This window comes from Nocardia sp. CWNU-33 (assembly GCF_046764895.1).
Classification (GTDB): domain Bacteria; phylum Actinomycetota; class Actinomycetes; order Mycobacteriales; family Mycobacteriaceae; genus Nocardia.
This window is the reverse complement of the sequence record NZ_JBKOQN010000006.1, coordinates 280015-335115: the sequence shown is the minus strand read 5'-3', so window position 1 is coordinate 335115 and position 55101 is coordinate 280015. Positions and strand designations below refer to the sequence as shown.

Annotated in this window: 58 protein-coding genes, 2 pseudogenes and 1 riboswitch (2 of these 61 cut by a window edge); of the genes and pseudogenes, 23 read left to right on the top strand and 37 right to left on the bottom strand. The window is 66.0% G+C overall.

All coding sequences use genetic code 11. The features are described 5' to 3' along the window. Positions 1 to 827, top strand: partial view of a hypothetical protein gene (locus ACLMAL_RS11120; RefSeq protein WP_411998970.1) — the 3' portion only. Its footprint begins 253 nt before the window's first position; the window shows 827 of its 1080 coding nt (coding positions 254–1080); its start codon lies off the left edge, out of view; its stop codon occupies positions 825 to 827. A 33-nt stretch (positions 828 to 860) separates the two neighbouring features. Here ACLMAL_RS11120 and ACLMAL_RS11115 read toward each other — a convergent pair whose 3' ends face one another. Then, positions 861 to 1307, bottom strand: a complete 447-nt coding sequence (locus tag ACLMAL_RS11115; protein WP_411998969.1) for an IPT/TIG domain-containing protein — start codon at positions 1305 to 1307, stop codon at positions 861 to 863. A 216-nt stretch (positions 1308 to 1523) separates the two neighbouring features. Next, positions 1524 to 2165, bottom strand: coding sequence for a histidine phosphatase family protein (locus ACLMAL_RS11110; RefSeq protein WP_411998968.1), 642 nt, complete (start codon positions 2163 to 2165; stop codon positions 1524 to 1526). A gap of 578 nt (positions 2166 to 2743) precedes the next feature. Here ACLMAL_RS11110 and ACLMAL_RS11105 point away from each other — a divergent pair. Then, complete coding sequence (locus tag ACLMAL_RS11105) at positions 2744 to 3142, top strand: hypothetical protein (protein WP_411998967.1); 399 nt, start codon at positions 2744 to 2746, stop codon at positions 3140 to 3142. Between the two features lie 247 nt (positions 3143 to 3389). Next, positions 3390 to 3758: a hypothetical protein gene (locus ACLMAL_RS11100; protein WP_411998966.1), complete on the top strand. Its 369-nt coding sequence runs from the start codon at positions 3390 to 3392 to the stop codon at positions 3756 to 3758. A 382-nt stretch (positions 3759 to 4140) separates the two neighbouring features. On the opposite strand, the gene ACLMAL_RS11095 is transcribed toward ACLMAL_RS11100, so the two are convergent. From ACLMAL_RS11095 to ACLMAL_RS11070, 6 genes are all read right to left on the bottom strand, one after another. Next, a complete protein-coding gene (locus ACLMAL_RS11095; RefSeq protein WP_411998965.1) occupies positions 4141 to 5055 on the bottom strand; it encodes a D-alanyl-D-alanine carboxypeptidase family protein in 915 nt (304 codons plus the stop codon). Between the two features lie 174 nt (positions 5056 to 5229). Further along, positions 5230 to 5571: a hypothetical protein gene (locus tag ACLMAL_RS11090; RefSeq protein ID WP_411998964.1), complete on the bottom strand. Its 342-nt coding sequence runs from the start codon at positions 5569 to 5571 to the stop codon at positions 5230 to 5232. A 124-nt stretch (positions 5572 to 5695) separates the two neighbouring features. Further along, positions 5696 to 5995, bottom strand: coding sequence for a hypothetical protein (locus ACLMAL_RS11085; protein ID WP_411998963.1), 300 nt, complete (start codon positions 5993 to 5995; stop codon positions 5696 to 5698). A gap of 231 nt (positions 5996 to 6226) precedes the next feature. After that, complete coding sequence (locus ACLMAL_RS11080) at positions 6227 to 8317, bottom strand: glycosyltransferase family 39 protein (RefSeq protein ID WP_411998962.1); 2091 nt, start codon at positions 8315 to 8317, stop codon at positions 6227 to 6229. Then, positions 8317 to 9585, bottom strand: coding sequence for a glycosyltransferase (locus ACLMAL_RS11075; protein ID WP_411998961.1), 1269 nt, complete (start codon positions 9583 to 9585; stop codon positions 8317 to 8319). The genes ACLMAL_RS11080 and ACLMAL_RS11075 overlap by 1 nt, the downstream gene beginning before the upstream one ends. 71 nt (positions 9586 to 9656) lie before the next feature. Continuing rightward, positions 9657 to 10307 (bottom strand): SAM-dependent methyltransferase, encoded by a 651-nt coding sequence (locus ACLMAL_RS11070; protein ID WP_411998960.1) that lies wholly within the window; start codon positions 10305 to 10307, stop codon positions 9657 to 9659. A 231-nt stretch (positions 10308 to 10538) separates the two neighbouring features. Between ACLMAL_RS11070 and ACLMAL_RS11065 the strand changes: the two genes are divergently transcribed. Both ACLMAL_RS11065 and ACLMAL_RS11060 read left to right on the top strand, forming a co-directional pair. Next, on the top strand, positions 10539 to 11300 hold the full coding sequence (locus ACLMAL_RS11065; RefSeq protein ID WP_411998959.1) for an SDR family oxidoreductase: 762 nt from the start codon (positions 10539 to 10541) through the stop codon (positions 11298 to 11300). Between the two features lie 98 nt (positions 11301 to 11398). Next, positions 11399 to 11533, top strand: a complete 135-nt coding sequence (locus tag ACLMAL_RS11060; protein WP_328406876.1) for a hypothetical protein — start codon at positions 11399 to 11401, stop codon at positions 11531 to 11533. 22 nt (positions 11534 to 11555) lie between these two features. On the opposite strand, the pseudogene ACLMAL_RS11055 reads toward ACLMAL_RS11060, so the two are convergent. The 3 genes and pseudogenes from ACLMAL_RS11055 to ACLMAL_RS11045 all read right to left on the bottom strand — a co-directional run. Continuing rightward, positions 11556 to 11783: pseudogene (locus ACLMAL_RS11055) on the bottom strand (2Fe-2S iron-sulfur cluster-binding protein); the annotation flags it as partial. A 74-nt stretch (positions 11784 to 11857) separates the two neighbouring features. Beyond that, complete coding sequence (locus tag ACLMAL_RS11050) at positions 11858 to 12706, bottom strand: SDR family NAD(P)-dependent oxidoreductase (RefSeq protein ID WP_411998958.1); 849 nt, start codon at positions 12704 to 12706, stop codon at positions 11858 to 11860. Further along, positions 12690 to 14267: a flavin-containing monooxygenase gene (locus ACLMAL_RS11045; RefSeq protein ID WP_411998998.1), complete on the bottom strand. Its 1578-nt coding sequence runs from the start codon at positions 14265 to 14267 to the stop codon at positions 12690 to 12692. The genes ACLMAL_RS11050 and ACLMAL_RS11045 overlap by 17 nt, the downstream gene beginning before the upstream one ends. 399 nt (positions 14268 to 14666) lie before the next feature. Here ACLMAL_RS11045 and ACLMAL_RS11040 point away from each other — a divergent pair, with 399 nt between their 5' ends. The 3 genes from ACLMAL_RS11040 (at position 14667) to ACLMAL_RS11030 (ending at position 16748) form a co-directional block, all read left to right on the top strand. Further along, complete coding sequence (locus ACLMAL_RS11040) at positions 14667 to 15002, top strand: DUF4873 domain-containing protein (protein ID WP_411998957.1); 336 nt, start codon at positions 14667 to 14669, stop codon at positions 15000 to 15002. Between the two features lie 21 nt (positions 15003 to 15023). After that, the gene (locus ACLMAL_RS11035) at positions 15024 to 15749 is read left to right on the top strand and encodes a TetR family transcriptional regulator (RefSeq protein ID WP_411998956.1); all 726 of its coding nucleotides are present in this window, start codon (positions 15024 to 15026) and stop codon (positions 15747 to 15749) included. 336 nt (positions 15750 to 16085) lie between these two features. After that, entirely contained in the window at positions 16086 to 16748 is a 663-nt protein-coding gene (locus ACLMAL_RS11030) for a formylglycine-generating enzyme family protein (RefSeq protein WP_411998955.1), read from the top strand. Between the two features lie 27 nt (positions 16749 to 16775). Here ACLMAL_RS11030 and thiD read toward each other — a convergent pair whose 3' ends face one another. Further along, positions 16776 to 17621, bottom strand: coding sequence for a bifunctional hydroxymethylpyrimidine kinase/phosphomethylpyrimidine kinase (gene thiD, locus ACLMAL_RS11025; RefSeq protein ID WP_411998954.1), 846 nt, complete (start codon positions 17619 to 17621; stop codon positions 16776 to 16778). A 78-nt stretch (positions 17622 to 17699) separates the two neighbouring features. Here thiD and ACLMAL_RS11020 point away from each other — a divergent pair, with 78 nt between their 5' ends. Then, a complete protein-coding gene (locus ACLMAL_RS11020) occupies positions 17700 to 18848 on the top strand; it encodes a GTP-binding protein (protein WP_411998953.1) in 1149 nt (382 codons plus the stop codon). A gap of 188 nt (positions 18849 to 19036) precedes the next feature. Here the strand turns inward: ACLMAL_RS11020 and ACLMAL_RS11015 are convergent, their stop codons facing one another. The 3 genes from ACLMAL_RS11015 to ACLMAL_RS11005 all read right to left on the bottom strand — a co-directional run bounded on the left by ACLMAL_RS11015 (position 19037) and on the right by ACLMAL_RS11005 (position 22114). Then, positions 19037 to 20050, bottom strand: a complete 1014-nt coding sequence (locus tag ACLMAL_RS11015) for an alpha/beta fold hydrolase (RefSeq protein WP_411998952.1) — start codon at positions 20048 to 20050, stop codon at positions 19037 to 19039. A gap of 124 nt (positions 20051 to 20174) precedes the next feature. Beyond that, positions 20175 to 20798 (bottom strand): NAD(P)-dependent oxidoreductase, encoded by a 624-nt coding sequence (locus ACLMAL_RS11010; RefSeq protein WP_411998951.1) that lies wholly within the window; start codon positions 20796 to 20798, stop codon positions 20175 to 20177. Positions 20799 to 20977: 179 nt separating this feature from the next. Continuing rightward, the gene (locus ACLMAL_RS11005) at positions 20978 to 22114 is read right to left on the bottom strand and encodes an epoxide hydrolase family protein (protein WP_411998950.1); all 1137 of its coding nucleotides are present in this window, start codon (positions 22112 to 22114) and stop codon (positions 20978 to 20980) included. Between the two features lie 86 nt (positions 22115 to 22200). On the opposite strand from ACLMAL_RS11005, the gene ACLMAL_RS11000 reads away from it, so the two are divergent. Together ACLMAL_RS11000 and ACLMAL_RS10995 are read left to right on the top strand one after the other, a co-directional pair. Then, entirely contained in the window at positions 22201 to 22848 is a 648-nt protein-coding gene (locus tag ACLMAL_RS11000) for a TetR/AcrR family transcriptional regulator (protein WP_411998949.1), read from the top strand. A gap of 86 nt (positions 22849 to 22934) precedes the next feature. Continuing rightward, positions 22935 to 23342: a VOC family protein gene (locus ACLMAL_RS10995; RefSeq protein WP_411998948.1), complete on the top strand. Its 408-nt coding sequence runs from the start codon at positions 22935 to 22937 to the stop codon at positions 23340 to 23342. On the opposite strand, the gene ACLMAL_RS10990 is transcribed toward ACLMAL_RS10995, so the two are convergent. The 3 genes from ACLMAL_RS10990 to ACLMAL_RS10980 form a co-directional block, all read right to left on the bottom strand. Beyond that, positions 23339 to 24517 (bottom strand): serine hydrolase domain-containing protein, encoded by a 1179-nt coding sequence (locus ACLMAL_RS10990; protein ID WP_411998947.1) that lies wholly within the window; start codon positions 24515 to 24517, stop codon positions 23339 to 23341. The genes ACLMAL_RS10995 and ACLMAL_RS10990 overlap by 4 nt on opposite strands. A gap of 382 nt (positions 24518 to 24899) precedes the next feature. Continuing rightward, positions 24900 to 25694, bottom strand: a complete 795-nt coding sequence (locus tag ACLMAL_RS10985; RefSeq protein WP_411998946.1) for a thioesterase family protein — start codon at positions 25692 to 25694, stop codon at positions 24900 to 24902. Positions 25695 to 25886: 192 nt separating this feature from the next. Next, positions 25887 to 26495 (bottom strand): helix-turn-helix domain-containing protein, encoded by a 609-nt coding sequence (locus tag ACLMAL_RS10980; RefSeq protein WP_411998945.1) that lies wholly within the window; start codon positions 26493 to 26495, stop codon positions 25887 to 25889. A gap of 111 nt (positions 26496 to 26606) precedes the next feature. Between ACLMAL_RS10980 and ACLMAL_RS10975 the strand changes: the two genes are divergently transcribed. Beyond that, entirely contained in the window at positions 26607 to 27425 is an 819-nt protein-coding gene (locus ACLMAL_RS10975) for an MBL fold metallo-hydrolase (protein ID WP_411998944.1), read from the top strand. A 121-nt stretch (positions 27426 to 27546) separates the two neighbouring features. Here the strand turns inward: ACLMAL_RS10975 and ACLMAL_RS10970 are convergent, their stop codons facing one another. After that, positions 27547 to 28803 carry a KasA/KasB family beta-ketoacyl-ACP synthase gene (locus ACLMAL_RS10970; RefSeq protein WP_411998943.1) on the bottom strand — a complete coding sequence of 419 codons (1257 nt, stop codon included), beginning with the start codon at positions 28801 to 28803 and terminating at the stop codon, positions 27547 to 27549. 39 nt (positions 28804 to 28842) lie between these two features. On the opposite strand from ACLMAL_RS10970, the gene ACLMAL_RS10965 reads away from it, so the two are divergent. Further along, entirely contained in the window at positions 28843 to 29400 is a 558-nt protein-coding gene (locus tag ACLMAL_RS10965) for a TetR/AcrR family transcriptional regulator (RefSeq protein WP_411998942.1), read from the top strand. A 381-nt stretch (positions 29401 to 29781) separates the two neighbouring features. Here ACLMAL_RS10965 and ACLMAL_RS10960 read toward each other — a convergent pair whose 3' ends face one another. Together ACLMAL_RS10960 and ACLMAL_RS10955 are read right to left on the bottom strand one after the other, a co-directional pair. Continuing rightward, complete coding sequence (locus ACLMAL_RS10960; RefSeq protein ID WP_411998941.1) at positions 29782 to 30258, bottom strand: DUF1772 domain-containing protein; 477 nt, start codon at positions 30256 to 30258, stop codon at positions 29782 to 29784. 442 nt (positions 30259 to 30700) lie between these two features. Continuing rightward, a complete protein-coding gene (locus ACLMAL_RS10955) occupies positions 30701 to 31276 on the bottom strand; it encodes a helix-turn-helix domain-containing protein (RefSeq protein ID WP_328406855.1) in 576 nt (191 codons plus the stop codon). A 109-nt stretch (positions 31277 to 31385) separates the two neighbouring features. On the opposite strand from ACLMAL_RS10955, the gene ACLMAL_RS10950 reads away from it, so the two are divergent. Continuing rightward, the gene (locus tag ACLMAL_RS10950; RefSeq protein WP_411998940.1) at positions 31386 to 32873 is read left to right on the top strand and encodes an MDR family MFS transporter; all 1488 of its coding nucleotides are present in this window, start codon (positions 31386 to 31388) and stop codon (positions 32871 to 32873) included. Positions 32874 to 32986: 113 nt separating this feature from the next. Here the strand turns inward: ACLMAL_RS10950 and ACLMAL_RS10945 are convergent. Both ACLMAL_RS10945 and thiC read right to left on the bottom strand, forming a co-directional pair. Beyond that, positions 32987 to 33109, bottom strand: a pseudogene (locus tag ACLMAL_RS10945) (NAD-dependent epimerase/dehydratase family protein); the annotation flags it as partial. 143 nt (positions 33110 to 33252) lie between these two features. Then, complete coding sequence (gene thiC, locus ACLMAL_RS10940) at positions 33253 to 34881, bottom strand: phosphomethylpyrimidine synthase ThiC (protein WP_411998939.1); 1629 nt, start codon at positions 34879 to 34881, stop codon at positions 33253 to 33255. Then, a riboswitch (TPP riboswitch) is annotated at positions 34873 to 34997 on the bottom strand. (Overlaps the previous gene by 9 nt.) Positions 34998 to 35106: 109 nt before the next feature. Between thiC and ACLMAL_RS10935 the strand changes: the two genes are divergently transcribed. Beyond that, positions 35107 to 35301, top strand: a complete 195-nt coding sequence (locus ACLMAL_RS10935; RefSeq protein ID WP_411998938.1) for a hypothetical protein — start codon at positions 35107 to 35109, stop codon at positions 35299 to 35301. Here the strand turns inward: ACLMAL_RS10935 and ACLMAL_RS10930 are convergent. Beyond that, a complete protein-coding gene (locus tag ACLMAL_RS10930; RefSeq protein ID WP_411998937.1) occupies positions 35298 to 35774 on the bottom strand; it encodes a VOC family protein in 477 nt (158 codons plus the stop codon). The two genes, ACLMAL_RS10935 and ACLMAL_RS10930, sit on opposite strands and share 4 nt — an antisense overlap. Before the next feature lie 135 nt (positions 35775 to 35909). Beyond that, positions 35910 to 37319 (bottom strand): lipase family protein, encoded by a 1410-nt coding sequence (locus ACLMAL_RS10925; RefSeq protein WP_411998936.1) that lies wholly within the window; start codon positions 37317 to 37319, stop codon positions 35910 to 35912. 96 nt (positions 37320 to 37415) lie between these two features. Between ACLMAL_RS10925 and ACLMAL_RS10920 the strand changes: the two genes are divergently transcribed. Then, a complete protein-coding gene (locus tag ACLMAL_RS10920) occupies positions 37416 to 38099 on the top strand; it encodes a TetR/AcrR family transcriptional regulator (protein WP_411998935.1) in 684 nt (227 codons plus the stop codon). A 342-nt stretch (positions 38100 to 38441) separates the two neighbouring features. On the opposite strand, the gene fahA is transcribed toward ACLMAL_RS10920, so the two are convergent. The 3 genes from fahA to ACLMAL_RS10905 form a co-directional block, all read right to left on the bottom strand. Further along, the gene (gene fahA / locus ACLMAL_RS10915) at positions 38442 to 39620 is read right to left on the bottom strand and encodes a fumarylacetoacetase (protein ID WP_411998934.1); all 1179 of its coding nucleotides are present in this window, start codon (positions 39618 to 39620) and stop codon (positions 38442 to 38444) included. Continuing rightward, positions 39617 to 40816, bottom strand: coding sequence for a homogentisate 1,2-dioxygenase (locus ACLMAL_RS10910; RefSeq protein WP_411998933.1), 1200 nt, complete (start codon positions 40814 to 40816; stop codon positions 39617 to 39619). Before ACLMAL_RS10910 ends, fahA begins: the two co-directional genes overlap by 4 nt. 217 nt (positions 40817 to 41033) lie before the next feature. Then, positions 41034 to 41660, bottom strand: coding sequence for a TetR/AcrR family transcriptional regulator (locus tag ACLMAL_RS10905; protein ID WP_411998932.1), 627 nt, complete (start codon positions 41658 to 41660; stop codon positions 41034 to 41036). Between the two features lie 129 nt (positions 41661 to 41789). Here ACLMAL_RS10905 and ACLMAL_RS10900 point away from each other — a divergent pair, with 129 nt between their 5' ends. Next, on the top strand, positions 41790 to 43712 hold the full coding sequence (locus ACLMAL_RS10900) for an acyl-CoA dehydrogenase (RefSeq protein ID WP_411998931.1): 1923 nt from the start codon (positions 41790 to 41792) through the stop codon (positions 43710 to 43712). 159 nt (positions 43713 to 43871) lie between these two features. Then, on the top strand, positions 43872 to 44453 hold the full coding sequence (locus ACLMAL_RS10895) for a Uma2 family endonuclease (protein WP_411998930.1): 582 nt from the start codon (positions 43872 to 43874) through the stop codon (positions 44451 to 44453). Between the two features lie 12 nt (positions 44454 to 44465). On the opposite strand, the gene ACLMAL_RS10890 is transcribed toward ACLMAL_RS10895, so the two are convergent. From ACLMAL_RS10890 to ACLMAL_RS10880, 3 genes are read right to left on the bottom strand one after another with little or no spacing between them, the layout of a single operon-like run. Continuing rightward, positions 44466 to 45281 (bottom strand): exodeoxyribonuclease III, encoded by an 816-nt coding sequence (locus ACLMAL_RS10890; protein ID WP_411998929.1) that lies wholly within the window; start codon positions 45279 to 45281, stop codon positions 44466 to 44468. Between the two features lie 55 nt (positions 45282 to 45336). Continuing rightward, positions 45337 to 46317: an N-acetyltransferase family protein gene (locus ACLMAL_RS10885; RefSeq protein WP_411998928.1), complete on the bottom strand. Its 981-nt coding sequence runs from the start codon at positions 46315 to 46317 to the stop codon at positions 45337 to 45339. Next, on the bottom strand, positions 46310 to 46900 hold the full coding sequence (locus tag ACLMAL_RS10880; protein ID WP_328406835.1) for a peptide deformylase: 591 nt from the start codon (positions 46898 to 46900) through the stop codon (positions 46310 to 46312). Before ACLMAL_RS10880 ends, ACLMAL_RS10885 begins: the two co-directional genes overlap by 8 nt. 187 nt (positions 46901 to 47087) lie before the next feature. Between ACLMAL_RS10880 and ACLMAL_RS10875 the strand changes: the two genes are divergently transcribed. The 5 genes from ACLMAL_RS10875 to ACLMAL_RS10855 all read left to right on the top strand — a co-directional run bounded on the left by ACLMAL_RS10875 (position 47088) and on the right by ACLMAL_RS10855 (position 51469). Then, entirely contained in the window at positions 47088 to 47444 is a 357-nt protein-coding gene (locus ACLMAL_RS10875) for a DUF3263 domain-containing protein (protein ID WP_328406834.1), read from the top strand. A gap of 34 nt (positions 47445 to 47478) precedes the next feature. After that, complete coding sequence (locus ACLMAL_RS10870) at positions 47479 to 48060, top strand: LytR C-terminal domain-containing protein (protein WP_411998927.1); 582 nt, start codon at positions 47479 to 47481, stop codon at positions 48058 to 48060. Positions 48061 to 48189: 129 nt separating this feature from the next. Continuing rightward, positions 48190 to 48873, top strand: coding sequence for a superoxide dismutase[Cu-Zn] (sodC, locus tag ACLMAL_RS10865; RefSeq protein WP_411998926.1), 684 nt, complete (start codon positions 48190 to 48192; stop codon positions 48871 to 48873). Between the two features lie 11 nt (positions 48874 to 48884). Further along, the gene (locus ACLMAL_RS10860) at positions 48885 to 50030 is read left to right on the top strand and encodes a glutamate--cysteine ligase (RefSeq protein WP_411998925.1); all 1146 of its coding nucleotides are present in this window, start codon (positions 48885 to 48887) and stop codon (positions 50028 to 50030) included. A gap of 152 nt (positions 50031 to 50182) precedes the next feature. Then, the gene (locus tag ACLMAL_RS10855; RefSeq protein ID WP_411998997.1) at positions 50183 to 51469 is read left to right on the top strand and encodes a DUF5933 domain-containing protein; all 1287 of its coding nucleotides are present in this window, start codon (positions 50183 to 50185) and stop codon (positions 51467 to 51469) included. Between the two features lie 45 nt (positions 51470 to 51514). On the opposite strand, the gene mnhG is transcribed toward ACLMAL_RS10855, so the two are convergent. The 6 genes in view from mnhG to ACLMAL_RS10825 are tightly spaced (at most 19 nt apart) and all read right to left on the bottom strand, a layout consistent with a single transcriptional unit that may run on beyond the window. Further along, complete coding sequence (gene mnhG / locus ACLMAL_RS10850) at positions 51515 to 51853, bottom strand: monovalent cation/H(+) antiporter subunit G (protein WP_411998924.1); 339 nt, start codon at positions 51851 to 51853, stop codon at positions 51515 to 51517. 19 nt (positions 51854 to 51872) lie between these two features. Beyond that, positions 51873 to 52133 carry a monovalent cation/H+ antiporter complex subunit F gene (locus ACLMAL_RS10845; protein WP_328406829.1) on the bottom strand — a complete coding sequence of 87 codons (261 nt, stop codon included), beginning with the start codon at positions 52131 to 52133 and terminating at the stop codon, positions 51873 to 51875. Then, positions 52130 to 52669, bottom strand: coding sequence for a Na+/H+ antiporter subunit E (locus ACLMAL_RS10840; protein WP_328412470.1), 540 nt, complete (start codon positions 52667 to 52669; stop codon positions 52130 to 52132). Before ACLMAL_RS10840 ends, ACLMAL_RS10845 begins: the two co-directional genes overlap by 4 nt. Positions 52670 to 52686: 17 nt before the next feature. Beyond that, entirely contained in the window at positions 52687 to 54303 is a 1617-nt protein-coding gene (locus tag ACLMAL_RS10835; protein ID WP_411998923.1) for a Na+/H+ antiporter subunit D, read from the bottom strand. After that, positions 54300 to 54683, bottom strand: coding sequence for a Na(+)/H(+) antiporter subunit C (locus tag ACLMAL_RS10830; protein ID WP_411998922.1), 384 nt, complete (start codon positions 54681 to 54683; stop codon positions 54300 to 54302). The genes ACLMAL_RS10835 and ACLMAL_RS10830 overlap by 4 nt, the downstream gene beginning before the upstream one ends. Then, a protein-coding gene (locus tag ACLMAL_RS10825) for a Na+/H+ antiporter subunit A (protein WP_411998921.1) crosses the window boundary here: on the bottom strand, positions 54680 to 55101 show its 3' end. Its footprint extends 2464 nt past the window's final position; only the last 422 of its 2886 coding nucleotides appear in the window; the start codon falls outside the window, past its right edge; it ends in the stop codon at positions 54680 to 54682. Before ACLMAL_RS10825 ends, ACLMAL_RS10830 begins: the two co-directional genes overlap by 4 nt.

Genomic DNA, 55101 nt, shown 5'->3' with positions numbered 1-55101 from the left:
CCGGCACGGTGCGATACATCGGTGAAGTCCTGTTACGTGTCGCGCCGGCCCGATGGGGTTATCAGGATCGTGAAGATGACGACCTCAACCCCTACAACCGCACCACGGTCATCCGCTCCAACACCCCGGCCGAGTTCAGGGCAGGTGTGATCCCGGAATTCTTTCTGCGCCAGCTGGTCCGAGATCGAGAACGGGGCACCCTGCGGAAATCCGTCACCCCGCTGCTGGGCGCCTGCAAGGAAGCCGGACGTGCGGTGGTGCCCGACGACCCGTGTGGACCAGACGGTACGGTCCCCTCTTGGTGTGAATTCTTCACACCCGACGAGTACCGCAGGTTCGCTAGCGAGGTGAAGTCCGCGTTGGGTTGCTTCGGCGCCGACGATCAGGACATCTATAACGGCATTGTCACCTTGGCTGTCGGCACTCCGGATCCCGAACTACACGATTTCGACATCGATGGACTGGCCGAACAGTGCCGCGCAAGCGATATCGAAGACTGGTCGACTCTCTGCTTCTCCATGATCGACTACTTCTCCACGGAGGGGCCACAACGAGAATGGCTCACCCGAGCCTCTTTTACCCAAGTCGAAGACCTGCTCGAGCCGTGGCTCGCCGCTGAGCCCGAGTTGTCGTTCGACGCCGAGCCCGACCATCCCGATCACCCCTTCTCGACCCGGCTCGAAGATGGCAGCTATCTCCACTTTCTCGCCACGGTCCCGGACCTGGACGGAGTTCCGGAGATCACGACGTTGGTTCCCAACTCGGCGGTACGGGCATGGGACATGCCTGTGGAAAAGCTCGTGCAGTGGGGGATTCAACGCATGTGAGCCGAGCGGACGCACGCAGACATGCGGCGCTGTCTACTCCGTGGACGGCCCCGGACCACTACAACTGAACGGCTCCTGCTGCGCCCGAATGAAGTCGTCCCAGAGGATATCCGCCAGGAGGCGATCCCTCACATAAATCTCAGCGGCGCGGCTGGGAACCATCGTTCGGGTGACTCCGAATGGTCCCGTGCTGCGCATACCGTCACCGTCAGGGACCACGCTGTGAACCTTCGAAACCGTGGACTCTTTCCCACCGACGACGAAGATGTCGAACTTGCCGGTCGTGCCCTTTGTGTCAGGACTGACCAGCGTGATGCGGCTGTCACTGTCCACCGTGTACTTCTGCACGTCGTATTGCTTCGAGTTCTGATCTTCGAAGAACACCCGGCTGGCTCCTTGGAAACCCCACCCGGTCACGATGACCTCGGTACCGCCGCTTACCAGGGCCTCGTCAGTGCTCAGTTTGGTGATTTCAAGCATCGACATGTCCTCCTCGTATCACGAGCTGCTCGGTGCGGTAGCAACTAGCGTGACAGTCCGGCGGAGGCCAGCGCATACGAATGGCCCAAAACCTACGGCGAGCTGCGGATTCGAGTACGGCGTGCCCGACCTCGCGGCCCGCGTCGTCTCATTCGGACCCCAGGGTTTCGGGACTGATCGACTGGCCGGATCCGGTCGGGTGATCAGCCCGTTTCGTCACCGTTCAGGTCTGATCGGTGTCAGGTGGGAGGTGTCGGCGAGGCTGAGCAGGGCGCGGTTGCGCCAGTAGTCGTCGAGGCGCAGGTGGGTGATCGCGCCCGGTGTTGTCGCGAAGGATGCGAATCCGACTGCGTCGACGGGGATCTGCATCCAGGTGGTGATGACGAACGTCAGCGCGTATCCGTGAGTGACCACGACGTGGTCATGAACGATGTCGGTCATCAGTTCGCGTATGCATGCCCCGACCCGGGTTGCGACTTCGCGCCGGGTCTCGGCACCGAGGATGGGGCCGCGGTGGTCGAGCCGGTTGTCCTCGGGTGCAGGCACCTGCCGCTGTGCGAGCCAGTCGTTCGGTCGGCCTTCGGCCTCGCCGAAGCTGATCTCGCGAAGCCGGGGGTCTGTGGTGACGGGGGCGGCGAGTGTTGTGGCGAGAATCGTGGCGGTTTCGGCGCATCGGGCAAGGTCGGATGTTGTGATGCGGATCGGCCGCGGTGTGTCGCGGCGGCGGTTCAACTCTTCGGCAACCAGGTGCGCATCGCGTCGGCCACGCGCAGTCAGATGCGAGTCGTGCCACCCGCCAACAAGATCGAGTTGGGTGTGCTCCGCGTGCGGGTGGCTCACCACGTATACATCCTGCATGAACTCTCCTGATTCGGCTGGTCGGTGTTGTGCTATCGCTTCGCCGTCACTGGTCCGAAGAAAAGTAGTCCGGGCCGTGGAGCTTCATCCCGCCGACGTCGCCGACCACCACAACCCGAGGAGCTCTTCTGGCCGCGAGACCGAAAACCTCTCACGGGCGCAGCATCCTCGAATCGCGTTGTTGCACAGGATATAAGAGGAAGTCGCCGCAACAGCCATCAGCCACGTCGACGAACTCCACCCGGCGGACATCCCCACCAACGATCGCGGCGACAGCACCCACTGACCACAGACTCCACGAGCCGCAAGCCAAACGATGAACCTGCGTCATCCCCCAGCCGATCATGAAGATGCTGCTCGACTACTGGAGCGACACCCTCACCACACCGGACCAGGTACGTCCCGCCACCGCCGAATTCACGACCGAAGCCAGATGGCCGATCGTGGTGTCAGTGGAGGCGTCAGGCGTGTGTCAGGTCGGTGTCAGTCAGCCCGGCAACAGTGTGTCCATCGAACAAAACGACCGGCACCGACACGGTTCGGGTCGGTGCCACAACCGATTTCGAGGAGTACACGACATGTCCATCACCCTGACCGACCAGGACAAGAGCACCCTGCGCACCGCCGCCTACGGTGCGGTGTCGCTGCTGGCCGCCGCCGGTGCACCGCACAAGGGCATCACACACGGCTCCATCGCCCTGACCTCGGCGACCGGGCTGGTCGGGCACGTGCTCGCCGCCAACTCCAAAGACATCCACCTGCCGGGCAAGTCCGTCGCCGAACTCGCCGACCAGGTGCTGCCTGCCCTGACCGCAGCCATGAGCCTGCTCGGCACACAGCATCCGGGCGAGGCCGTCAACTTCCGCGACACCGTCCTGGTCGCCGTCGAAGCCGCCACCGCGCCCGGCAAGGGTGAGCCCACCCCTGCTGTGGCGGCGATGGCCCGCAAGATCACCGCGGCCCTCGACGCTGCCTGAGGGATGCGGGGTCGGCGCAGCTCAGCGGGTGGCCGTGTCGAGGGGTTCTCTCCGGACCCCGCGACACGGCTACCTACCGTCGAACCCGGGTGTTGCCGTGGCTTGGGAACCGCGCGGTATGCGACATAGAAAGACGTTCTGTGTGTCGGTCCGGGTGGCTTAGGATTCGGCGGTGGCGGACCTCGTATTCGAATCCGCGCCGTACTCGGTACGTTGCGGCGACTGCCGGACGGTGTTCGAGTCCTCGGTGACCGAGGCGCTCGTCGGCGACGATCACCGATGGGATCTCGAGGCCCAGTGTTCAACCTGCGGAAGCACCTGGTGGGAATGTGGCATCGATCCGGCACCGCCGCGTATGCGTGACGCACTCTTGGCTGCGAACGGAGTGACGGTGCTTCGAGTCGAGAAGAGCAGTGTCGCACCAGCATTGGTGATGAAAGCCCTCCGTGTCGCGCGATCGCTTTCCCTGGCGGAAGCACGTTCCATGGCCGACGAACTCTTGGGTGCCGGGATCGAGGGAACGCTGGTTGAAATGGAAGTCATCGCGCGGCTACTGCGTGCGTCTGGGGCTACGGCGAGCACCCGGAAACCGGGAACAAAAGTCAGCTCCGATTGAACGCACGCTCATCGGTGCGGGTTCGGGCGGTCATGCGGACATGCCTGGCCAATGCGACACGGGGAGTCGGCCCGGCCGTGCCCGATCCCGTACTTTTGTCCGAACTGCACGCCTGCGCGGAGGAACTGGCCCCTCTGCAGCCCGTAGAGCCGATCCTCGGACTCGGTCGGGGGTCAGCATCGGTGGCTACGAACCATCGCACGGTAATCCGCATGAGCGCTCACTCGTGCCGGCAATCGTCGGTGCCTGTGACGTCGGCTCGGCCATCAACTTGCGGCCACCCGAACCTGCCGAGATCTCGACTCGAGACAGGCATCCTCCGCGTCGGACTTCTTGGCATGGTGCGCACCGGGATCCGCAGGCAAGCCGGCCGCATTCGGCGCTAGCCGATCGGCAGCGCGCTCAGGATCGGGTTGTAGGCCCAGTTCAACATGCGCTCGGCGTCGTCCTTTGCGGCGACGTCACTGTCGGGTGAGCTGTGCAGGACAACACCGATCAGCGGTATTCCTGCCCTGACGGTCTGGAACAACAGGCAGGTTCCCGCAGCGTCGGTGTATCCGGTTTTGATGCCGACAGTGCCGGGATAGTCGCGCAGCATCCTGTTCGTGGTCTGCCAGAGGTGAGCGCGGTTGCCCGGGCCGGCGGGCAGGTGATAGCTCTGCGACCCGGCGACGTCGCGGAACACCGGCAGGCTCATCGCGCGCAGGCCGAGGGCCACCAGGTCCACCGGTGTGGAGTAGGTGGAGTGGTCGGTGGGAGCGGGCAGCCCGCTGGGATCGGTGAAATGTGTTCCCGTCAGGCCCATTTGATGCGCGGTGTCGTTCATTTTGGCGACGAAGCCGTCTTGGCCGGGCCCGTAGGCTTCGGCAAGGGTATAGGCGGCGTCGCAGCCGGACGGCAGCATCATCGCGTATAGGAGTTGTCGCGCGGTGAGCACCTCGCCGGGGACCAGGCCTGCGTTGCTTCCGTCGTACTTGGTGTCGTAGGCGATGATTTCTTGCGGCACGGTAATGGTCCGGTCGAGGTCGCCGGCATTGATCACGACCAGTGCCGTCATCACCTTCGCGATGCTGGCTATCGGGACCGGGGTGTGCGGCTGTCGTGACCACAGCATCGTGCCGGTGATTCCGTCTGCCAGCGCTGCTCCCGACGCCTGCACTGCGCCCGGCTCAGAAGTCAGCCAGGGCAGGTGAATATGGGTTTCGCTCGCGGCCGGGGCGGCCGTGGCGCCATGACCAGCGACCACGACCAGCGCCCCGACGACGGCAGTCTGCAACAATCGAGCAAATGTCCGCATGGCCGCATTCTGCCGTGGGTTCCCGTCAATCAGTGGGATTTCACCGACCGAATTACCGCGCCGCTCCGGCAACAGCATGCAATCGGCTAATCGAGGTGGTCGGTCACCTCGAGGTGCTGTTGCCGAACGCCCCCGACCGGGAACTCCGTACTGGCCAGGGGCCGCGTTCAGCAGTCAGAGCCGGAAGATCCGCGCACCCACAGCCCACCCGGCGCTGGACCAGTTCGGGCCGAAGCAACTCACCGTGCCCGCTTGTCCGACAGGCAAGTCTTGGCGCGTCGTGAACTGGCCAACGGCCGGCGGATTGGCTGCGAGGTTGTATCCGATGCAATCGATCTCGAGTCGGTAGGTGCCCTCCTCGCCCCGGCACACACCGTTGTAGGAAAATCCGGCGTTCATCGACCCCTCACAGCCCGGCGCGGCGGCGGCGGCTGTTCCGGCGGTTATCCCGGTCAGGGCGACTGCCGCAATGGGAGCGGCCAGGCATATGGCTACTGCTCGAGCAGAGGTTCGCAAGGGGAGCTCCGATCGTTGGTTGTCGTTGATTACATGGGATGTATCCGAAGTTATGTCGCGGCACGTTACAAGGTCGCGGCTGCGATAACGCGTCGATCGATATTTCCGATCAAGCCCTCGACCGTCAGAAGAAGTAGGCGGACCCCGATGAACTGCCGGTCCCGTAACCCATGCTCACAAGCCAATTCCGAAAGGCGATCAACGCTCCGCCGACCGGCCCCGGATCGGTGCACGAACCACCGACGGAAGAGAAGGTGCAACCGTCAGTCGCCACCGGCGACGGACCGACCTGGCTGATGACGACCTGTCCGCTATCGGCCGAAGCCGTGGCCGACCCGGACAGCACACCCGCAACTACCGCACCGGCCAACACCAGTCCACTGATTCCGCGTTTCCACTGCACATTGCTATTCGATGTCGACATGGGTGCGAAACTACCGCGCTTGCGGTGAAACCCGTATCTCGCAGTGCCGCCAAGTCTGGGGGCTCGGGGTATGTGAAGGCGGGCAGCGCTGCCGCGCGCCGAGCTTCGGTCGATCGGGTGCCCAGCAGCGGAGAGCGGAGTCGGGCGGCGGCGCGAATGGATCGCGCCGCCGCCCATGCCGTGACCGCAGAATCGGGCGAATCACCTTGTCTGCAACAGGATCTCGGTCTCTCAGTGCCCGACTGTCAGGTCATACATCGTGACGCCGTCTACCTCGACAGCAGTGAAGTTCTCCTGCACCCACTGCGCGATCTGGGCGCTGGTCGAGGTGCCGGAGGAACCCGGCCCGCGGCCGCCACCGATGAAGTAGTGGATCTTTCCTTCGGCCACATACTGCTGGAACTGGTCGAGAGTGGGTGAGGGGTCGCTGCCGTTGAAGCCGCCGATCGGCATTACCGGCAGTTCGGTGGCCAGCTGGAACCCGGCTGCGCTATTGGAGCCGACCGCGGCGGCGACCCAGGTGTAGTCGCTTCCGTTCTGTTCCAGCTTCGCGACCACCTGATCGCTCGGCTTGCTGGCCATGAGCATATTGCCGGGCCCACCGTCCTGGCCTCGGTCACCCTGCATGTCGGGTGCGCCGCCGCCACCCGGTGTAATGCCGCCCCCACGCATCCCCGGTGCGCCGTTCGGTCCGGCCGCAGATCCGCCGTCGGTCCGCCCGCCACCAATCGGAATCCGGCTGTTGGGCTGTGAGTTTCGCCCGTCCGCGCCCGGCATCGCACCGCCGGGTCCGCCGTCCGGACCATTCATCCCGAACGCGCCCTCACCCCACGGCGGACGATGCCCGCCCCCGACATTCGGCCCCGCGGAGGGAATCGCCCCCGCATGCCCCGTCGCAATAGTGTCGACGGTGTAGGCGACGGGCCCGGCCAGTCCGACGAACGCGACAGCCAATGCCGACCCGATCGCAAGCTTGCGGGGCGCAGGGAACGCAACGGCGACCGTCGCGATCACGCCGACAACGAGCACCGCCCACCGTAGCCATGGCACGAAGCTTGCACTGCGCGACAACAACATCCACGCAGTCGCCGTGGTGAGTCCAACGGCGAGCGCGAGCGCCGATCGGACCCACAATCGGTGCCGACCTCGCCACAGCAGCACCGCGCCCGCGCCGGCCAACGCGGCGACGGCCGGAGCGAGGGCCACCGTGTAGTACTGATGGAAAATCCCCGCCATGAAGCTGAAAACCAGCCCGGTCACCAGCAGCCAGCCACCCCAGAGGACGAGCGCCGCGCGCTGCTGATCGGTGCGAGCGGCCTTGCCACGCAGCAGAATTCCGACGACCAGAGCGACAAGTGCGGCCGGGATGAGCCAGGCGATCTGACCACCTTGGGCGGGCTCGAACATGCGGGTGATCCCGGCGCTGCCCCACATTCCGTTGCCGCCCGCGGGCAGTTCACCGCCGGGACCGACGCTGCCGCGCTCATTGCCGTTCAATCGGCCGAGGCCGTTGTAGCCGAGGGTCAGGTCGAGGATCGAATTAGTGTGCGAGCCACCGATCCATGGTCGTGACGAGGCAGGCCAGAGCTCCACGATCAGCAGCCACCAGCTCGCTCCGGCGATCATCGCCGCGCCCGCCGCGAGCAGCTGCCAGATCCGCTTGCCGAGCTTCGGTGGACCTGCGATCAGATAGGTCAGCGCCAGCGCGGGCACAACGAGCAGCACCTGCAACTGCTTGGTGAGGAACCCGAATCCGATCAGCACGCCGGTGAGCACCAGCCAACGGGTGCGCCCGTCCGCCACCGCACGCGTCATCGCCCATGCCGCCGCGACCATCAAGAACACCAGCAGCGCATCCGGATTGTTGAACCGGAACATCAGCGCCGCAACAGGAGTCACCGTGAGTGCCAGTCCGGCGAGCAGTCCGGCGGCCGGGCCGAAGGGCCTGCGGACCGTCGCCCACAGCAGCGCCACCGAAGCGACGCCGAGCAGTACTTCCGGAACGAGAATGCTCCAGCTGTTGAGGCCGAACGCACGCACCGACAGTTCCATCAACCACAGCGAGGCGGGCGGTTTGTCGACAGTGATCGAGTTCGCGGCATCCGAGGAGCCGAAGAAGAACGCCTTCCACGACACCGAACCGGCCTGTACCGCAGCGGAATAGAACGAGTTGGCCCAGCCGCTCGAGCTGAGATTGCACAGATAGGCGGCAGCGGTGACGATCAGCAGCACGGCCAAGGCGGGGTATTCCCACCGGATGTCGCGTTTGCTGGGCGGCTCGGCAACCGTCGCGGTCGGCCGCGAATCGATCAGTGTGGTCATTATCGGAGACCTCCTTCGTCACCGTGTGCCGCGGTATCCAACACGCGTCGATCGGCAGGGTTCCGGAAAACCCAACGTAGCCCGACGAATCGGGTCAGCGTGGCAATCAGATTGGCCATCACCAGCACGAACAGCTCGAGATGGACCGGCGCATCCGGGGCCCAATGATGCAGCGTAAACAGCGATCCGCTGGTCAACGCCAGGCCGATTCCGAAGATCACCAAACCCTGGAACTGGTGCGACACCGCCCCGCGCACCCCGCGCACCCCGAAGGTGAAGGCACGGTTGGCGGCCGTATTGCCGACCGCGGTGATCAACAGCGCGAGGAAGTTGGCGGGCTGCGCACCGATGAACGATTGCAGGACAACGTAAAGCAGCAGGTAAGCGAGGGTGCTCGAGACCCCGACAATGGCGAAGCGCACCAACTGACCGACCATGCCGAGCGGCACGCCCGCCACCAGCGGCTCGCGCCCGATCGCCCGGCGCAACTCCTCCAGCGGCAGTGCGCCGGTGGCCAGCGCCCGACCGAGCCTGGCGATGCCGAGCAGGTCTTTGCGCGCCGTGTCGACGATGTCGACGCGGCTGTCGAGGTCATCGATCCAGTCGACCGGCACTTCGTGAATGCGCAGCCCGGTCCGCTCCGCCAGGACGAGCAACTCGGTGTCAAAGAACCACTCACCGTCCCGTACCAGCGGCAGCAGCCGGCGCGCGACCTCGGTGCGCATCGCCTTGAATCCGCACTGCGCATCCGAGAAGTGCGCCTGCAGTGAGGCTTTCAGCAGCAGGTTGTAGCAGCGGGAAATGATCTCGCGTTTGGGACCGCGCACCACGCGCGACGACGCGCTCAATCGGGTGCCGATCGCGAGATCGGAATGCCCGGTGATCAGTGGCGCGACCAGAGGGAGCAGGGCATTGAGGTCGGTGGACAGGTCGACGTCCATGTAGGCGACCACCTGGGCGTCGGATTGCTCCCACACCGTCCGCAGCGCTCTGCCCCGCCCTTTGGCGTCCAGATGCACTACTTGCACGTCGTCGAGTTCGTCGGCGAGCAGCCGTGCGACCTGCATGGTGTCGTCGGTGCTCGCATTGTCGGCAATGGTGATGCGCGCCGGGAACGGAAATCCGGCGCGCAGGTACTCGTGTAGCCGACGCACGCATACCCCGAGGTCGGTCTCCTCGTTGTAGACGGGGATCACCACATCCAGCACGGGAGTGATCGCCGCTTCGGTCGGCTCCGCCCGGTGCACGGCGGTCGCGGTTTCGGTCATGTCGACCACCTTCGACACCCGCGCTGGTGTGGAGCTGGGCCCCAGCTGTGAGGTTGCTGGGTAACCGGGTCCTACCGGAGGCGTCGAATGCGCACGACAGTGTCGGCCCGGTGCCCGCTCTGACCGTCCGGCCCGGTCACCTCGCGCTGGACTTCGTCGGTCGTCTCGACCTGCCAGGCCGTCGTGTCGAGGCGGAGTCCGTCGATGACCTCCGGGATCGTCGGGAAGTGCACGTCGAAGGGCGCGTCGTGCTCGTGCACGAACGACGGCCACCCGGCGTGACCGGCGATCAGCAACACCCCACCGGGCGACACCGCTGCCGCGGCCCGCCGCAGCACGTCGGTCCGCTCATCGGCCTGCGCGACCGGCGAATGGAAGAACTGCGCGGTCACCAGATCGAACGAACCGTCCGGAAACGACTGCGCCAGATCGTGTTCGGCCCAGACGATCCGGTCCCCGACACCCGCATCCTGTGCATGCCCTGCGGCGCGCCGTAAAGCGGTCGCGGACACATCGACCGCGGTGACCCGCCATCCGTTTTCGGCCAGCCAGATGGCGTCGCCGCCTTCGCCGCAGCCGAGGTCGAGCGCACTTCCCGGTGTCAGGTCGGCAACTTCACGCACCAGCAGCGGGTTGGGATTCCCGGACCAGACCTGGTCGCGGTCTCGATAGAACTCCTCCCAGAACTCCTGGGTGGCGTTCGATTCAGAGATCTCGGTCATGGGTTGTGCTCCTGTCGGGGTCGCAGGCGTGTGGTTGTCCACCGTCATCGAATGATGGCCGCGCGGTGCTTTCCCGGGCCACTTTCTTTGCTGTTTCGGCAAATCAAGGCGATGGTGACGCGGCACACTATGGACCCGCTGTCACACTCCGGCCGCCTGCGCAGTCATCTAGGCAGAACCACCAACGAAGCGATTGGGACGACTCCCAGTCCGCCATGATCGGAGAGACCGATGACCTCGACCATCCTGCTCACCGGCGGCACCGGCACCCTCGGCGGCCACGTCACGCCGCTGCTGCGGGAGGCCGGCTACCGGATTCGGCTGCTGAGCCGCAGCACCCGCGAGGCCACCGAGGGCATCGAATACGTGACCGGTGACCTCCTGAAAGGCGAAGGCATCGATGCGGCGGTAGCCGGTGTCGACACCATCGTGCACCTTGCGGGCGGCCCCAAGGGCGATGAAATCGCCACCCAGAACCTGGTGCAGGCCGCCGCGGCCGCGGGCGTGCAGCACTTCGTGCACATCTCGGTCATCGGCGCGGACACCATCCCGCTCGGGTACTTCAAGGCCAAGCTCGGCGCCGAGCGCGCCATCATCGAGTCCGGCCTGCCGTACACGATCCTGCGGGCCGCCCAGTTCCACGACCTGGCGCTGAAGACGGTGCAGGCGATGGCGAAGATGCCGATCGTCCCGGCTCCCCACGCGATCCGGTGGCAGCCGGTCGATTCGCGTGAGGTGGCCGCGCGCCTGGTCGAGCTGGCGAACGGCGACCCGGCCGGTCTGGTGACGGATTTGGCCGGCCCCACGGTATACACGCTGCCAGAGCTGATCCGCAGCTACTTGACGGCCGTCGGCAAGCGCCGCCCGTTCCTGCCGATCCGGGTGCCGGGCAAGGCGGGCAAGGCTTACCGTGCGGGCGTCAATCTCAATCTCGACAACGCGCGAATCGGCAAGCGCACTTGGGAAGACTTCCTCACCGAACAGCTGGGCTGAAAATCCGCTCTCCAGCGGAAAGCCGGACTCCGAGCCCCTCCGCCGTAGCGTACGGTCGGGGGATCGGGACCGTTCAGGTCTCCAATCGAAGGACCACGATGTCCGATAAATCTCCGCGCAGTGGCATGACGAAGAAGTCCGGCAAGTCTCTCAAGGAAAAGCGAGCGGAGAAGAAGGCCAAGTCGGCCGGTGATGCGAGCACCGAGGCCACCTTCCTGCCCAAGAAGCGCTGACCGCGGGATCGTCCTCGGCCGGTTAGTCGAGTTCGATCTCGACGTGGTCGGTCAGCGGCACCGACTGGCAAGCGAGGGTGAGGCCGAGGGCGAGGTCGGCGTCGACGAGAGTTTCGTTGCGCAGCATGCTGACCTCGCCCGCGCGCACCGTGCAGGCGCAGGCGCTGCATTCGCCGGCACGGCAGGAATAGGGGGCGTCGTAGCCGTTGGCCAGCAGAGTGTCCAACAGTGTGGACGTTCGCGGCCATGGTAATTCGGCGTCGGTCTCCTTGATCACTTCGACGATTTCCAGGGTGCGCACGTGCGAATTCGCCATCGCCCCGCCTACAGTTGGATGCCGAAACGCCCTGCGGCACGGCGGCCCAGCCGGTAGAGCGGCACACCGAGGTCCTCATAGCTCGCGCCGAGAATCCGGGGAATCAGGTCGAAGCCGCGTGCGTCTGCGCCGATCAGCACCCTGGCCTTGTTTCGCTGTACGCCGCGCAGAATGATCTTGGCCGCCGAGCTCGGCCTGGTCATGGTGATGGATTCGAAGCCGCGCCGCACCACGTCGATGTCGATGCCATCGGGAATGCCGCGCGCGTTCACCGCGATATTCGTCTTGACCCCGCCGGGGTGCACGCAGGTCACGCCGACCGGGTGCCCGGCGATCCGCATCTCCTGCCGCAATGCCTCGGTGAAGCCGCGCACCGCGAATTTCGCGGCGTTATAGGCGCTTTGGGTCGGCACGCCGATGAGGCCGAACACCGACGACATATTGACGATGTGTCCGTCTCCCGAGGCGATGACATCCGGCAGGAAAGCCTTGGTGCCGTGCGCGACGCCCCAGAAATTGATGTTCATCAACCAATCGAAGTCCGGCCATTCCATATCCTCGACTTTGGCGCCCAGCGCAACACCGGCATTGTTGATCACCAGATTCACGCCGCCGAACTCGCCGCGCACATCGTCGGCATGGGCGTACACCGCCGCCCGATGCGCGACATCGAGTTCATAGGGAATGGCTGTCGCGCCCAGCTTTTCGCAACGACCCGCAGTATCGGCCACCGCGCCGGTATCGATATCCGACAGCGCGAGCCGCGCGCCCCGCCGCGCAAGCTCCAGCGCGAGTGCGCGACCGATCCCGGAGCCCGCACCGGTGATGACGGCAACTTTATTATCGAAGCTCTTCATGACCTGTCCTCGCGCTAGGCGTGATCGAAGTGGGGAACGACTGTGCGGGAAGGTCTTCCAGCACAATGGTCGGGCGAACGATGGGACCGGAGCTCGGACCGAAGAATTCGTATTCCGCGGGGTCGATTCGTCGGGTCTGCCGCCAGTACTCCCAGGTGAAGCCCGACCACAGCGTCCGGTTGTTGCCGTGCTCGTCCAGATACCAGCTCTTGCAGCCACCGGTGTTCCACACCGAGCGGGCCAACCGTTGCTGTAGCCGCGCGTTGAACCGGTCCTGTGCCGAGCGGCGCGGCGCCAGCGCCACCGCGCCCTGCTCGCGCAACTGCCGCATCGCCTGCAGCACATAGTGGATCTGTGACTCGATCATGAAGATGATCGAGTTGTGGCCGAGCCCGGTATTGGGGCCGAGCAGGAAGAAGGCATTGGGCATATCGGCCACCGTGATACCGCGATGGGCCTGCACGCCTTCCTCGGTCCACCGCTGCGCCAGGTCGACGCCACCGCGTCCGGTGATCGAGAGGCTCGAGAACGAATCGATGACGTGGAATCCGGTGCCGTAGATGATCACATCGGCCGGGCGCTCGACGCCATCGGCGGTGACGAGGCCCGCTGCGGTCAGGTGGTCGATGCGCTCGGTCACCAGCTCCGTCTTGGGATCGGCCAGCGCGGGATAGTAGGTGTCGGAGCCGAGCAGGCGCTTGCAACCGGCCCGGTAATCCGGCGTCACGCAGGCGCGCAGCACCGGATCGGCGATCTGACGGTTGATGAGCCGCTTGCAGACCCGCTCCACGGCCCGCAGTAGATCGGGCCGCCGGTTCATCGCATAAGCGCCGACCTCGGCGGTCCAGTAGATCCCGTTGCGCACCGCGAAACGCAGTCCGGGCACCCTGCGCAGTGCCCGCCGGAACCCTTCGGAGAAGACCACATCCGACCGCGGCAGCACCCACGGCGCGGTGCGCTGATACACCGTCAGTGCGGCCACCTGGCCGACGATCTCGGGCACGAATTGGATGGCGCTCGCACCGGTTCCGATCACCGCGACCCGCTTGCCCGCCAATGGGGCATCGTGGTTCCACTGCGCGGAATGGAAAGCCGCGCCGGCGAATTCGGCGCTGCCGGCGATCTTCGGAATGCTCGGCACATGCAGCGCACCGATCGCGGAGATGATGAACTGTGCGACGTACTCTTGGCCGTCGACGCTGAACGCGTGCCACCGCTGCTCGGTGTCGTCCCAATAGCTGCGATTCATGTGCTGGTGGAACCGAATGTGCTTGCGCAGACCGTACTTGTCGGCGACCTCCTTCAGATAGTCGAAGATCTCCTGCTGCTGAGAGAACAGCCGCTGCCAGTCCGTGCGCGGTTCGAACGAGTAGGAGTACAGGTGGGTCGGCACATCACAGGCGCATCCGGGATAGGTGTTGTCGCGCCAGGTTCCGCCGATCTCGCCGGCCTTCTCCACAATGAGGTAGTCGCCGATCCCGGCCTTGTCCAGCGCGATGGCCATGCCGAGGCCGGAAAAGCCGCTGCCGATGATCAGCACTCTGGTGTGCACGGGCGCCATGTTCACGCCGCTTTGCTGTCGAGCTCGTCGAGGATGTCCTGTGCGAGAGAACTTTCCGATGTTCGGTCTGTGGTTATACCGCTGGACGGGATCGGAACGCTGCCAGAGTGATTCTGGTTGTGGCAGAGCGCGGCCACATCAGTGTTGAGGACGTGAGACAAGCGGGTCACCTCCCTCGGGCGGGTGGTCGGTTGCGGTCTGAGCTGAGAATCTCCTGCCTTCACGCAGCGGAAGCGTTAATGTCCCCACCAGCTCTGATTGCTGACGGTATCTAATACCAGAGGTACCCAATACTGACGGTTCCGTGTACATTTACGAGTGTGTCGCACGTCTCATCCGATGTCAACGCGGGGGTGTGCGTTCGGTTTTCACCTTCGGCGGGATCCGGAAGGAGTCGAGATGAGCAGCGGTTTCGCCGGCAGCCCACATGCCGGATCGGACTACATCGGGCCCGCAACGATCGTCGTGCACGACACGGAAATCCCGGTCCTGGTCGAGCTGCGCGGCTACCGCGAGCCGATCGACGGAATCTTCCGCTGGTTCGACCGCATTCGGCCGAGCGACGAACTCTCCTGCGCCCTCGGCGACGAAGCGCGGACCAGGGTGACCATCCGCACCGAGCACAGCGCGCGCGAGGGTTTCATCGGCGATCCCGACCCGTGGCGCCACTTCCGGATCATGGGCAAGAGCACGCCGCCCTTCCATGTTCCTACCGAGTTATCCGAGGTGGAGTAGGTGGTTGGTACGGTCGATTTCGTGACGCAACGCGGCCGGGATACAGATGAAGCGCCGCCCAAGCGCGTCGATGCTCGCACCGAGCGGTGGCGTGAGCATCGCAAGAAGGTGCGTGACGAGTTCGTGGACGCGGCATTCCGTGCGCTGGACAAGTTCGGCCCCGAAGTCAGCATGGGTGACATCGCCAAGGAGGCGGGTGCGGCGAAACCCAAGCTGTACCGGCATTTCGAGGACAAAACCGATCTCTACAACGCCATCGTCGACCGGGTGCGCGACATGCTGTGGGAACGAATTATTTCCAGCATCGACCTGACCCACGATTCGGCCCGCGAATTGGTTCGCCGCGGCGCAGCCGAATACGTGCTCGTGGTGACCGAGCATCCGAACGTCTTCCGCTTCATGCTGCACAGCCACTTCACTCAACAGGCCGACGAATCCGAGCGCGCCTTGCAGTCCGCCCGTCAATCGGCCAAGCGCGTCGCCGAGCTGTTCGCCGGAATGCTGGCGGACAAGTCCGTCGAGGTGGCCAGCGTGGAGCTGGTCAACTACTCGATCTTCGGCGCCGTCGCCTCGGCCACCGACTGGTGGCTGGGCGCGAACCGCCTACAGGCGAACGCGATGCCGATCGAGAAGTTCGTCGCCTACCTGGCCGAGATCATCTCGGCCCTCGCCGAGGCGAACGCCCGTCTCAACGGGATCGTCATCGACGCCGATCGACCGTTGCACCAAGCATTTTCGAGTGTATGAGCCGTAGTGAACCACCGGTAGCGCCGGCCGCGAGCGCGCTATGACGGCCGGCTGCCGCATCCACGCGAACCACGTTGTTCCTGTTGTGCCGCGCCATTGAGGCCAACTGTGTTTGCGACGTTCACAGTATGTACTGGCCCACCGACAAGAAAAGGCCGTCGGAGCCGGCTGCCGCACAATGCCCACCGTCGCTGCCATCGCGCTGACACGAGCCCGGCCCTCCGGGTGGTCCGCGGAATCCGGCTGAGACCTGCCGTCATGGGATTGTGGCCGAGGGTGCTCGCCGACCCGCGACGATAGGATCAACTCCCCGTGGGTGTGAATACGGAAAATGGGATGGTTGCCATCCCCGCCGGGCGGGTGACGCTGTCGGATCGGCGGACGCAGCGCAGCTGGTCGGTCGCGGTGGAGCCGTATTCGATATCGCGGTTTCCGGTCACCCAATCGCAGTACGCGCACGTCACCGGTCAACGCCCGAGCGCCGCGCACGGCGACCGAATGCCGGTCGAGACCGTCTCGTGGTGGGACGCGGTCCGATTCTGCAACGCGCTGTCCCGAAGCGAGGGGTTGTCACCGGCATATCGCATCGGTGCCGATGCCGATGCCGATGGCGGCAGTATCGAGTGGATCGCTTCCGCTGACGGGTACCGGTTGCCGACGGAAGCCGAGTGGGAGCATGCGTGCCGCGCGGAGACGACCGGTCCGCGTTACGGCGAACTCGATGAGATCGCTTGGTACCGCGGCAATTCCGATGGTCGAATGCACGAGGTCGGCGGCAAGCGGCCCAATGCATTCGGTCTGTACGACATGCTCGGCAATGTGTGGGACTGGTGCTGGGACGTCTACGACGCCGAGGTGTACGGCGCCTACCGGGTGCTGCGTGGCGGCGGGTGGTTCGACGAGCACTGGAGCTGCCGCGCCTCGGTACGCCGTCGCAGTCATCCGAGCTTTCGGCCCGACGACGTCGGCTTCCGTGTTGTTCGTTCGGTGTCGCGCTGAGCGCGACTCAGTCGCCCTGAGCGCGGCCTACGGGTGGCTCAATCGCCACAGCGGCGACACCGGTCCATGCCCGGCGCCGAGGTCGTAGGACGCGGCAAGACAGCGGTAAGTCCACTCCTTGGCGAAGGCCACCGCGTCGGGGACCGAATAGCCGTTGGCCAGGGCGCAGGCAATCGCGGCGGCCAGGGTGTCGCCGCCGCCGTGGTCGTTGCCGGTGCTGATGCGCGGCGCGGTGAATTCCAGGAACTGCTCGCCGTCGAACAGCAGATCGGTGCTGAATTCGGACGAGCGCAGGTGCCCGCCCTTGACGATCGCCCACTGTGCGCCGAGTGTGTGCAGCGCCTCGGCGGCGCGGCGGGCGCTCGGGTCGTCGGTGACGTCGATGCCGGTGATCAGCCTGACCTCGTCGAGGTTCGGTGTCACCACGGTCGCGAGCGGAATCAGCGTGTGCCGCACCGCGTCCAGCGCCTCCTCGTGCAGCAGCGGATCGCCGTGCATAGACGCCGCGACGGGGTCGACCACCAGCGGAATCGTCCCGTCGCGTCCGATGCCGACCTCGTGACAGACCCCTGCGACGGCCTCGATGATGGCGGTCGAGGCCAGCATCCCGGTCTTGGCCGCGCCGATCCCGATATCGCCGACCACCGTGCGCACCTGATCGGCCACGATCTGCGGCGGAATCTCGTGAAAGCCGCTGACGCCCACCGAGTTCTGCACCGTCACTGCGGCCACCGCGACGCACGCGTGCACCCCGCACAGCGCCATGGTGCGTGAGTCGGCCTGGATTCCGGCACCCCCACCCGAGTCGGTGCCCGCGATGGTGAGTGCGCGGACCGGAGTCTGTCCCTCGGCGGGAAGAGGCAGCAATTTCACACCCAAGACCCTACGACCTGCCACGGCGGGAAGCCGCCCTGAATCTTCAATGCAAATGAAAACCATTATCATTAATGGGTGACCACTTCATCGACCACCGACCTGCTGCCCGTCACCGTGCTGTCCGGCTTCCTCGGCGCGGGCAAGACCACGCTGCTCAACCACATCTTGGCCAACCGGGACGGCCGCCGCGTCGCGGTCATCGTCAACGACATGAGCGAGGTGAATATCGACGCCGCGCTCGTCGCCGGCCAGGGCCACCTGGACCGGACCGAGGAGAAGCTGGTCGAGCTCACCAATGGCTGCATCTGCTGCACGCTGCGCGAGGACCTGATCGAAGCGGTCGGCCGCCTGGCACGGGACGGCCGGTTCGATCAACTGGTGATCGAATCCACCGGCATCTCCGAGCCCATGCCGGTGGCCGCCACCTTCGACTGGGAATTCGAGGACGGTTTCAAGCTCGGCGATATCGCGCGGCTGGACACCATGGTGACGGTGGTCGACGCATCGACCTTCCTCACCGAGGTGGCCCGCGGGCAGGCGCTTGTCGAACGCAATCTGCAAGCGGCGGAAGGGGATGCGCGCACTATCGCCGACTTGCTGGTGGATCAGGTGGAATTCGCCGACGTCCTGCTCGTCAACAAGACCGATCTGGTGAGCGACGCCGTCGCCGGGGCGGTGGAAGCCACTGTGCGCAGGCTGAATCCGCGCGCCGAAGTGCTGCGCACACGGCAGGGCATCGTGGACTTGGCCGAGGTGCTCGGCACCGGACGCTATAGTCCGGTCGTCGCCGCCGAGGCTGCGGGCTGGGAGGACGAACTCGCGGGCGGACACATCCCGGAGACCGAGGAATACGGCATCCGCAGCCTGACCTACACCGCCGACCGCCCTTTCCATCCGGCCCGCCTCTCCGATGCACTCGATCAGATGCGAGGACTGTTGCGCAGCAAGGGTTTCTGCTGGATCGCCAGCCGAGCAGGGTTGGCGGCGGTCTGGTCGCAGGCGGGCCCGAACCTGGTATTCGAACCGGCCGCCCGGTGGACCTCGCTGGAGGTGCCGCCCGGACAAGAGATCGTCTTCATCGGCGTAAAGCTCGACCGCGACCGGGTACGCGAAATGTTGGACGCCGCATTGCTCACCGACGCCGAACTTGCTGCGGGACCGCTGGAATGGGCCGAATACCCCGATCCGTTCCCCGCTTGGGGTGAACTGCACGAACATGTGTGAGCTGGCGCCAGATCGCGGCGATGTGCGAGCGTGCCGGTGGTTCGGCCGGGCCAAAGCGCCACGTCGGCCGGCAGCACGCGTTCCGCTGGGTCTGGCCGCGCTGGGTTCGGATGTCGTCGCGCAGTCGGCGTCACCAGGGCGACACGTCGGGTTCGAGTCGTGGCCGAATGTCGACCGTGTGACGGCGTTCAGCGCGCCAGTAGCTCCCGCAGTGCGTTATCGATGAACACCGCTCCCTCCGGATCGCTCCCGCCGCCGGTGAGATGTCCCCAGATGCCGGGCACCACAATCAGTTTCGCGTCCCGCATGTGACCGACGGCCCACGCCTCGTCCTCCGGGGGGAAGTAGAGGTCCTTCAGGGCGGGCAGGGCTACGGTCTTCGCCGTGATGGCGGCCAATGCCGCCGCGGTGTCGCCGTCGAAACCCGGTGTCAGGCCGATGTCGGCGTGCTTCCAGGTCCAGATCTGGGCGAGTAGATCGTTGGCGTCCGCCGTCGCGAAGATCGGCTCCCATAGGTTGGTGAGGAAGTCGTCGAGGGTAGCGAAGCCGACTTTCTCGTACACTCGCTCCCAATAGAACGCCTGCGACAGTGCCCAACCCGCGAGCACGCGGGCGAATGCGCGCAGGCCCAGGCGCGGTGGTTCCAGGTAGTCGCCGTCGGCGAAGGCTGCATCGGCGGTCAGGGCGTATCGCAGGCCGTCGAGGAAGACCTTGTTGTGCGGGCTGGTGTGTGACGAGCCGGTGATCGGCGCCAGGCGTTCCACCATGTCCGGGTACCTGACCGCCCACTGATACGCCTGCGCCGCGCCCATCGAGGCGCCGGTGACGAGGGCCAGTTGGGTGATGCCGAAATGCTCGGTGATCAAGCGGTGTTGAGCGGTGACATTGTCGAGAATGGTGACGTTCGGGAACCGCGCGCGGTCGTAGGGCGCCGGCGTGTTGCTCGGCGAGCTGGAAAGCCCGTTGCCGAACAGATTCGGCACGATCACGAAGTAGCGGGTGGTATCCAGCGCTTTGCCCGGGCCGATCAACCACTCGTTGTGGCTGTGGGTCCCCGCGAACCAGGTCGGGAAGAGAATGGCGTTCGACTTGTCGTCCGCGAGCTCGCCGTAGGTCCGGTACGCCAGCCGGGCGTCGGGCACGGCTCCACCGGCAAAGGCGAAGTCGCCGAGCTCGAAGATTTCGTGATCGGTCACACTCATTTCAAGCAATTGTGACGCCGAGGTATTCCACAACCGCGCCCCACACACCCCGGGTCGGAGTGTGGGGCGCGGTCGGGCGGGCCGGTGACATGCGCCGGTCCAACGGCGCGGCATGGCTCCTGCCTCAGTTCGAGATGCCGGGAGTCTGCTGGAGGTAGGACGTGTCGGTCAGCTGCTCGAGCATGAAGTCCGCGATATCGGCGCGGGCGATCTTCAGCGCGAGTCCGGTCTCGTCGGCGGGGAATCCGCGGCGGTAGCTGCCGGTGCGCGGGCCGTCGGTGAAGGCGCTCGGGCGCACGATGGTCCAGTCCAGATTGCTGGCGCGGACGTACGCCTCCTGCTGCACGTGGTCGGCGTACGCCTGACGCAGCAGCATGCCGAACATGACGTACTTCCACAGGAAGTTCAGGTTGCCGCGGCTGTCGCCGACGCCGAGGGTGGTCTGTGTGATCAGCCGCTTCACCCCGGTCCGGTTCATCGCCTCGATGACCGCGCGCGTGCCTTCGGCCCGGATGACGCCCTTGCGGCCGGCACCGAGCGAGATAAGCACGGCGTCCTGGCCCACGACGGCCCGCTCCACCGACGCGGTGTCGAGGACGTCGCCCTCGATGATGTGCAGGCGCTCGTGACGCTGCTCGACTCCGGCCGCGTTGCGGGTGAAGGCCGTCACCTCGTGACCCTGCGCGAGCGCCTGCTCGACGGCCTGACGACCGACGGTGCTTGTGGCTCCGAAGACTGCGATTTTCACGATGTTCTCCTTGTTCTCGAAAGCTGTTGAGCTGTTGGTGAATCCAGTACATCAGCGCCGAGTCCGGTGAACCATGGCCGCGCGTCTCGATGACATAAGAGAGTGTCTCGGGCCTGCGGAACGCACCACGGCCCGTGCTCCGGAAGGCCGGGCACGGGCCGTCGAGTGGCCAAGAATGCTCAGCTGAGCTGGGCGAAGAAGCTGCGGATATCGGCGACCAACACCTCGGGCGCCTCGTGTGCGGCATAGTGCCCTGCTGCGTCGTTGGCGCCGCCCTGCACGGATCCGACGTCATAGGAGTTCCAGCTGACGATATTGCGGTGATCGCGCTCGGCGAAGCGGCGGATCGACTGGAAATCACCCTTGAACATCGCGAGCCCGGTCGGCGTCTCGGTCGGCGCGGCCGGCTGCTGCGCGACGTGCGCATCCTCGTAGTAGAAGCGAATCGACGAGCCCGCGGTGCCGGTCAGCCAGTAGATGGCCACATTGCCGATCACGAAGTCGTCGTCGAGGCTTTCACCGAACAGCTGCGCATTCCAGCCGAGCAGGCCCACCGGCGAATCGCTCAGCGCGAAGGCCAGGGTCTGCGGCTGCTGGCTGTGCAGGGTGTTGAAGGACATCTTGTTGTCGTGGAACCACTGCAGGTGCGCCAGCGCGGCCATGTCGTCCTCGGACAGGCCCTCGAATTCCGCCGGGTCGCCGGACGGGAACGAAAAGAGCTGCGTGACATGGACACCGACGACGCGCTCCGGATCGATGCGGCCGATCTCGGGCGAGATCATCGAGCCGCCGTCGTTGCCGATCGCGCCGTAGCGCTGGTAGCCGAGCCTGCTCATCAGCTCCACCCATGCCTTGGCGGTGCGGTCGCGACCCCAGCCGGTGCTGCGGGTGGGACCGGAGAATCCGAATCCCGGCAGCGAGGGGATGACCAGGTGGAAGGCCGGGGCATCGGCGGACTCCGGCTCGGTGAGCGGGGCGATGACGTCGAGGTATTCCAGGATCGAGCCCGGCCAGCCGTGGCTGAGGATCACCGGGAGTGCGTCGGCCCGGGAGGACTTGATGTGCAGGAAGTGGATGTCCTCACCGTCGATCTCGGTGACGAACTGCGGGTAAGAGTTCAGCCTGGCCTCCAGCGCCCGCCAATCGAAACGGTCGAGCCAGTATTCGGCGAGGGCGCGCACCCGCTCGTTCGGAACGCCGTAGGAGTCGGCGACGCCGCTGAGCTCGTTCGGCCAGATGGTCCGCTGCAGCCGGTTGGCCAGGTCGTCGAGCTGGGACTGCGGGATGTCGATGGTGAAGGGGCGGATGGCGGTCATGGTGTTCTCCTTCTGAAACGGAATGCTTTGTTCTGTTTGAACCGTAGCAGAACGGATCATTCCGTTTCAAGTGCTACGCTGAAGTCATGCCGAAAACGTCCGAGACCCCAGCTCCGAAGGCCCTGCCCGGCCGCAAGGCACAGGCCGCCCGCAACGACGGGCTGATCATGGAGGCCGCGCGGGCGGTTTTCCTCGCCGACCCCAACGCCCCGATCGCCGCCGTCGCCGAACGTGCCGGAGTCGGGATCAGCGCGCTCTATCGCCGCTATCCGAGCAAGGAAGACCTCTTGCGCACCCTGTGTCACCAAGGCCTGCGCCGCTACAACGTGGAAGCCGATGCCGCGCTGGAGGAATCCGACGGCTGGCACGGCTTCGTCGGATTCCTGGAGCGGGTGGTCGATGCCGATGTGCACTCGCTGACGGTGCATCTGGCAGGCACCTTCACGCCGGACGAATCGATGTTGCCCGACGTTGTGCACGCGGGTGAGGTGGCCGAGGAGTTGGTGCGCCGCGCCCACGCCTCGGGGCGATTGCGTCCCGACGTCACCAGCCTGGATCTCGGTCTTGTCCTGGAAGCCTGTGCCGCCATTTCGATGCCCGACGAGAAACGCACCGCCGAGCTGCGGCGTCGCGTGCTCGCGCTGCTCATCGCTGGCCTGACGGTCGAGGGTGAACTGCCGGGTCCGCCGCCGGAGGCCGGTGAATTCGCCTGGCGTTGGCAGCGGCGCCCGTGACCGACGGCCCGACCGATGATTTCGCCGACGACCGAGCGTCTGCACTGCTAGGAATGTCCCTGTCCGCAGCAGCGAAAGGACTCGCTATGAACTGGACACTCGAGGTCGTGATCGTGCCGGTGTCGGACATCGACCGGGCCAAGGACTTCTACTCGAAGCAGCTGGGTTTCGCAGTCGACCACGACACCGAAATCGGCGAGGGCGTCCGGTTGGTGCAGCTGACCCCACCGGGCTCCGGCTGCTCCATCGTCATCGGCGAGGGCGCGGTCCCCAAGATGGAACCCGGCTCGCTGCAGGGTTTACAGCTGGTTGTCCCCGACATCCGAAAAGCCCACGCCGAGTTGCTCGAACGCGGCGTCGAGGTCAGTGATATCCAAGTCCTCGGCCAGAGCCCGACCCAAATGCCCGATCCCCTGGACAACGTCGGTTTCCTCTTCTTCACCGACCCCGACGGCAACGGCTGGGCCCTCCAGCAGATCTCCACCCGCCATTAGGCGCGGGCCTGATCCAGCGCCTCGACCAGGCTGCGGGCTCGCAGATCCACCGCACCTTCGATGATGTAGTTGGTGACGTACGCGAACGCGATGCCACGCGACGGGTCGGCATAGGCCAGCGAACCGCCGCGACCGGGATGGCCGAAGGAGGTGGCGCCGCCGAGCGGAAAACCCTCGGTGGGCAGCATGTAGCCAGTGCCGTAGCGATCGGGCAGCATGACCACGCGGTCGATGCCATCGGCCTGCACCCGGGTGGCGTCGGCGACCGTTTCCGGGGTGAGCAGTCGGATGCCGTCGACCTCTCCGATGAGCGAGGCGTAGAGCCGCGCCAGCCCGCGCGCGCTACCGATGCCATTGCTCGACGGGATCTCCGCGGCATGTACGGCAGGGGAGTTGAAGTCGATCTCGGCCGGGTCGGTGACCTGGAACGCACGGTTGGCCAGTGACCCCGGATCTCGAAGGGCCGCAACCATATCGTGCAGTTCGGCCGGAATCGCATCTATCGGGACGGTCGCCAGATCGACGGCGGGCGCGAACACCAAGCGGCTGACCCGGTGGCGTTCGGCCTCGGGCAACCCGATGTAGAAGTCGATCCCGAGCGGCCCGGCGATCTCCTCGGCCACGAACTGCCCGACGCTGCGGCCACTGACCCGCCGGATCACCTCGCCGACCAGCCAGCCGAAGGTGCGGCCGTGATACCCGTGCGCCGTGCCCGGAACCCAGTTCGGGGCCTGTGCGGCAAGCGCTTCCACCATCGGCTGCCAGGCCAGTGCGTCCGCCAGCAGTACCGGCTTGTCCACCGCGGCGAGCCCGGCCTGGTGGCTCAGCAACCAGCGCACCGGAATCTCGCCCTTGCCCGCGGCCGCGAACTCCGGCCAGTACTGCGCCACCGGCGCGTCGAGGTCGAGGTGGCCACGCTGCGCGAGCAGGTGCGCGGCGGTCGCGGTGACGCCTTTGGTCGCCGAATAGACCAGCTGGATGGTATCCCGATCCCAGGTGCGATCGGTCTCGGGATCGGCAGATCCGCCCCACAGATCGACCACCGGCCGCCCGTCCCGATAAACGCATACCGCGGCGCCCACATCACCCCGGTCGGCGAAGTTCGCGGCGAATGCCGCCCGCACCGTTTCGTATCCGTCCGCAACCAGCCCGTCGATCACCATGTGGGACAGCATGTCATGACCGAAAAGCGAAAGTCCTGCGGCGATGATGTAGCAGGGATGGTCAGCGGCTGTGACGTTCCCGATGGGCGGCGCCACCGGGGCGCCGACGACCCCGAAGAGCGGTCATGAAGTAGACCGAGCGCATCGGCCGCGCCGAGCAGGCCATCAGGGATGGCGGCGTCCCTTTGCCCCGCCCCTGGCCGCGGACCGGGATGCGCGGCCGGCCGTCATGCGGTACCTGATCTGCACCGACGGGTACGCGCCACCTCGGGTCCGAACCTGTACCACGTCGAATTGTCTACGGAGGCAGTCCGGCTCACCCGGCTGCTGCCCGACAAGTTGCGCATGGCTGCCGCGAACGTCCGGAGGCGCACCCGTCATGTGCTACTCGACGCTATCCACGAGAGGCGAGGAGGAGGGCTTGGGTGCTGCGGCCGAGGGGGCCTTTCTCGTCGAAGAGGGCGGACTCGGCCAGGCCGATGCCGTGTGGTTGGGGATGGGTGACGGCGTCGAGACAGATCCATTCGCCTGCGGGCATGCGGTGCAGGGTGACGGTGAGGTCGGTGTTGATGAAGAGATAGCGCGACCAGTCCAGGACCGAGCTGACGCCGTTGCCGGAGTCTGCGGCTGCCAGGGTGCGTTCCAGTGGGCTCGGGGTGGTGCCTGCGACGATCGGATATTTCAGCCGGATCCAGCAGATCGCGGGGCCGGGTTCAGCGAATGATCCTGTGATGAAACGGTATTCGATACCGGTGTGGAAACCGACCGGCTGGTTCGCCGGAAACGGCGACGAGACCGCCTGCTCGGGTCCTGGACGGACGCCGGAGGGGATGATCTGCGCGGGCAGGTCCAGTTCGGGGTCGGCCAGTGTGAAGCGCCAGGCGTTGGCCTTCATGACCGGCCCGCGATCGGTCGAGAGCGTTGCCTCGATGAGTTCGACGCTGCGGCCGGGCCGCGTGACGCGCGCCTCGACGGTCAGCGGCGCCAGCGGAACCGGACCGAGAATCTCGACTGCGACCCTGCCGACCTGGAAACCCTCCCGCGGTGCGCAGCGTTCGATCGCGTAGCCGAGCAGCGCGGACGGCGGCCCGGCGTGCTGGGCATCCGGCGACCAGGGGCCGCGGGTGAGTTCGGTCGAGACGAACCGATTCGGGTCCGCTGGATCCGGCAGGTAGAAGGCGTCGGCCACGTCGTTGTCCGTCCCATCGGGCCGGCAGCGTTGCCGGTCGGAAAGTTGTTTGTTCGGTTAACGATTTCCCTTGGAACGGTACTCGGGCGGCAGCGCCGGTCGGGCCAGTACTGCAACGGCACTCGCTGGTCAGTCGAGTGCTGGACGATCTCGCGTTCTCCGTCGTGCTCCTTGGGCGATGGCTGCGGCCGATCAGGTTCTGCGCGAGATGACCATGATGTATTCGCAGGGAGCGTTCGTTCGGTTGGCGAAGCCGTGGTCCGCGTCGGCCTGGAAGAACAGAGAGTCGCCTGTGTTCAGGGTCTCGCTGATTCCGCCGATCGCGACGGTGAGGGTGCCTTCGAGCACCACGACTTGTTTCTCCGTACCCGGCGGATACGCGGGCAGCAGCCCGGTAGAGACCTGTGCGGGGAGGTAGTGGACGACCATCTCGGCTCCGCCCGCGCCCGGGGCCGCTGACACCATGTGCCGTTCGAAGCCGGTTTCCGGGTCACGGAAAACGGGGCGATCGTTCTTGCGCATGACAACGGCCACACCAGACGCGGCAGCAGCTGCCCCACCGATCAGGTCCGAGAGCGACGCGTCGAGCGCGTGGGCGATCCTGGACGCGACGCCGATCGTCGGGCTCTTCTCACCGCGTTCGACCTTGGACAGCATCGCCCGGCTGACCGCCGACTGTGTGGACAGCTGCTCCAGCGTCAGGCCCGCCTCCTCGCGGCGTCGCCGCACGTTACCGCCGAACGCGCCGGCCAGGTCGTCACCGTGCTGTGGTTGGGCCGCGTTTCCGTCTTGCTCGACCACTGTGCTCCTCGATCGATGGGTACCTCGCTGCCCACAGTGTATGTTTCTCCTAAAGAAGATATAGTCTTCTATCAGAGACACGCGATATGCGCCCGACACGACGGAGGTTCCATGCGTTTGATCTCGAGTGGCCAGCACCATGCCACGTTCGAATTCGGCGATCTGCAGGTGATCTCGTTGCGAGACGGGTACATCGACATGCCGCCGACACGGCTCCGCGACGAGGATGGGTGCACGCTCGATGAGCTGCCGGCCGCCGTGCCGCTGGCCGGCGACAACTTGCGGCTGTCGGTCAACGCCTTCTTCGTCACCGACGGCACGCGGTCGGTTCTCATCGACACCGGCGCGTCCAACGCCTGGCACGACCCCACCATGGGATTGATCTACGATGCGCTCGACGAAGCGGGAATCGACCGCGCGCATGTCACCGATGTGGCCATCACCCACAGGCACGAAGACCACGTGAGCGGCCTGATCGCGCCGGACGGTTCAGAGGCGTTCACCAAACTCGAGCGCGTGTGGATCGGCGCGGGCGACACCTCGGTGTTCACGGGGCGGCTCGAGCCGATCCGCGACCGGGTCGTACCCGTGTCGGAGAAGGTCGCGATCAACGACTGGACCACCGCGATCCCGACACCGGGCCACACACCCGGTCACACCATCTACGAAGTCAGGAGCGGCACCGGCCACCTTCTCGTCTGGGGCGACACCGTTCACGTTCCCACGCTCCAATTCGATCGGCCGAACGTGTCCTGGGAGCTCGACGGCAACCAGTCCCAGGCCCGCGCCGCGCGAGCGGCCCTCCTCGAACAACTGACCCAACCACACCACTTCGTAGCCGGCGCCCACCTCGACTCACCCGGCATCGCCCGCGTAACCCCCACCGGCGATGGTTATGCGCTGGAATACCTCGCACCACCGATCGGCTGATCGAGCCTGTCGGCTCCGGGCCGCGCTCGCGATGGCGGCCAAGGGGGGCAAGCTCGTCCGGAATGTGGTCGAGCCGATCAGGCGCTTCCCGGGCGCGTAGAAGTTGATCAAGGCTGGAGTACTAGGGCCGGCCGAACGCGAGGGCGACGTTGTGCCCACCGAAACCGAACGAGTTGTTGAGCGCATAGTCGATCCGTTGGGTGCGCGGTGCGCCGGCGACGATATCGAGGTCGATATCCGGCCCGCGATTGTCGAGATTCAATGTGGGCGGGACGATCTGGTCGCGCAGGGTCAGCATGGTCAGGATCGATTCGAGGGCGCCGACCGCGCCGATCGAGTGTCCGAGCGCGGATTTCGGCGCGTAGACCGAGGCATCGGGCACGACGGCCGCGATCGCGTTGGCTTCGGACGCGTCACCGACGGACGTCGACGTGGCGTGCGCATTGACGTGCTGGATATCCGAAACCTGCAGTCCTGCAGTACTTATCGCCTTGCGCATGGCTCGTGCCGCGCCGATGCCGCCGGGGTCGGATGCGACGATGTGGTAGGCGTCCGAGGTGATTCCCGCGCCGAGCACCCTGCCGTGGATCTGCGCGCCCCGCGCGCGTGCGTGCCGCTCGGATTCGAGCACGAGCAGGGCCCCGGCCTCGCCGAAGACGAAGCCGTCGCGGTCCCGGTCGAACGGCCGCGACGCGCGCTGCGGTTCGTCGTTGCGCGTGCTCATCGCGCGCATCATGGCGAAGCTCGCGATCGGCACCGCGTGGATGTGGCCCTCGACGCCGCCCGCGACGACGATGTCGGCCTCGCCGGTGCGGATCAGCCGCCAGGCGTGCGCGATTGCCTCGGAACCCGACGAGCACGCCGAGACCGGTGCGAAAACGCCTGCCTGGGCACCGATTTCGAGTCCAACGGTGGCGGCGGGCCCATTGGGCATCACCATCGGTACCGACATCGGCGACACCTTCCGGTAGCCGCCCTCGCGCATGGCGTCCACCGCGTTGATGAGCGCGTCGCCGCCGCCGAGGCCGGTGCCGATCGCGACGGCCAGCCGTTCCCGGTCCACCGCAGGCGCGCCTGCATTGCTCCAGACTCGGCGGCCGAGTACCAGCGCCATCTGTTCGACATAGGACAGCCGCCGCTGCTCGATCCGAGTCAACTGCTCGCCGGGTTGTGACTTCAGCTTGCCGCCGATCCGCACCGGCAGGTCGTATTCGGTGACGAAATCGTCCTCGAGCATCCCGATGCCGCTGTGGCAGGCCAGCAGCTCCGACCAGGTGGTGTCGGCGTCGTCGGCGAGCGAGGTGGTCGCGGCGTAGGCGGTGACCACGACCGAGTCGCGAGCAGCGCCGAGAGTTTCTGAAGCGATTGTTACAGTCACGAGGTCATGGATACCTGTACCACTCGCTACAGTCAACTCATGGCCCGCCCACTCGACCAAGCAAAACGCGCCGAACTCCTCGCCGACGTGGTGCAATACATCGCCGATCACGGCCTCGCGGACCTGTCGCTGCGCCCACTCGCGGCCGAACTCGGCACCAGCTCCCGCATGCTGATCTACTACTTCGACACCAAAGAGGAGATGCTCGTCCAGGCGCTCACCACCCAGCGCCCCGATATCGCGGCACTGTTCGCGGACGTCGGCGACGCCGCCGAACTCCGGCAGCGACTGAGCGATTTCTATACCGCGAGCCTGTCGGGCGCGGGTGCGACCAGCGTGCGCGTCCTGTTGCAGGTGCTCGGCACGGCCTGCGCCCCGCATAGCCCCTACGCCGCCTACGCCCACGTCGCGATCGCCACCTTCGTCGCGGCCCTCACCGACGCCCTCCGTCGAATCGCGTCGATCGAAGATCCGGAAGCTGTTGCCACGCTCTTGATTTCCGGCCTGCGCGGCGTCATCCAAGACCGCCTGATCACCGGCGACATCGACCGCGCCGACCGCGCGGCCCACCGCCTGATCGAGCAGAATCTGCGCTGATGGCCTGATCGATCATTCCCTGTGCCAAGGGGGCGGAAGCCATTGCGGTGCTGAGTTTTCCTGCCTGTGCTGCCTCATTCGAGACTGGTCGCCGTCGGCATCGCCCGCGCCATCTGTTGCCTTGTCGAGCGGAGTCTGCGCTAGCGGGTCATCGGCCGAAGCGTTGTCGGTCCGGAAGCTGTTGCTGCTGTCGGTTTCCGGCTCGCATGGGCGCAATTCGAGATCGGTACCAGTGGCATTTGCTCTGCCGTCTGTCGCCTCGTCGAGCAGGGCAGCTGCGCTGAGGGGCTTGTGGGGCTGGTCGCCACCACGTCGAACGAGTGTGAGCCGTACATCCGATAGCGGATGCACGGCTCACACTCGGCTGTGGTCGAGGTGCTGTCACGCAAGGGCGATGGCGGCGCACAGGGCGGCGATGGCGGTGAACTGAAGGGCGACGCGACCGTTGACGACGCTGTCCCACTTCTCCTGCAGTGCACGGGCATTCGGCGGGATGATCCCGGTCTGCGCGGCGGTGGTTTGCACGGCATTGATCGGCTTGGCGACCCGCACATAGACGCCGAGCCACGACACGAGGGCCAGTACGGCAATACCGGCTGCGATGGCCGCCGCGAAGTGTCCGCCGATGGCCGCGATGAGCGTGGTCGCCACCGCGGTCACCACGCCGCTGATGCCGACCATCGGCATCCGCTTGTCGGCGTAGTAGTGACCCCATCCTGCGGTGATGGTCATGGTGCGGTCGTCCAGTTCGGCGTGGACCGACCGCATGACCAGCGCGGCGAGGGTGTCGGTGCCATAGACGACCGCGTTGGCGAGGACCGCGACGATGGCGAGGAGCTGGATGACCGTGGTGAGCATGGCGACTTCCGTTCTATTGTTCTAGCCTCGATAGAGAATCTAGCACAGCTAGATTTAGAAGCAAGTGGAAGTTCGGCAACGTCGGGCCCGCGCTGGTAGCGAGCTGCTTGCTCGTGGGCGGTAGATGCTGGCTGAGGTTCGTTCGTGCGAGCGAAGGAGCGTGATGTCTGCCGAGTTGCCCGCGGAGGGGCTGCCACGATCGGCTCCGGGCGGTGGCTGATGCTCGCCCGTGTTGTGCGCGAGCCTGTTGCTGGTGGCGATGGACGCCACGATTCTGAATGTCGCGCTGCCATCGCTGATCGACGATCTGCACGTGGGCCCGCTCGAACGGCTCTGGATCATCGACGTTTACAGTCTCGTGCTCAGTGTCGGCGGCCATCGTGGTCGCCGTCGCGGTACTGGCAGTGTGGTTGGTGCCGAGTGGTTTTCGGGTGACCGGCAGTCAGTGAGTGCGACCCCAGCCATGTTCGAGCAGGTCGAAGAGCTCGCGCAGGGCGCGCGGCGGGTCCTCGCGGTCACCAGCGATTTGGGTGCTCTCCAAGGCGAAATGGGCGAGCCCGGCGGCGGCGAGGTCGTCTTCGGGTGCGCCGGTCGCCTCGGCGATCGCGGCGGCAAGCACGGTCTCGTGCCGTAGCCACATTCGGTGCGCGTACTCGCGCAGGGCGGGTGTCGAGTTCACCAAATCGTGGAACGCCGCGATGTCTGGGTCGGTACCGGATCTGGTGCGGTTGAGCACCAAGTAGTCGCGGATGGCGTGCAGCACCGACTGGCCCGGTGCTCGGTCGCGGACCGCGGCAACCATGGCGGCCTCCAGTTCCTCGTCCAGATCGAAGACCAGCGCCTCTTTGCTGGGGAAGTGCTTGAACAGCGTGCTGAGTGAGACGTCCGCCGCTTCGGCGACGTCGCGGACGCCGACGTTGTCGTAGCCGCGTTCCAGGAACAGTCGCGTCGCGGCGTCCGCAAGCGTCTGCCGGGTCTGGGCCTTCTTGCGCTCGCGGCGCCCTGTCGTCGCGGTCATGTCGACGACTCTACTCCGATTAGCTATCGACTTCAAAGTCAGATCAGTTGTACTTTTGTAGTCGATATGCTTTTCTGGCGGTGTTCGAAAATCGAGGAGGTGAGCGGCCATGTCCGCAACAAAGATCGAGACGCAGACCGCACCGCAGCGGTCGATCCGGCTGGTCCTGGCCGGGGTGATGCTCGCGATGCTGTTGGCAATGCTCGACAACGCGATCGTCGGCACCGCGATGCCGACGATCGTCGGTGAGCTCGGCGGCCTGAGCCAGGTCGCCTGGGTGGTGACCGCCTATGCGCTGCTGTCGGCGATATCGACACCCGTGTGGGCGAAGCTCGGCGACCTGTTCAGCCGCAAGCCGGTGTTCCTGACGGCCATCGGGGTGTTCATCGTCGGGTCGGTGCTCGCGGGCGCGGCCTGGTCGATGCCCGCGCTGATCGGGTTCCGTGCGCTACAGGGCCTCGGTGCGGGCGGTATCGCCGTCAGCGCATTCGCGCTCATCGGCGCACTGGTGCCGCCGCGCGAACGCGGCAAATACCAGGGCATGACCGCGACGACGATGGCGATCGGGACCATCGGCGGACCACTGCTCGGTGGCGTGATCACCGACGGCCTCGATTGGCGATGGGCGTTCTACATCAACATTCCACTCGGCCTGCTGGCCTTCGCCTGGTCGTTCTGGATGCTGGACCTTCCTGTCGCTCGCAAGAAGGTCACCATCGACTATGCGGGCATTGTCGCCCTCACGACCGCTATCGCCGCCCTGGTGCTGGTCGCGACGTGGGGTGGCGTCGAGTACTCCTGGCTCTCGGTGCCGATCCTGGGACTGATCGCACTGGCCGTCGCGGCGGTGAGTGCTTTCCTCGCCATCGAACGGAAAGCCGTCGACCCGGTGATTCCATTGGAGATCTTCCGCAGCCGCAATCTTGTCGTCTCCGCGCTGACGGCACTGGTCGGCGGTGTGGTGATGTTCGGGGCGATCCTCTATCTGCCGCTGTTCCAGCAGACAGTCCAAGGCGCTTCTGCCGCGAATTCCGGACTGTTGTTGCTGCCGATGATGATTCCGCTGCTGATCGTTTCCCAGATCGTCGGCAAGCGGATGAGCGCCACCGGTAAATACAAGATCTACTTCATCCTCGGCGGCGGATTTCTCACCGCGGGGACCGCGCTGCTGACCATTGTGGACGCCGGAACGGGGCGTCTGGCAACAGGTTTCGCGATGGCATTGATCGGTGCCGGACTCGGCTTCGCGATGCAGCTGTCCACCGCGATCGCCCAGAACAGCGTGGATATGAAGCACATCGGCGCCGCTTCCGGCGCAACCACCCTGTTCCGTACACTCGGCGGCTCCCTCGGTGTGGCCGCCTTCGGCTCGCTGTTCACCAGGGCTTTGCATGGGCATGTGCCCGCCGACGGTTACGGCTACCTCGAGGCGTTCGCTGCAGGCACCGGTTACGTATTCCTGGCCGCAACCATTATCTGCGCCTTGGGATTCATCGTCTCGTGGTTCGTCGAGGAGGTCCCGTTGCGCGGCAAAGCGCCGGAACCGGCCGTGCGGGTGGGAACTACCGCTGAGGCGCAGCCCGAGACCGTATCCTGATTCGATTCGAGACGGCCGGAGTGGAATCTCACTCCGGCCGTCCGGCTTTCGTCGGTCGGCACGACCACGCCTCGCGGACGATGCTCCCGATCTCGGACGAGTAGGTCGGCGGACCGGACAGGCATGCCGTCCGGTACTCGTGAACGGTCCCTGTGGATAAGTCCGACAACGTCATACCCGCTGTCACGCAATGCTGCCGCGACGGCTGCGCCGAGGTAGCCGTTCGCTCCTGTCACGAGTATCCGCACAGCGCACCTCGGTTCGTGGGTCGGGCCCTCGGCTATCGAGTGGTTGGTCCGCAGCGGACGTTATGGCTGCGGGGACATTCCACGCGACCCGCCGGGGCCGAAGGCGAACCCGGCGGGTGCGGTGAATCAGGCTAGGAGACCACCGGCAAGTAGACCTTGCCGCCCGCATCGGCGAACTCTGCGGACTTCTCCGCCATGCCCGCCTCCAACGCCGCGGCGTCGTCGAGCCCCTGACGTGCCGCGTACTCCCTGACATCCGCCGAGATCCGCATCGAGCAGAACTTCGGGCCGCACATCGAGCAGAAGTGTGCAGTCTTGGCAGGTTCGGCGGGCAGGGTTTCGTCGTGGTACTCGCGGGCGGTATCCGGATCCAGCGAGAGGGCGAACTGGTCGCGCCAGCGGAATTCGAAACGGGCCTTGGACAATTCGTTGTCCCGGTCCTGGGCGTGCGGGTGGCCCTTGGCGAGGTCGGCGGCGTGGGCGGCGATCTTGTAGGTGATCACGCCGACCTTGACGTCGTCGCGGTTGGGCAGGCCGAGGTGCTCCTTGGGCGTCACGTAGCAGAGCATCGCGGTGCCCGCCTGCGCGATGATCGCGGCGCCGATGGCCGAGGTGATGTGGTCGTAGGCCGGTGCGATATCGGTGGCGAGCGGGCCGAGAGTGTAGAACGGCGCCTCCTCGCACAGCTCCTCTTCGAGCTTCACGTTCTCCACGATCTTGTGCATCGGCACGTGGCCGGGGCCCTCGATCATCACCTGCACGCCATAGGATTTGGCGATCTTCGTCAGCTCGCCGAGGGTGCGCAGCTCGGCGAACTGGGCCTCGTCATTCGCATCGGCGATAGAGCCGGGCCGCAGACCGTCGCCGAGGGAGAAGGTGACGTCGTACTTCGCCAGGATCTCGCAGAGCTCGGCAAAGTTGGTGTACAGGAACGATTCCTGGTGATGAGCCAGACACCAGGCGGCCATGATGGAACCGCCGCGCGAGACGATGCCGGTGACCCGCTTGGCGGTCAGCGGCACGTAACGCAGCAGCACACCTGCGTGCACGGTCATGTAGTCGACGCCCTGCTCGCACTGCTCGATCACGGTGTCGCGGTAGATCTCCCAGGTGAGCGCGGTCGGGTCGCCGTTCACCTTTTCCAGCGCCTGGTAGATCGGGACGGTGCCGACCGGGACGGGGGAATTACGCAGGATCCACTCGCGCGTTTCGTGGATGTTCTTGCCGGTGGACAGGTCCATGATGGTGTCGGCACCCCAGCGGGTGGCCCACACCATTTTCTCGACTTCCTCTGCAATGGAAGAGGACACGGCCGAGTTGCCGATATTCGCGTTGATCTTCACCAGGAACTTCTTGCCGATGATCGTCGGCTCCAGCTCCGGGTGCTTGTGATTGGCGGGGATCACTGCACGGCCTGCGGCCACCTCCTCGCGCACCAACTCCGGCGCCACGCCCTCGCGGGCCGCGATGAATCGCATTTCCGGGGTGATGATGCCCTGGCGCGCCCACGCGAGCTGGGTGGGCGGACCGGCGACCTCCGGCTTGGTCCAGGCGTCGCGCAACTTCGGTAGACCCGCCTCGACGTCGATGGTGGCCGCGTCATCGGTGTACGGGCCCGAGGTGTCGTAGACGTCAAAATGTTCGCCGTTGGTCAGGTTGATGCGGCGCACCGGAATGCGCAGGTCATCGACCTCGTGGTAGTGCTTGACGCTGCCCTCGACAGGACCCGTTGTCACGGTCTCGACAGGTGTCGTCGTCATGGAATTCCTCCCTACGCCGGCATTACCCGGTCAGGTTCATACGGTCGACAGCCCTGACGCCCGAATGGGCTAGCTGTCCTCTCAGCCCGCTGGTGCGAGCCCCCGTTGGCGATGTGAATTTTCCCGGCCGACCCTACCCGCACCCCCCGATGCCCCGCGCAATGATCGGGCGAACATCCAGTCACGCCTGCCGCCGATCAACGCGGCACCGGTAGATTCGCCAGCGTGAAATTCACCCTGGAAGTGGACCTGGATGCCCTGCCCGACGGCATGTCCGCACCTGCCGACCTCGCCGAGGAGCTAGGCCGCATCCTGCGCTACTGGGGCGGAAACATGAAGCATTACCAACTGGTCGACGGGGATGCCTCCGACATCTACAACTCCGCCTACCGTCAGGTCGGCGCCTGGCGCATCGACTAGGGGGTGTTGTAGGCGTCGCGCATGGCTTGGAGGTCGATCTTCTTCATGCCGAGCATGGCGGCTACCGCGCGGTTGACTGCGGCAGGGTCGGAGCCGGTCAGGAGTTGGTCGGCTTCCGAAGGCCAGATTTGCCAGGGGACGCCGTATCTGTCGTTGAGCCAACCGCATTCGATTTCGTGGCCGCCGTCGGCGAGTAGAGCAGTCCAGAGGCGGTCGACCTCTGCTTGGCTGTCGCAATTGACCAGTAGCGACATGGCGTGGGTGTAGTGGTAGTCGCCGCCGCCGTTGATGGCGGTGAACTTCTGGCCGTTGAGCTCGAAGTCGACGAGCATAGTCGTGCCCGCCTGGCGCGGACCCGCCTCGGTGTAGGGCACGACGTTGGTGACCTTCGAGTCTTCGAACAGTGAACAGTAGAACTCGGCTGCCTGCTCGGCCTCGGTGTCGTACCAGAGGTTGGTGACGATTTTCTGCATGACGATCCTCCCGAGTGAAGTTGCGTGCATCAATGCAGACGGTACGGGGGTCAGGAACTCATCGTGGACAGACGACAAAGCCCGCCCCCGACCGGTCCGATATCCGGTCGGAGACGAGCGGCCAGGAGGTGTCGATCAGCGCTCGCGCGGGCCGATGGGAAATCCGAGGGCGCCGAAGGTGGCGTTGAGATTGATCTCGATCTGCGACAGCAGCGCATTGGTGTCGGCCAACATGGACACGACGTTGTCGGTGCGGCAGCCGACCTGCTCAGGGGCGTTCGGCGCGAGCCGTGACTTCAGCCAGTTGAAGGTCTGTCCCATGCCAAGCGACGGCAGTGTCAGATGCTCGCTGAGATGATCGCGGGTGTAGACGACGGACGCGCCGCCCGCGCAGTACTGCTGGGCCAGCCGGTCGTTGGTCCACCACGGGACCGCCTCGTCGAAGACGCCCTGGTAGAGGAATATCGGCGCGGTGGGGATATTGCGGCCCAGCACGGTGGCATCGAAGACCTCCTTGATTTCCGGAACCGCGAGGAAATCCGCGATCGGAATTGTCAGCAGCCGCTGGTAGTCGATGAACATCATGGTCAGCGCGTTGCGTGGCAGACACTGACGCTCGGTCCGGTCCATCAGCGCCCGGCCTTCGGGGGTCAGGTACCGGTCGGCGGCTTCCTTGAAGCGCGGGTACGCCTTGCGCAGCGAGGAGATGCCGATGCCGATGAGGCTCGCGAACATCGACCCGTTGACATGCAGCAGCGAAACCACATCGGAGGTCGGCGCACCGAGCGCGACGCCTTTGACGTTCAGCTCCGGCGCGTAGGTCGGCTGCATTTCGGCCGCCCACCCGCTGCCCATGCCGCCGCCCGAGTAACCCCACATGGCCACCGGTGTGTTCGCGCCGTCCAGGCCGAGCGGCTCGAATCGTTCCGCCGCGCGAATGCCGTCGAGGGTCATATATCCGGGTTCTTCGGCGACCGCGAGATGGCCGTCGAGGCCCTCGTAGTCCGGGATCGAAATCGCCCAGCCCTGGTTGATCAGCGCTGCCAGTGCGATCAGCTCGCTCTGCGAATGGATGCCCTCGGCGCCCGCGAGTCCGCTGCCCTGTTGCAGCACGAACGACGGTGCACAGTCGGGGCTTGCGCTGTCGTAGTAGAACTGCAGCGAGACCAGCGGCCGGGTCCGGTTCGGATCGGCGCCCGCGGGCAGCACCACCGTCGTGACGGCCGCGGTGGGCTTCCCGAACAGGTCGGTGGTGCGGTACAGCAGCTGCCACGAACGCACATTCAGCGGCAGCAGGGTCAGCACGGCCGCCTTCACCTCCCGCGACCGCAGGATGGTGCCCGGTTCCTGCGATTCGAATCCCTCGGTCGGCCGATAGAACGAATCATGTTGCGGCAGTGGCGGTTCCGCAGCTGCCGGGGTGGCAGTAAGGCCACCGGCCAGTAGTGCGCTGGTCAGCGCGACGGCCATGGTCACTGCCGTCGCAACGGCGCGTGCCGCGGCCCGGCGTCTGCTGTCGGTCCGATCTCCATTGATCACTGACACGTCAGTCCTTCCCTCATCAACGTGCCAGTGATTACAACATGAACTCCGATTACCAACAAGGACTCTTGTTGAAATTGCTCCGGCTATGGTCGAGAGATGACCCGCAGCACATCTGCCGCGCGGCCCGAACCGGAATCGGTGCGGCGTCGGATCCGCGGCCTCGATGCCGAACAGCGCAGCGCGCAGCGACGCAATCAGTTGCTCGACGCCGCCACCGAACTGTTTGCCGAGCAGAGCTTTTCGGGGACATCGATCGAGCAGATCTGCCAGCACGCCTATGTCGGCACCAAGGGTTTCTACGATCATTTCGACAGCAAGGAAGCCTGCTATGTCGCACTGCTGGTGAAGCTCACCGAGCAGATCCAACAACGGGTCATCGAGGGCGCGGCCGCGGCCGCCGGATTGGACTGGCCGCAGCGCGCCGCCGCCGTTATCGCCGCATTCGTGCATGCGATCGCCGATGATCCGCGGCTGGCTCGGGTGACCTTCGGTGAGTCGGGCGGCATTTCGACGGCCGTGGAAAAGCAGCGTCGGATCAATCGGCGCTGGGCCGCGGCCTTCCTCGACGAACAGTGGTCAACGAAGCCCGCCGCGGACGCCGCCGACGAACATCGTCGACTCGCGCTGGCGCTGGCCACCATCGGCGGCATGTTCGAGCTGGTCACCGACTGGTTGCACCACCACGACGATGGCGGTGCACCCGATGCGGTCGACACCCTGATCGTCGACCTCACCCGCTTCCTCAATGCGGTGGATGCGGGCCGAGCGGCCGTCGGTTAGTCGGACGATGTCGGGCTGCACTGCGGCTGTGGATATTTCGCGAGCTATCAGCTCCGGACGATCAGCCTGCTCCCACCCCGTCCGTGAGCGGGGGTGGGCGCTGGTCGGCACGATGGCGAATTCGCCTACTTGGTCCCGGCGTTCGCCGAACCCGTGTTCAGCGCGCTGAGCAAACCTATGATCACGCCAACCACCGGCGAACTGCACGTCGGGGGCTGGCTAGAGGTGCATCCGCCGGATCCGGAATCCGCTACCGAGGTGGGCGCACTCGCGGCGGATGCCTCCTGCGGCCCGAACGCTACCGAGCGGAATTGCTGCGTCGTAGCCCTCGATTCCAGGGGGTCAACGCTGCGCGGCGGGCAGGATGCGGCCCCGGACCTCGCCGAGTCCGAGGCGCATGCCCACTGGGCCGGGGGCGGTCGCGGTGATGACCACCTCGTCGCCGTCTTCCAGGAAGGTGCGCAGTTGCCCGTTGACGGGCACCGGTTCATTACCGCCCCAGGACAATTCGATGAACGAGCCGCGCTGTTGCCGTGCTGGTCCGGAAATGGTGCCCGACGCGTAGAGGTCGCCGGTGCGGGTGGCGGCGCCGTTCGCCGTGAGATGGGCCAACATCTGCGCCGGGGACCAGTACATGCGGCTGTAGGGCGGGTAGGACACCGGCTGACCGTTCCAGGTGATGGTGAGATCGATATCGAGGCCCCACTTCTCGGTCTCCCGGAGGTAGGGCAGTGGCCCGGGGGTTTGTCCGGGCAGCGGGATGCGGGCAGACTCCAGCGCCGCCAGTGGGGTCACCCAGGGTGACAGTGAGGTAGCGAACGATTTGCCGAGGAAGGGGCCGAGCGGCTGATACTCCCAGGCCTGGATGTCCCGTGCGGACCAGTCGTTGACCAGTGCTACACCGAAGACGTGCTCGGCGAACTCCTCCGCGCCGATCGGCGTGCCGAGCTCGGAGCCGACCCCGACGAGGAAACCGAGCTCGGCTTCGATATCCAGCCGCCGGGTCGGGCCGAAATCGGGTGTGCCCGAATCGGTTCGACGCTGACCACAGGGGCGGGTGATGCCGGTGCCGGATACGACGACGGTGCCGGACCGGCCGTGGTACCCGACCGGTAGGTGCCGCCAATTGGGCAGTAGCGGTTCGGAATCCGGGCGGAACAGGCGGCCGAGGTTCGTGGCGTGATCGATGCTGGCGTAGAAGTCGACGTAGTCGCCGATCTGCACCGGCAGCGCCAAGGTCACCTCGGCCAGCAGATGCACTGCCTCGGCGGGGATTTCGCCATCGACCAGCGTGCGGAGCCGGTCGCGCGCCGCATGCCAGCGGCGCGGGCCCTGTGCCATGAATGCATTGAGACTCGGCTGCGCGAAGACCGGATCATCGAGTGCCACGGCGAGATCGATGACCGAGTCGGCCAGTCGAGCGCCGACGCGATAGTCGCCCTGGGCGGGCGCGAACACGCAGTAGGGCAGGTTGTCGGGTCCGTAGAGCGAGCCGGGACGAACCTCGATGCGCTTGTTCACTGCTGTGGACCCCGATTCGACCAGGTCCAGGCGTAGCCGGGATCCTCACACGCCAATGCGCCCTCGCCGAGTTCCAGCGGCCGGAAGGTATCGACCATGACGGCCAATTCGTCGAAGAAGTCGATGCCGATGCTGCGCTCATAGGCCCCGGGCTGCGGTCCGTGCGCATAACCGCCGGGGTGCACCGACACCGAGCCCTGGCTGATGCCGGAACCTTTGCGCGCCTCGTAGTTTCCGCCGCAGTAGAACATGATCTCGTCGGAGTCGACATTCGAGTGGTAGTACGGCACGGGGATCGACAGCGGGTGGTAGTCGACCTTGCGCGGCACGAAATTGCACACCACGAAGTTGATGCCCTCGAACGCCTGATGAGCAGGTGGCGGCTGGTGCACGCGTCCGGTGATCGGCTCGAAGTCGGCGATGTTGAAGGTGAGCGGGTAGAGGCAGCCGTCCCAGCCGACCACGTCGAACGGGTGCGTCGCGTAGATCATTCTGGTACCGACGACGCGGCCGCCCGGCCGGTGCTTCACCAGGACCTCGATATCGGTGCCCGTCTCTGTCAACGGCTCGGTCGGTCCGTGTAGATCGCGCTCGCAGTACGGCGAATGTTCCAGCAGCTGACCGAATTTCGACAAATAGCGCTTCGGCGGTGTGATGTGACCGGACGCCTCGATCACGTACGCGCGCAGCGGATCGGGCCCGCTGGGCAGCCAGCGGTGTGTTGTCGCCCTTGGAATGAGCACCTGATCGCCCTGTCGTGCGGCGACCGCGCCGAATACCGTCTCCAGCACCGCGGCACCGGATTCCACGTACACCAGTTCGTCGCCGATGGCATTGCGGTACAGCGGCGAGCCGCCCTTGGCGACCACGTAGGAGATCCGGACATCGGCGTTGCCGAGCAGCAGCCGCCGACCGGTGACGGGATCGGTCTCGGCGGGGGTGTCACCGGGGAACAGGTTGTGCAGACGAAGATGTCGATGGCGCAGTGGATGATTCGGTGTCGTGGACTGGTCGGGCAGTTCCCAGACCGTGGAGTCGACGATCGCGGGCGGCAGGCCGCGGTGATAGAGCAATGACGAGTCGCCGGAGAAGCCCTCCTCGCCCATCAGCTCCTCGTAATAGAGTCGCCCACTCTCGTCCCGGTGCTGGGTGTGCCGCTTCGGCGGCACCGATCCCACCTGCCGATAGAACGCCATGACCGCACCTCCGGCCGCTGGTCGGATATTTGCTACCCATGGTAGTGAGCGGTGTTGCCGAATGGTGGCAAAATCGGCCCGATCGGTGCGCATTCTGTCGGGACATCACCGCGTTGCCGAGCATTTCGCCTAGCGATGCGGCGTACCTGCTGCACAATTGTTGAGCTGCGCAGTGCGGGGTACGGGGTGTTCTGCCGGGATCCGGCGGCGAGAGAGGTCAGGCGTGGCGCAGCGCGCGATACACCGCGGCGCCGACGAAGGCGCCGAGGCTCTGCGGATCCCAGTCGCCCTCGCCCGCGAGCAAGGTGCGGACCGCACCCTCGCCGGCCGACACCCACAGCTCCACCAGGGCAGGCAGCTTCCGGTCGGCGTCCTCGGTGCCCCATGCGCGCAGGGTGGGGCGCAGCAGGGTGGAGCAGCGCTCGACCGCGAGCTTGCGGCCACGCCCGAACGAATCCGCAACCGCGGGATCGGGATTGCCGTACAGCAGCCGCCACGCATCGGGACGATCGGCCGCCTGCTCCAGCAGCGCGCGGAAGCCCTCGACGAACACGGTCTCGCCCGCGTCGACATCGCGCGCGGGCAGCACCTCGAGCAGCCCGCCGACGAGATAGCTCTCCTCACGCTGGATGAGGGCCTCGATCAGTTCGACACGATCGGCGAAGCACGCGTAGACCACGGGCCTTGTCACATTCATGCGCTCGGCGATGGCGGCCATGGTGACCGCTGCGATGCCGTTCTCCACGGCAATCGCCAGCGCGGTGTCCAGCACCTGGGGGCGGCGGCGCTCGGGGCCCAAATGCTGTGCCCGCTGCCGTGGCTGCACGGCCGACTCGCTACCCATGAAGACCAACGATATCAGTGCGATTGCCACGGTTCGCCCTGGTCTTACGCGTAAAATCAGCTTCCTACGTTGACGAACAATAATGCTACAGTCGCGAATGAAGTCGCCGACCACGCCGAGGAGTCATCGATGACCACAACTCTGTTCAACCCGAAGGCCAGCGAGTTCGCCGAGTTCGACGCGGAGACCCGCAGGCTGTTGCGCGCCACGGTCGATTGGTTCGAATCCCGCGGCAAGGCGATGCTCAAGAGCGATGATCGGGATCGAATCTGGTACTCCGACTTCCTCGATTTCGTGAAGCGCGAGCGAGTGTTCGCCACCTTCCTCACGCCCGCCGCCGAGGCGAACGGTGATCCGAACAAGCGCTGGGACACCGGACGGATTGCGATGCTGAGCAAGATCCTCGGCTTCTACGGCATGTCCTACTGGTACGTCTGGCAGGTCACCATCCTCGGGCTCGGCCCGATCTGGCAGAGCGACAACAAAGCCGTCAAGCAGAAGGCCGCCGCACTGCTGGATTCCGGTGAGATCTTCGCCTTCGGCCTCTCCGAGAAGGATCACGGCGCCGACGTCTACTCCACCGATATGGTGCTCGAGCCCGAGCGCGGCGGCGGGTACACCGCCACCGGCAGCAAGCACTACATCGGCAACGGCAACCTGGCGGCCATGGTGTCGGTGTTCGGCCGCCGCGCCGACAAGCCGATCATCGACAGCTCCAAGGCGCTGGAAAGCAAGCCGACGCAGGAAGATTACGAGGGGTATCTGTTCTTCCTCGCCGACAGCAAGCACCAGAACTACAAGCTGCGCCGCAATGTCGTCGACAGTCAGATGTATGTCGCCGCCTTCGATCTGGAGAAATATCCGGTCGCCGAGGCGGACATCCTGCACCGCGGCGAGGACGCCTTCCATGCCGCGATGAACACCGTGAACGTCGGCAAGTTCAACCTCGGCTTCGGCGCGGTCGGCGCGTGCGAACACGCCTACTACGAGGCGATTACGCATGCCGAGAACCGAATACTGTTCGGCCACCGGGTAACCGAGTTCCCGCAGGTGCAGTCGTTGCTGACCGACTCGTACGCGCGACTGATCGGCATGAAGCTCTACAGCGAGCGGGCCATCGATTACCTGCGCTGCGCTTCGCCGGACGACCGCCGCTACCTGCTGTTCAATGCGATCGAGAAGATGACCGTCACCCGCCAGGGCCAGCGGATCGTCGAGGACCTCGCGGATGTGATCGCCGCCCGCGGTTTCGAGAACGACATGTACTTCCCGATGGCGATGCTCGGCCTCTTCGGGCTGCCGCGCCTCGAGGGCACGGTGCACGTGAACATGGCGTTGGCGCTGAAGTTCATGGCCAACTACATGTTCCATCCCGCCGATGCCGGACTTGCCGCGCTGCGCTTCCTGCCCGGTGCGGGGGTGGCGCCCAAGGGCACGGTGCGCGCGGTCTCCACGGCGTTGAGCTGGTCGAGCAGGCGGCTCGCGCCGCACGCGGGGGCGGCGGTGCCGAAGCTGCGCGCGGAGCTCACCGGCGCGAGTTACCCGACGGTGCCGACGCGGCGCGACGCGGCCGACGACGAGTTCCTGTTCCGGCAGGGTCCGAGCAGCGGTCTCGGCCGCATCCGGTTCCGTGACTGGCGTCCGGTCTTCGAAAAGTTCACGCACATACCGAATGTCGCGGTATTCCTCGAGCAGGCCCGCGCCTTCCAGACCCTACTGGCCGCCGCCGCGCCGACCGCCGCACAGCAGCGCGACGTCGACTTCCTCTTCGCGCTCGGCGAACTGTTCACCGCGGTGCCCTACGCGCAGCTGATCCTGGAGCAGGCCGAGATCGAGGGCACCGGTGCAGACGTGCTGGACCAGATCTTCGACGGTTTCGTGCGCGAATTCTCCAAGAACGCACTGACTTTGCACACCAAGCCCGCCGCGACTACAGCCCAGCAGACGCGCGCGTTGGATCTGGTCCGTCGCCCGGTTGCCGATCGGGTCCGGTTCGACCGGGTGCTTGCGCAGGCTCGGGCACACGCGGGGGTCTATGAGATGAACCCGTAACGGCCGCGCTACCCGGTCCGGAGCCGAGCACGCTTCGGTCTGCTGAGGACGCGCGCGGGATGAGGTTCGGCGGCAGACTCGCCGGTTCGACGGCGATATCCTAGCGTTGTGCTGCGCTTTGATCGGGTCGATCAATTGTGGCCCCGTATTGTTGAGGACGTGACCGCCGTGCATGAGTCGCTCATGACGACCGAGGAGTTCGAAGAACTCGCGCGGGCGGCCGACCGTATTGCGGAGGGTGTACGACTCGAGTTCGTCAATGCACAACTGGCGGCCAAGGCAATGCCGGATGGGGATCACGGTCGGATCATGCAGTGGCTGATCCGAACGTTCATGATGTTCCGTCCCGAGTTGTTCCTGACCCCGCAGCAAGGCCTGCGAATCGACCGCTACCGAACGGGTCGTGCGCGGCCGGACGGCGCACTGGCCGCCGCCGACGCCTTCGTCGGTCAAGGGGAATGGGCCGACCCTGAGCCAGTTCTCCTTGTTGTCGAGGTCACGTCCGACGATCAAGGCACCGAGCGCCGTGATAGGCAGGAAAAGCCGCGGGCCTACGCCGAAACCGGTATACCCGTATATCTGCTGATCGACCGGGATTCGTGTGAGGTGACCATCTATAGCGAGCCTCGCGTAGACCGGTACGAGCGGAGCTTGACGGTGCCGTTCGGAGCCACCGTGGAGTTGCCCCACCCCGTGAATGTGGAGCTGGACACCGAACCGTTGAAAGACTGGGTGCGCTGAGCACACCCACCCTCAGTCGGTGAACTCCGCGATGACGGGGGCGTGGTCGCTGGCGCCCTTGCCTTTTCGTTCCTCGCGGTCGACCACGGCGTCCTTGGTGCGGGCGGCGAGGGTGGGGGAGGCGAGGATGAAATCGATGCGCATGCCCTCTTTGCGGGGGAAGCGCAGCTGGGTGTAGTCCCAGTAGGTGTAGACGCCGGGGCCGGGAGCGAAGGGGCGCATGACGTCGGCGAAGCCGGTGTCGACGATGGCGGTGAAGGCGTCGCGTTCGGGCTGGGAGATGTGGGTCTTGTCGGCGAAGTATTCGACCGACCAGACGTCGTCGTCGGTGGGGGCGATATTCCAGTCGCCGACCAGGGCGATCTGGGCCCGGGGGTCGTCGGCGAGCCACTTCGCGCCGTTGTCACGCAGGGCGGCAAGCCATTCCAGCTTGTAGGTGTAGTGCGGGTCGGTCAGGGTGCGGCCGTTGGGGACGTACAGACTCCAGACGCGCACGCCGCCGCAGGTGGCGCCGAGCGCACGTGATTCCACCACCGGGGTGCTGATCAGCGATTCGCCCGCGTCCTTGTCGAAGCCGGGCTGCTCGGGAAAGGCGAGTTCCACGTTCTCCAGGCCGACCCGGGAGGCGATCGCGACACCGTTCCACTGGTTCACGCCGAGGTGGGCCACCTCGTAGCCGAGTTCGTCGAAACGCTCGAACGGGAACTGGTCGTCGCGGCACTTGGTTTCCTGCATCGCGAGCACGTCGATGTCCTGGCGGTCGAGAAAGTCCGCGACCCGATCGAGACGGGAGCGGATCGAATTGACGTTCCAGGTCGCGAGACGCACGGATGCCTTCCTTACACAGTGGGTTGTAGGACCGTTCTACCGCAGGCCGCTCGGTTCAGCGAGTGGCCTCCGGCGCGGCGTATCGGTACGCGTGGTGCTCGACGAAGCCCATATCGTGGTACATCGCCATGGCCGGGGCATTGTCGGCTTCGACCTGAATGTAGGCATGGGTGGCGCCACGAGTGTGTCCCCAGCGGATCAGCTCGGCGCACACCAGCGAACCGAGCCCGTGCCTGCGATGCGCCGCGGCGACCGCGACACAGGTCAGCCCCACCCAGCATCTCCCGTCCGGCGCGGTGGTGAGCGCGCCGCGGCCGATCGCGATCGGTTGCGGCAGGCCGAGCGACGCGAACCCGACCTCGCCGTCCTGCACCGCGGTCAGTACGTCGAGCTCCGGTACCGGCCGCGAAACACTCCGTGCCGCAGGGTCTTCGCCCTTGAACCGGTGCAGGTCCACCCAGGCCGGGTCGGGTGCGGGCGCCACTCGGACCATCGAAGGTCCCTGCGGCAGTACGACAGTGTCGATATCGATGCCGAGCACCACGGTCTCGCTCCAGGTACGCCAACCCGGCGGCACGGGAGCGAGGCGATCGGGTAGTTGCAGGAGCAACGGCAGCCCGTGCGCGGTGAACCACTCGCCGATGCGGTGCAGTGTTTCCGTGCCCAGCTCCGCTGGTCCCGCGGAATTACCCAGCGGCACCGCCGAATTGGCACGACCGGTGTAACCGCGCCCGGCACGCACCAGCCAACCGTCGATCCAGGCATGCTCGATCCCCGGCCACCCGTTGGCCGCGGCGGCCTCCAGCGCCCGGATCTCTTTGGTGCGAATAGGTCTCGGTCCCAACGCTTTCAGTGCGACGACGCGGTCCGGCGCCACCGCGACCACCTGTCCGTCCACGGCGCGCACCGTCGGCGGATTCAGCGAGACGAGCTCGCCGATCACATCGGTCAGCGATTGTGGATAACCGGCAGGCAGTTGGTAGCGAAGCACCACGCGCCTGCCCAGCGGAATATCGGGCAGCGCAGGGTCAGTCATCGTGGCCGAACGGATCGGGCACGGTGCCGGGAATCCAGCTCAACCCGGGCGCGCCCCAGCCGTTTCGCTTGATCGCCTTCTTCGCCGCGCGGGCGTTGCGTCCGATCAGCACATCGACGTAGAGGAACCCGTCGAGATGACCGACCTCGTGCTGCAACATGCGCGCGAAGAAGCCCTTGCCCTCGATGTCGACGGGTTCACCGTGCTCATCGATGCCGGTGACCCGAGCCCACTCGGCCCGACCGGTGGGGAACTGCTCGCCGGGCACCGACAGGCAGCCCTCTTCGTCGTCATCGGGGTCGGGCATGACCTCGGGGATCTGTGAGGTCTCCAGCACCGGGTTGATCACCGCGCCCTTGCGCCGTGTCGCCTTGCCGTCGGCGCCGATGTCCGGGCAGTCGTAGATGAACAGCCGCAACGGCACGCCCACCTGGTTGGCGGCCAGGCCGACGCCGTTGGCGGCGTCCAGGGTCTCGTACATATCCGCGATCAGCTCCGCGAGCTCCTCCGGTGTCTGGGTGACCCGTTCGGTCGGGTGGTGCAGAACGGGGTCGCCGACGATGACGATGGGGAGGATTGACATAGGGCAATTATTGCGGGGGCGGCCGGGCGGTGCGCCCTGAGGGTGGGAACACCCCGGTAACACGCGTTACCCAGGGGTAGCGAACACGCCGCGACGAGGATGCGGCATTCCCATCGGCCCGTGGTTGAATGATCCGCGACGTACAAGCATCATTTTTCGTCTGGTGGTTACTCGGCGAGGGAGCGAGATGGACGGCGCAGCGGCACGGAATCTTTCCGCGATCCAGGGCAGCCCTTCTGCGAGCGACGATGTCACGGTTGAGGTCTCGACACAGACCGATGACAGTGACACCGACGGTTTGAGCCGTCGTGAGCGCGACATTCTGGACTTCGAACGTAAGTGGTGGAAGTACGCGGGCGCCAAGGAAGAGGCCATCCGCGAACTGTTCGGCATGTCGCCGACCAGGTACTACCAGGTCTTGAACGCGGTCGTGGACCGTCAGGAGGCGCTCGCCGCCGACCCGATGCTGGTGAAGCGCCTGCGCAGGCTGCGGGCGAGCAGGCAGAAGGCTAGGGCCGCACGGCGGCTCGGTTTCCAGGTATGACCTGTTGCTGTGAATTGAGACTAGGGTCGAGCAGGTGAGCTACCCGAATCCCACCTCCGGGGGACCGCCGTTGCGCGCGCTGGCGATGGTGTTGATCGCGCTGGCCATTGTTTTTGCAGGCCTCGGTGCGATGTCGCTGTCGAGTTCCGATACCGACAGCGCAGGCGAGTCGGAGGCCGTATCGCCCGCGTCGCAGGTTCAGGCGACTGTGCGCACCTCGGCCGCGACGTCGACATCGGAGGCGGCCACCACCACCGCGACGCCGACCACGACTAAGCCACCGACCACGACGACGCCACCGACCACGACGACGCCACCGACCACGACGCCCGCCCTGAGTCGCGCGGTGCCGGTGCGGGTTCTGAACAACGGCCTGATCGCCGGATTGGCCTCGCGCACCGCGAGCGAACTCAGCGCCAGTGGCTGGAACGTCGTCGAAGTCGGTAACTATCCCGGTGAGAATGTCGCGAAAACAACTGTGTTCTACGGAAATACGCCCGGCGAGCGGGAAGCGGCCGTGGCGATCGCCGCGGAACTCGGCGCCACCGCCGTACCGCGCAGTACCGGAGCCGGTGATTCGGGTTCGGGTGTGACCGTCGTCGTCACCGGTAACTGAGGTCCGTGGCCCGCCGCGACACGGCCCGGTCACTCCCGCGACACGACGGGCGTGGCATCATCTTGTCCGGTAACGAACGTGTCCACCCAGCTTTACTCGTAAACTCGGTACTCGTAAAGGAGTTCTCCGATGGCCCCGTACACAACTCGTCGCCCGTCCTGGCGGACTGTGACCCCGGTGCTTGCGGTCGCGGTCTTCGGCCTCGCTGGCTGTTCCAACAGTCAGGAGTCGAGTGATGTCAAGGGAACGACGCCCCCGGTGTGGACCGGCGCGTCCGCTCCGGCCGGCGAATCCGGTACCGAGCACGGCAGCGCCGACGCCAACGGTGGCGTGAAGGTCGAGCTGAAGGACCCCGCGGGCGCCTCCGTCGGCACCGCGAACTTCGTCAAGGACGGCAAACACCTGCAGGTCACGGTCGAGGGCCACGGCCTGAAGCCCGGATTCCACGGGCTGCACATCCACCAGGTCGGCAAGTGCGAGGCCAACTCGGTCGCGCCCACCGGCGGCCCGGCGGGCGCCTTCCTCTCGGCGGGCGGCCACCTGCAGGTCGGCAGCGCCAACGCGCACCCGGCCAGCGGCGACCTGACCTCGCTCGAGGTCCGCGAAGACGGCATGGCGAAGCTGGTCACGACCACCGATGCGGTGACCCTGGAAGAGATCAAGGGCAAGGCCCTGATGATCCACGCCGACGCCGACAACTTCGGCAACATCCCCAACCGTTATGTTCGGGCCGACGGCGTTGCCGGCCCGGACGACACCAGTCTGGCAACCGGCGACGCGGGTGGCCGCGTCGCCTGCGGTGTCATCCAGTAGCAAGGTTTGATATGGCCGGGGCAGGAATCGAGCGGGTTCTCTTCCAAGGTTCGCCCCGGCCGACGATCGGCATCGAGTGGGAGATCGCGCTGGTCGACAAGGTCACTCGAGACCTGTCGAATACGGCTGCGGCAGTGTTCGATTCGGTGGGTGACCTGCGTGCGCACGACGGCACCCCACAGGTCACCAAGGAGTTGCTACGCAACACCGTCGAGTTGGTCACCGGGGTGCACAACACCGTCGGTGAGGCCGTCGACGATCTGAGCGGCACCATGGAAACCTTGCGGCGTGCCGCCGACCGGTTGGGCGTCGACCTGTTCTGCGCGGGCACCCATCCGTTCGCCCAGTGGTCGGCGCAGCAGCTCACCCGTTCGGTGCACTACGACGAGCTGATCGAGCGCACCCAGTGGTGGGGCCGCCAGATGATGATCTGGGGCGTGCACGTGCACGTCGGGGTCTCCCACCGCGACAAGGTCTTTCCGATTCTGAACTCGATGCTGCTGTCGTATCCGCATCTGCTCGCGCTGTCCGCGTCCTCGCCGATGTGGGCCGGTTCGGACACTGGATATGCGAGCAATCGGACGCTGATGTTCCAGCAACTGCCCACCGCCGGGTTGCCGTTCCAGTTCGAAAACTGGACAGAGTTCGAGCATTTCGTGCACGACCAGATGAAGACCGGGGTGTTCGAGCAGCTCGGCGGCATGCACTGGGACATCAGGCCCGCACCCAAGTGGGGCACGATCGAGGTGCGCATCTGCGACGGCATCTCCACGCGTGCGGAGCTATCGGCGTTGGCGTCGTTTATTCACTGCTTGATCGTGGATCTCGATCAGCGGGTCGAGAACGGCGAACAGCTACCGACGCTGCCGCCGTGGCATGTGCAGGAGAACAAATGGCGGGCCGCCCGCTACGGCCTCGACGCGATCGTCATCGTGGATGCCGCCAGCAACGAGCGGTTGGTCACCGATGATCTGATGGATGTGCTCAACCGGTTGGAGCCGACGGCCAAACGGCTCGGGTGTGCCGACGAGCTGCGATTCGTCGCCGAGATTCCAGAGCGTGGCGCGTCGTATCAGCGGCAACGCAAAGTCGCCGCGGCTGCCCAGGGTGATCTGATCGCGGTGGTCGACTCGCTGGTCAAAGAGCTGGACCAGTAGGTCTGCCCATCGTTTCGGTCGACTGACGTTCAGTCGGCCAGTGGGGTGGCGTTCATCCCCCGTTTACTATGGTCGACGTGCTTGTCGAAGATCCGGGTTCCAGAGTGGGAAGTGCGGATGCGCGGGTGCGCGTGCCGCATACCCGGGTGTGGATGGCGGTTGCTGTCGCCGCCGTGCCGATCCTGCTGATCGCCCTGCAGATCGTGGCCGTGGAGCAGGGCTTCGAGGGTCCGCTGGAAAGCGTGTGGCACGACTATGTCGGCACGCCCAAGTCGATGTCGGTGCCGTGGGCCGGGCTGGTGCTCGCCCTCGTCGGTGTATCGATGCGGCGTCGGATCATCGCGCTCGGCGCGGCCGTCGCCATCGATCTGGTCGGTGCGGGCGGGCGCCTGCTCGCGGGCGATCCGGTGACCGTCGGCAACGGGCCGGTGATCGTGCTCACCGGGCTCGCCGTGCTCGCGTGGCTGCGTTGGCGCGGCGTCGAACGGCGCAATGCGCTGCATGCCGCGGCGTTGGGCGCGTTGCTCATGCTGGCGACCAAGGTCGGCGATGTCTGGCTGCACGTCACGGTGATCACCCGGCCGACGGTGCTCGACGAGTACGTCATGCTCGCCGACCATGCCCTTGGCGACCCGTCGTGGGTGATGGGTCGGGTGCTCGACACGCTCGGTCCCGGGGTCTACGCGGTGCTGCACTGGGTGTACATCGAATTGCCGGTCGCGGCGATCGTCGTCGCGGTGTGGCAGCTGCGCGGGGTGGTCCCCACCGGTCAGTGGCCGAGCCACTATCTGGTGCGGACGTTCTTGGTGCTCGGCCTGCTCGGGCCGGTCATCTATGTGATCTTCCCGGTGGTCGGCCCGATGTTCGCGTTCGGGCCGGACGGTCACGGGCTGCAGGTCGGCAATTTCTGGCCGGGGGTGCTGCCGCCGATCGACCACAGTCCAGCGCCATTGCCGTTCGATGCCGCGACCCCGCGCAACTGCATGCCGTCCATGCACACGGCGTGGGCGCTGTCGGTGTTCCTGCACACCCGCCGCGACACCAACGGCGACCGTGCCCCGCTCTGGCTGCGCTGGGGCGGCACGTTCTGGCTGCTCGCCACCCTGACCGCGACACTCGGCTTCGGCTACCACTACGGCGTCGACCTGGTCGCGGGTGCGGTGCTCTGTCTGACGGTGGAGTCGGTGCTGCGTGAACCCGAACGCGGCTGGGGTCTGTTCCGCGTCCGGGTGGTCGCCTTCGGCGCGGCAATCCTGACGACGCTGCTGATCTCCTACCGTTACCTCGCGGTCTCGATGGCCGAATACCCGGTATTGGCAGGCACAGTCGTGCTTGCGCTGCTCGCGGCAATGGCCGCTGCCTTCCACGCCACCTGGTTCGCCCGGCGCCCCGGAGTCGCGGCGAAGGATCAGGCGCTCACCGCGCCGTCCATCGCGTGATCTCTCGGCGAGGCCGGGGCGCAGCACTGTAAGCGCTTGCCGGAGTCAGGGCGCGTCGATGTCGTCGCCGAGCTCGTTGACTCGGAACAAGCCATCGCGGTGGCGCTGTTCGCGATAGGCGGTGCGGCCGATCAAGTGTGCGATGACCGGTGCGGTGAGCAGGGTGAATAAGCCGACGAGGACGAGCAGCCAGACATTGCCGCTGCCGCGCAGTGGGATCGCCGCGCCCTCCAGCACCAGGATCAGCCCGATCACCTGCGGTTTGGTGGCGGCGTGCATGCGCGTCATGGTGTCGGGGAAGCGCACGATCGCGATTGCCGCGGTCAGTGCGAGCACGGACCCGGACAGGATCAGGACGGCGGAAATCCAGTGCCACAGTGTCATCGGTCGTCCTCGTCGCGCGTCATTGGTCGTCCCTGACCCGGAATCGGGCGACGGCTGCCGAGCCGAGGAACCCGACGAGCGCCAGCGCGACGATCGCGGGGAGCACGGTGGTGTCGTTGCTGTAGGCCGCCCAGACCGCGAGCCCCGAGGCGGCGATCGCCATCAGCGAGTCGATGCCGACGACTCGGTCCAAGGTGCTCGGTCCGGCGAGGACACGGTAGCTGGTGATCACGGCCGCTGCCGTCAAAAGCACGGCGGCGACAATGGCGACGACGGTCATCTGCTGACCTCCGGTGGTTCGGTGAGATGCCATTCGGCGGGGCGCTCGAACGAGGCGATCAGCAGTCGTTCCAGCCGCCGGGTGGTCCGATAGAACTTGTCGACGGCCGCGTCGCTGCCCACGTCGAGCACGTGTACAAAGACGACGCGGCGTTCCTTCTCGATCTCGAGCACCATGGTTCCCGGAATCAGATTGAGCAGGTCCGCGCACAATGCGAGCACCAGATCGGATTTGATCTCCATACGCAGTCGCAGCACACCGGAGACCGGTGGCGGTGCGGGCCGGATCGCGAACCAGGCGACCTGGAGGCTGGATTCGAGGGCGTAGTACACGCTCACCACGATGAGTTCGGCCAGCGACAGCGGGTGCAGTCGTCCGGCGACCGGCACCCGGGGCAGCGGCAGTGTCACCATGATCAGCGCGGCGACGGCAAGCCCGGCCAGCAGATTGGCGACGCTCAGATCACCCCACAGGGCCATGTAGACGGCGGTCAGCCAGACCAGAATGCCGACGCGGACCGCCCGCTCCCGGTTGATCGCCGCGCTACCGAGGCTCATCGGACTGCTCCCGGCGGCGCCATCTGCGAATTGCCGAGCACCGCACGGGTATACACGGCGGGATCGCGCAGATCCGTTGCGGCGCGCTCGGCGATGCCGAGGATGGGCCCAGCCAGCACGGTGAGGCTGAGGCCCACCGCGACAAGCGCGGTCGTCGACAGCACCATCAGCGCCGGCATGCGGCCGGGGTCGGTGCGTTTGTCGTAGAGCACGTCGCTCGAATCCTCGATCAGCGTAGGTGGTTTGGCGGCCGTGAGATGGCCCTCCGGAGCCTCCGACCGCGGCCGCCAGAAGGCCTTGCTCCACACCCGCGCGACGACATACAGCGTCAGCAGGCTGGTGATCACCGACCCCGCCACCAGCACCCAGGCCAGCACACTGCCGTCTGCCGCACCCGCCTGCAGCAGCGTGACCTTGCCGATGAACCCCGAGAACGGGGGAATCCCGGCGAGATTGAGCGCCGGGACCAGGAACAGCACGGCAAGCAGTGGACTTGCCTCGGCCAGGCCGCCGAGCCTGCGCAGCGTCACCGAACCGGCCTGACGCTCGATCAGACCGACCACCAGGAACAGTGTGGTCTGCACCAAGATGTGGTGCGCCACGTAGAAAACCGCGCCCGTCAGCCCGGCCGTGGTGGCGAGCCCGACGCCGAACACCATGTAGCCGATATGGCTGACCAGCGTGAACGACAGCAGGCGGCGAATATCGTTCTGTGCGATCGCGCCGAAAATGCCGACCAGCATGGTGAGCAGACCACAGACCAGCAGCACCGAATCGAAACCACCGTCGGGAAACAGCAGCGTGTGCGTCCGAATGATCGCGTACACACCGACCTTCGTCAGCAGCCCGGCGAACACCGCGGTCACCGGTGCGGGTGCGGTGGGGTAGGAATCGGGCAGCCAGTTCGACAGCGGGAAGACCGCCGCCTTGATACCGAACGCCACCAGCAGCACCGCATAGATGGCGGTGCGCGTGCCATGGGGCACCTCGCTCATCCGGACGGCCAGCTGTGCCAGGTTCAGCGTTCCGGTGGCCGCATAGGCCAGCCCGATGCCGGTCAGGAAGATCAGCGACGACAGCATCGAGACCATCACATACGCGACGCCCGCGCGGATCCGGTCCGCGGTCGCGCCGACGGTCAGCAGCACGAACGAGGCGGCCAGCAGGATCTCGAAGCCGACGAACAGATTGAACAGGTCACCGGCGAGGAATGCCGCCGAAACACCCGCGGTCAGCACAAGATAGGTGGGCCGGTAGATCGAGGTCGGCTGCCGTTCGTCGCCGTCGCGGATGTTCTGGCCCGCACCGTAGAGGGAGACGACGAGCAGCACGATGGACGAGACCAGCAGCATCGCCGCGGAGAGCCGGTCCACCACCAGCGTGATGCCGATCGGTGTTTCCCAGCCGCCGACCTGGACCGCGGTGGTGCCGTCCCGGTCGGCCAGATACAGCAGCAGTCCGCAGATCACGACGACCGACGCCAGCGCCAGCACCATGATCGACCGCTGGATGCGTGGCTTACGGCCGAACACCAGGGTCGCCGCGGCACCGAGCAACGGGACCAGCACTGGCAGCGGCGCCAGCACGGGCAATAGATCCGGCGACGGGCTCAATCCTCTGGGTCCTCTCGCTCGCGCCGTGCGGCGATGTCGACGTCTTCCCGGTCGTTCTGGACATCCTCTGTGGTGGTGAGGCTGTAGGACCGGTAGGCGAGCGCGAGGACGAATGCCGCGAGGCCCATGGTGATCACGATCGCGGTGAGCACCATCGCCTGGGACAAGGGGTCGGCCGTCTGTTCGTGCGCGTTATCGGCGTCGCCGCGAATCGGTGGCCTGCCGCCGGGTCCGCCGACAGTGAGGATCAGCAGATTCACCGCGTTGCCGAACAGGATCATTCCGAGCAGCATCTTCGACACGGCACGTTCGAGGATCAGGTACACCCCGCACGCGACGAGCACCCCGATGAGGACCAGCAGCGTCAGGTTTGCCGTCATGACCACACACCGCCCTTCGCCGAGCCGGTTTTGTCGGATGCCAACTCGTTGTCCAGGCGCGCGCCGAGGCTGCGCAGCACATCGAGGACAAGGCCGACCACGATCAGATAGACGCCGAGATCGAAGAACAAGGCGGTGACCAGCTTGATATGCCCGAGCACCGGCAGCGTGACTTCCAGGATCGCCGAGGACAGCGGCGGCGCGCCGAGCAGCAGCGAGCCTGCCGCCGTCCCGGCGGCCAGTGCCAGCCCGGCGCCGAGCACGTGGCCCGCGTCGACAGGGAGTGCCTCACCGAGTTCGTACCGGCCGCCCGCGAGATAGCGCAGGGTCAGCGCAAGTCCGGCGGTGAGCCCGCCTGCGAAACCGCCGCCGGGCGCATTGTGGCCGGAGAAGAAGAAGTACACCGACAGCACCATGA

Coding starts and splice junctions, on each gene's coding strand:
- ACLMAL_RS11115 (WP_411998969.1), bottom strand. CDS start 1,307: ATGCTTGAAATCACCAAACTGAGCACTGACGAGGCCCTGGTAAGCGGC.
- ACLMAL_RS11110 (WP_411998968.1), bottom strand. CDS start 2,165: ATGCAGGATGTATACGTGGTGAGCCACCCGCACGCGGAGCACACCCAA.
- ACLMAL_RS11105 (WP_411998967.1), top strand. CDS start 2,744: ATGTCCATCACCCTGACCGACCAGGACAAGAGCACCCTGCGCACCGCC.
- ACLMAL_RS11095 (WP_411998965.1), bottom strand. CDS start 5,055: ATGCGGACATTTGCTCGATTGTTGCAGACTGCCGTCGTCGGGGCGCTG.
- ACLMAL_RS11085 (WP_411998963.1), bottom strand. CDS start 5,995: ATGTCGACATCGAATAGCAATGTGCAGTGGAAACGCGGAATCAGTGGA.
- ACLMAL_RS11080 (WP_411998962.1), bottom strand. CDS start 8,317: ATGACCACACTGATCGATTCGCGGCCGACCGCGACGGTTGCCGAGCCG.
- ACLMAL_RS11075 (WP_411998961.1), bottom strand. CDS start 9,585: ATGACCGAAACCGCGACCGCCGTGCACCGGGCGGAGCCGACCGAAGCG.
- ACLMAL_RS11070 (WP_411998960.1), bottom strand. CDS start 10,307: ATGACCGAGATCTCTGAATCGAACGCCACCCAGGAGTTCTGGGAGGAG.
- ACLMAL_RS11065 (WP_411998959.1), top strand. CDS start 10,539: ATGACCTCGACCATCCTGCTCACCGGCGGCACCGGCACCCTCGGCGGC.
- ACLMAL_RS11060 (WP_328406876.1), top strand. CDS start 11,399: ATGTCCGATAAATCTCCGCGCAGTGGCATGACGAAGAAGTCCGGCAAG.
- ACLMAL_RS11050 (WP_411998958.1), bottom strand. CDS start 12,706: ATGAAGAGCTTCGATAATAAAGTTGCCGTCATCACCGGTGCGGGCTCC.
- ACLMAL_RS11045 (WP_411998998.1), bottom strand. CDS start 14,267: ATGGCGCCCGTGCACACCAGAGTGCTGATCATCGGCAGCGGCTTTTCC.
- ACLMAL_RS11040 (WP_411998957.1), top strand. CDS start 14,667: ATGAGCAGCGGTTTCGCCGGCAGCCCACATGCCGGATCGGACTACATC.
- ACLMAL_RS11030 (WP_411998955.1), top strand. CDS start 16,086: ATGGTTGCCATCCCCGCCGGGCGGGTGACGCTGTCGGATCGGCGGACG.
- ACLMAL_RS11015 (WP_411998952.1), bottom strand. CDS start 20,050: ATGAGTGTGACCGATCACGAAATCTTCGAGCTCGGCGACTTCGCCTTT.
- ACLMAL_RS11005 (WP_411998950.1), bottom strand. CDS start 22,114: ATGACCGCCATCCGCCCCTTCACCATCGACATCCCGCAGTCCCAGCTC.
- ACLMAL_RS11000 (WP_411998949.1), top strand. CDS start 22,201: ATGCCGAAAACGTCCGAGACCCCAGCTCCGAAGGCCCTGCCCGGCCGC.
- ACLMAL_RS10995 (WP_411998948.1), top strand. CDS start 22,935: ATGAACTGGACACTCGAGGTCGTGATCGTGCCGGTGTCGGACATCGAC.
- ACLMAL_RS10990 (WP_411998947.1), bottom strand. CDS start 24,517: ATGCTGTCCCACATGGTGATCGACGGGCTGGTTGCGGACGGATACGAA.
- ACLMAL_RS10975 (WP_411998944.1), top strand. CDS start 26,607: ATGCGTTTGATCTCGAGTGGCCAGCACCATGCCACGTTCGAATTCGGC.
- ACLMAL_RS10965 (WP_411998942.1), top strand. CDS start 28,843: ATGGCCCGCCCACTCGACCAAGCAAAACGCGCCGAACTCCTCGCCGAC.
- ACLMAL_RS10960 (WP_411998941.1), bottom strand. CDS start 30,258: ATGCTCACCACGGTCATCCAGCTCCTCGCCATCGTCGCGGTCCTCGCC.
- ACLMAL_RS10955 (WP_328406855.1), bottom strand. CDS start 31,276: ATGACCGCGACGACAGGGCGCCGCGAGCGCAAGAAGGCCCAGACCCGG.
- ACLMAL_RS10950 (WP_411998940.1), top strand. CDS start 31,386: ATGTCCGCAACAAAGATCGAGACGCAGACCGCACCGCAGCGGTCGATC.
- thiC (WP_411998939.1), bottom strand. CDS start 34,881: ATGACGACGACACCTGTCGAGACCGTGACAACGGGTCCTGTCGAGGGC.
- ACLMAL_RS10930 (WP_411998937.1), bottom strand. CDS start 35,774: ATGCAGAAAATCGTCACCAACCTCTGGTACGACACCGAGGCCGAGCAG.
- ACLMAL_RS10920 (WP_411998935.1), top strand. CDS start 37,416: ATGACCCGCAGCACATCTGCCGCGCGGCCCGAACCGGAATCGGTGCGG.
- ACLMAL_RS10910 (WP_411998933.1), bottom strand. CDS start 40,816: ATGGCGTTCTATCGGCAGGTGGGATCGGTGCCGCCGAAGCGGCACACC.
- ACLMAL_RS10905 (WP_411998932.1), bottom strand. CDS start 41,660: ATGGGTAGCGAGTCGGCCGTGCAGCCACGGCAGCGGGCACAGCATTTG.
- ACLMAL_RS10900 (WP_411998931.1), top strand. CDS start 41,790: ATGACCACAACTCTGTTCAACCCGAAGGCCAGCGAGTTCGCCGAGTTC.
- ACLMAL_RS10885 (WP_411998928.1), bottom strand. CDS start 46,317: ATGACTGACCCTGCGCTGCCCGATATTCCGCTGGGCAGGCGCGTGGTG.
- ACLMAL_RS10880 (WP_328406835.1), bottom strand. CDS start 46,900: ATGTCAATCCTCCCCATCGTCATCGTCGGCGACCCCGTTCTGCACCAC.
- ACLMAL_RS10875 (WP_328406834.1), top strand. CDS start 47,088: ATGGACGGCGCAGCGGCACGGAATCTTTCCGCGATCCAGGGCAGCCCT.
- sodC (WP_411998926.1), top strand. CDS start 48,190: ATGGCCCCGTACACAACTCGTCGCCCGTCCTGGCGGACTGTGACCCCG.
- ACLMAL_RS10860 (WP_411998925.1), top strand. CDS start 48,885: ATGGCCGGGGCAGGAATCGAGCGGGTTCTCTTCCAAGGTTCGCCCCGG.
- ACLMAL_RS10855 (WP_411998997.1), top strand. CDS start 50,183: ATGGCGGTTGCTGTCGCCGCCGTGCCGATCCTGCTGATCGCCCTGCAG.
- mnhG (WP_411998924.1), bottom strand. CDS start 51,853: ATGACACTGTGGCACTGGATTTCCGCCGTCCTGATCCTGTCCGGGTCC.
- ACLMAL_RS10845 (WP_328406829.1), bottom strand. CDS start 52,133: ATGACCGTCGTCGCCATTGTCGCCGCCGTGCTTTTGACGGCAGCGGCC.
- ACLMAL_RS10830 (WP_411998922.1), bottom strand. CDS start 54,683: ATGACGGCAAACCTGACGCTGCTGGTCCTCATCGGGGTGCTCGTCGCG.